Origin of the sequence: Bacteroides sp. OM05-12 (assembly GCF_003438995.1) — a bacterium.
Lineage (GTDB): Bacteria > Bacteroidota > Bacteroidia > Bacteroidales > Bacteroidaceae > Bacteroides.
Genome location: NZ_QSUN01000019.1, coordinates 1 through 57,671, shown reverse-complemented (window position 1 = coordinate 57,671; position 57,671 = coordinate 1). Strand labels below are relative to the sequence as shown.

Here is a 57,671-nt window from a genome sequence, read left to right as displayed (position 1 = left end):
CCAATTTATCAATCTCTTCATAAACCTCTTCCAGCTTAGAGTTGCTTGTAGCACGGAAATAATTACCGTTAGCTGTACCGGCAATCTGGGTCAGCGTAGACTCGTCAATTTCTACCGGAACATTCATATACTGCACACCCATTGCAGTGGGAATAGGATAAGGAGCCATTCCGTTTGTTCCTACGCCAATCGTATAAATACGGATGCCCAAGCTTTTTGCTATTTCCGCAGCAGTCAACGGAGAAATATCACCACGGTTATTTGTTCCGTCGGTCAATAAGATAATAACTTTCGACTTAGCTTTACTGTCTTTCAAACGGTTAATGGCATTTGCCAATCCCATACCGATTGCCGTACCATCCTCTATCAGTCCACGTTGTGCAATATCTCCTTTAATACTTTGGAAAAGGTTGAGCAACACCGCATGATCTACAGTCAACGGACATTGCGTGAAGCTCTCTCCCGCAAAGATAGTCAAGCCAATGTTGTCATTCGGACGACCATTGATGAACTTTGCAGCTACTTCCTTAGCCGCTTCCAGACGGTTTGGCTTCAAATCCTCCGCAAGCATACTTGTAGATACGTCCACTGCCAACATTATATCGATACCTTCTACTTCTGTATTCTGCCAATTATCGGTTGTTTGAGGGCGGGCGAGAATAACGATAATCATACTTAATGCTATTACCCTCAATACAAAAGGCACATGAAGCAGATAGTTCCGAAAACTTTTTGGAGCGTGCATATAAGCTCTCGTATCGGAAACCTGAAGTGAAGGCTCACTTTTGCTCCGCTTTAATATATACCATATAATATAAGGTATAAGGAGCAGCAGCAAAAATAAATATTCAATATTAGCAAATATCATATTATCTGATTATTTATCGCATTAAAAACATAAATCGTAAATCTCCATACCGACATATATCAAGATAGCAACTATCGCCGCACTAAGTACCACAATTCCTATACCTAACAATATCTTAGCACGCTTCGAACGTTTCTCCTCAATCGTTATTTCCGTCGGTTCCGGCTTCTGATTTACAGGTTCTTCCACTTTAGTCTGATCAATAAAGTCAATCGCCGTCACCAGATTCATATCATTCTCATTCATCAGCGGATCATGTTTGGCAAATTTCACCAAATCTGCTGTTTGGAACAATGTCTTCAAATCATCAATAGCTTCTTTATCTTTTATTTCCAGCAATTTATCAATAATTTCAGAAGAGGTCATCTCCAATGCATTAAATCCGAACCGATCTTTAATATAGGTACGAATAGTATCTGTTAATTCTGTGTAATACTCTTTCGCACGTCCTTTCTGCCAAACTTTTTCAGATTTGATACGTTCTATCTCTTTCAACGCCTGTTGATGTGGCGGCAACTTCGGTTCAACTTTAATTTTCTTTATAATAGGCTTATTATCATTGAAACGGATAATCAGGAAGATAACCAGTACCAATAACGGAATGGCAAGAATAGACAACCAGATTACTGCCGCCCAATCTTCCCATGCAAAAGGAGCTTCCATAATTGTTTTCTGCCCGAAGAATTGCTCCGGATGCAAAGTATCTACCGGCATTGAATAAACTTTCAAAGCCAAAGGTTTCGACTTATAAGATTTATTATCTACCATTACTTCCAAAGGTGGGAGATAATAAAGTGCAGAATCAAAAGAAGTTATCGTATATTCCTGTGTTACCAAAAGACGCTGCTTGTCATTTAAATATTGGGTATCAGGCTTAGCCACTTCCACAACTTCCACTCCTTTAATAATCGTATCATTAAACAGCGGGAATACTGCTTTCTGGTTGGCATCAAAACTTGCTTCCAACTTTATCTTTGCCTGCTCTCCTATTAAGATCTGCATGGAATCGATGCTTGCCGCAACCGTAACAGACTGCGCCCTAACCGCCCATGCGCAACATAAGCATATCACAACCAAGAAAAGTTTTCTACTTCCTAATATGTATCTACTCATTTCTATCAATTTCTTTTAGCAAATAAGTTCAATAACGCCTTTACATAATCCTGATCAGTACGAATGGACACTGCATCAACATTACTTTTCGTGAATGTTTCCTTCAACATGGTTTGCTTCTTCATCCACCATTCATGTTGAGCCCTTCGCACAGCAGCAGAAGAAGTATCTATCCACTGCTCATGTCCGGTTTCCGCATCCTTCACCTTCATCAGACCAATAGAAGGAAGTTCCTCTACCCGCTTGTCATATACCTGAATCGCTACAACATCGTGTTTACGATTTGCAATGGTTAAAGCATTTCTGAAATTCGTCTGATCTATAAAGTCGGACAACACAAAAGCCGTACACCGTTTCTTTATGACGTTCGTCAAATACTCAATAGCCAGTTTTATATCCGTACGACGGCTTTCCGGTTGGAAATCAATCAATTCACGGATAATATATAAGATATGTTTACGACCTTTCTTCGGAGGAATAAACTTCTCTATCCTATCGGAAAAGAAAATCACTCCGATCTTATCGTTATTCTGTATAGCCGAGAAAGCCAATGTAGCGGCAATTTCGGTTACCATATCCTTTTTCATTTGTTTGATAGTACCAAACTCCAAACTGGCGGAAACATCTATCAGCAACATCACCGTCAGTTCACGTTCCTCTTCAAATACCTTTATATAAGGTTTATTAAAGCGAGCGGTCACATTCCAGTCTATGTCACGGATATCATCACCATATTGATATTCACGAACTTCCGAGAATGCCATACCACGTCCTTTAAAGGCAGAATGATACTGTCCGGCAAAAATATTGCTGGACAATCCCTTTGTCTTAATCTCTATTTGGCGTACTCGTTTTAAAAGTTCATTTGTCTCCATGTAGTTCTATTTATACATATATAATAAGGTATAATTCTGCCGTTCGCTTCTACTTGTTGGAACGGCACCACATAAAAACTCAATTAAGGTACTTCTACCTTATTTAGAATTTTGCTGACAATTTCATCAGATGTTATATTACTTGCTTCCGCTTCATAAGTCAATCCGATACGATGACGAAGTACATCATGCGCAACAGCACGAACATCTTCCGGAATAACATATCCGCGACGTTTGATGAAAGCGTATGTACGTGCAGCCAATGCCAGATTGATAGACGCACGAGGAGAACCACCGAAAGAAATCATATCTTTCAGTTCCTTCAAGTCATACTTTTCAGGGAAACGTGTAGCAAACACTATATCAACAATATATCGTTCTATCTTTTCATCCAGATAAACCTGACGAACCACCTTTCTTGCTTCCAGAATCTCTTCTGATTTTAAGATGGGTTTCACGTCAAATTTCTCACCGTTAATATTCTGACGAATGATCAACTTCTCTTCTTCCTGCTTCGGATAATCAATAATCACCTTCAACATGAAACGGTCTACTTGCGCTTCCGGCAGTGGATAAGTACCCTCTTGCTCAATAGGATTCTGTGTAGCAAGTACCAAGAATGGTTCCGGTAGCGGGAAAGTTTCTTTACTTAATGTCACCTGTCTTTCCTGCATGGCTTCCAGCAAAGCACTCTGCACTTTCGCCGGAGCACGGTTGATTTCATCCGCCAAAATAAAGTTGGCAAAGATAGGTCCTTTCTTGGCTATGAATTTCTCATCCTTCTGACTGTAAATCATCGTACCGATAACGTCGGCAGGCAACAAATCCGGAGTAAACTGGATTCTGCTGTACTTAGCATCTATAAGAGAAGCCAATGTTTTAATAGCCAATGTTTTTGCCAACCCCGGCACACCTTCCAAAAGGACGTGTCCATCTGACAACAAACCTATTAACAACGATTCCACGAGATGCTTTTGCCCTACAATTACCTGATCCATACCTGTCATCAGGTTAGTAACGAACGCACTTTGTCTTTCGATTCTTTCGTTCAATTCACGAATATCAATTGATTCAGCCATACAATTATAAGTTTATTTATTGATTACTTAAAACTATGAAATGGTGAAAAAGTTCACTGAAAACACCTTACTTTTTCGATTTCCAAAAGTAGTGCTTATAATTAACAGGAGCAACTAATTTTTATTAAAAAACAATGCCGAATCTTTACTTTTTAAAGGTTATTGGGATAAATATATTTAAATCATTCTCTCATTTACCCTATCCTATTGAGCTTTTCACCATGGTGGAAAGACCTCTTCACCAATGTGGCAAGTTCTTTTCAGCATGGTGAAGAGGTCTATTCACCATGCTGAAAAGCCTAAATTCTTTATTCATAATAATAATACTGCCGGTCAACTTTTTAATATCTTTGCAGTGATACTTTCAAAAAGAAATTTATCAATCAAATAAGATGCGTATGAGACGTTTTATGTTACTAACCGTTATTTGTTGTTTAGCACTCAATTTATTTGCTCAAACGGCAAAAGAAGAAATCGCTGCCGACATCCATCGCTCAGCAAGTAATTATTATGCATACCCTACTCCCGTCGGTACACCGACAACTCCCCCGAAAGGATATAAACCTTTCTACCTGAGTCACTACGCACGACATGGTTCCCGTTTCTTAATTAATCCGAATGATTATGAGAAACCGTTGAGCATTATGCGTGAGGCAGAGCAAAACGGTGTGCTGACTCCATTAGGGAAACAAGTTTTAGGGGTACTCGACAGCATTGCAGGAATGGCCGTGCAAAGATATGGCGAATTAACTCCGCTGGGTGCCCGCCAGCATAAAGGCATTGCCGAAAGAATGTACAAAAACTATCCGGAAGTATTCTCAGGAGAAGCAGAAATAGATGCACGCTCTACCGTTGTTATCCGCTGCATCCTTTCTATGACTTCCGAATGTCAAAAGTTACAGTCACTAAACCCAAAGTTAAGGATTAAAAATGACGCCAGTTACCATGATATGTATTATATGAATAATGAAGATGAAAAGTTCAATAAGATGCGCACATCAGACGAGGTTGTTGCCGCAAAAACACAATTTCAAAAGGAACATCTTCATCCGGCCCGTTTGATGAGTACTCTTTTCAACAACCAAGACTACATAAAATGGAAAATAGATGGCGGTGAGTTAATGAATGCATTATTTGAATTAGCAAGCAATATGCAAAGTCATGATACGGATTTAGATCTTTATTCAATCTTCACGAAAGATGAATGTTATGATTTATGGTTGATAGAGAACTATGCTTGGTATGTATCCTTCGGTCCGTCTCCTCTGAGCAAAGGAAAGATTCCTTATATGGAGACCAACCTTTTGAAGAATATATTGGATACGGCAGATACCTGCCTCGTGAAGAAACAAAATAGTGCAACATTGCGCTTCGGACATGAAGTATGTGTGATGCCTTTAGCTTGTCTCTTGGAATTGGGAGATTGTGCTTATCAGACAAATGATGCAAATAAAGTTGCCGATGTATGGCGCAATTACAAGATATTCCCCATGGCATCCAATATCCAATTCGTATTCTTCCGCAAGAATGGAAGTGATGATATCTTAGTAAAAATCATGTTGAACGAGCAGGAGATGAAACTTCCGGTTGATAGTGATATAGCTCCATTTTATCATTGGAAAGATGTCGAGACTTATTACAGGAATAAATTGGCTGCTTTTTAAAAGATGGATACTCCTTCTCAGGTGCGGATTACACAAGCACGTAATCCGCACTTTAATTATATTGAGAAACAGTTTATTATTACACTACTTATTGATGATAGCCTTTGTCTCTGAGTGCAGGAATACGGATAGTTGTTCCGGAAGGGACACGATTGGGATTCTTAATAATATGACGATTATGCATCACTAGATAAGGCCATAAATCTTTTGTTTCATAAAAACGTTTGGATACCATTGTCAGTGTTTCTCCGGCACCTAACTTATAGGTAGTCATCGTTCCGACTATAACATAGCTCGTAGAATCTGCTATCACGGAATTACTTCCTTTACGCACCCCCGTTATCACTGTTTTTGTCGTATCTATCATTGGCACAGGAGTTTCCTTTACAGTAGTCGCAACAACAATCGTATCCTTAGCTTCCAATGAATCAACAACAACCGTCACAGGCTCATCTTGTGCGAAATTAATCGTAGTCTTTACAGTACCCGAACCTGAATTAAAAACATCCGGATATATAAAGTAGACAACTCCACAGCCTAAAAGTATGGAAACTAATACGATGCCAAGACCATAAAGTAAGGTTTGACGACTATTTGAAGTTTTATTTTCGTTCTCCCCCTCCTCCGGTTTTGTTATTTCCATCTGTTCTTCGCCTGATTCAGTCTCAACCGATGAATCTACCGCCAAAGGATCATCTGCAATTGATACATTTTCCTCTCCGGTATCTTCGTCAGCATCATTCGAATCTTCATTTACAGCACCATCAGGAGCTGTCGCTTCCAGAATATTATCGGAGATTTCTGTTTTATTTGAGATTTGTTGATGAACTGTTTCATTAGGTTGTGTAATCTCTGCAACAGAATCCACTTCATCCATCAGCATCTTTTTAGACAGCTTCTGCTCAACAGGTTCTTCAACAGAAGTATCTCCTGAATATATTTCTTTTGTTTCGAAAGATTCTTCCTGTTGTGATTCCTCAGCATCTTCTTCTGACATTTCTTCATCTTCCTCTGTTACCGTATCTTCGAACACAACGCCCTCATTCAAGACTACTGTTTCAAAATGAGAGAAAGGTTTGTTTATCAAATCACGCATCAACGTATCAGGAACAAAGGATATTTTTGTATGACTCTCTATACGAATACGTTCGCCGGTATTCACATTGATACTTTCACGACTATCGACTTCAGTCAGCTTAAAAGTACCCAGACCTTTTATCTTAACGATCTTATCGGTTTCAAGTGCCTCTTTAATAATATCGAAAACAGCCTTTACGAAAGCTTCTGCTTCCGCACCCTTCATACCCTGTTTCTCTGCCAACAGATTTATAATGTCTTGTATGTATAGTTTTTCATCCATAAAAGCAATTACCCGGATTATTTGAACTTATCTTTCAAAACATTACTCGGTTTATAAGTAAGCACCAATTTAGGAGGGACCAGCATACGCTGTTGTGTAACAGGATTAACGGAAATGCGCTCCATCTTCTTTTTTACTTCAAAAGTGCCAAATCCCTGAATAGCAATTGTATCGCCATCCTGCAACTGCTTCGTCATGACCGAAACAGTAGAATTGAGCAGTTGAGTTGTATCTTTCAAAGTATATCCCAACCTCTTTGACAGTTCTGAAATAAATTCTTTATTATTCATAAATCACTTTCGCATATAAATCAAAATCATCGGCATCCGTAATCTCCGCACGGTAAAACTCTCCTATTTTCAATTCACCATCTTCACGATTAATCAGAACTTCCGGATCAACCTCGGGGGAATCATACTCCGTACGCCCTATGTAATAATCTCCCTCCAGGCGGTCAATGATAATTTTCATTACTTTGCCCACCTTAGCAGCACTCAACTCTGCAGAAATACCTTGCTGTATCTCCATTAATTCATCCAGTCGTTGCTGTTTGATTTCCTGAGGTATATTATCTTCATATTGTTGTGCTGCATGAGTACCTTCTTCTTCCGAATAGGCAAAAGCTCCCATTCTATCGAACCGAACTGTACGCACAAACTCTTTCAATTCTTCAAAATCCTTTTCCGTCTCACCGGAGAAACCGACCATTAATGTCGTTCGCAAATGAATACCCGGCACTTCCTTACGGAATTGTTTTATCAATCGATAAGTTTCTTCCTTTGTCACCTGCCGACGCATCCCGGAAAGTACATTATCACTGATATGTTGAAGAGCAATATCCATGTATTTACATACATTATCCCGTTCACGCATAACACGGAACAAGTCAACCGGGAAATGGGCGGGATAAGCATAATGTAAACGTATCCATTCCACACCGGAGATTTCTGAGATTTTTTCAATCAACTCCGGCAGCATTTGCTTTTTATACAGGTCTATCCCATAATATGTAAGCTCCTGTGCTATCACCTGAAACTCTTTCACACCCTTATCTACAAGGTATTTCACTTCATCCAATATCTCTTCCATCGGACGAGAAATATGTTTACCGGTTATTATAGGTATCGCGCAATAGGAACATTTACGATCACAACCTTCGGATATCTTTAAATAAGCATAATGTTTGGGGGTAGTCAGACTTCTTTCTATATATATATCCTGATTATAAGCCTTGCCCAAATCATCCAACAATTCTTTCCAATTAAACTTACCATAGAACTTATCTACCTGAGGTATCTCAATAGCAAGTTCTTTCAGGTATCTCTCGGAGAGACACCCCATTACGTATAATTTCTTTAGATGTCCTTCCTCCTTTGTCTGAGCAAATTCAAGAATCATATTGATAGATTCTTCTTTTGCATCACCAATAAAACCGCAGGTGTTTATAACAGCTATCTCTCCTTTCGGATTATCGGAATCATGTGTTACCTGATAGCCTTTATCCTCCAACTGACGGATAAGTTGCTCCGAATCAACAAGGTTTTTAGAACATCCAAGCGTTATAATATCAATTGTATTTTTCTTCATTAATTTTCTCCAAATAAAGAATCCACAAATTCTTTCTTACGGAATACCTGCAAATCTTCAATTCCTTCACCCAATCCTATATACTTCACCGGAATCTTAAATTGATCGGAAATACCGATAACTACGCCACCTTTGGCCGTTCCATCCAGTTTAGTGACAGCCATTGCCGTAACTTCCGTCGCTTTTGTAAATTGTTTAGCTTGTTCAAAAGCATTTTGTCCGGTAGAGCCATCCAGTACCAATAACACCTCATTGGGAGCATCGGGAACAACTTTGCGCATTACATTCTTTATTTTAGTTAATTCGTTCATCAAATTAACCTTATTATGAAGACGACCGGCAGTATCGATAATGACAACATCCGCATCATTGGCAACAGCAGAACTCAATGTATCATAAGCAACCGATGCGGGATCAGAACCCATTTTCTGCTTAATAACCGGCACCCCTACACGCTCTCCCCAAATAACCAACTGTTCCACAGCAGCAGCACGGAAAGTATCCGCTGCACCTAAATAAACAGATTTACCGGCTTTCTTAAATTGATAGGCCAATTTACCGATTGTTGTAGTCTTACCTACTCCATTTACACCTACTACCATAATAACATACGGTTTTTTATTGGTAGGTACATCAAAATCATCAGCATCCACCGAATTATTTTCGGTTAATAAAGCAGCAATTTCATCACGAAGTATCTTATTCAGCTCATCCGTATTAACATATTTATCGGCAGCGACTCTTCCTTCAATACGTTTGATTATATTTAAAGTCGTTTCCACACCTACATCAGAAGTTATAAGGACCTCTTCCAAATTATCCAAAACTTCATCATCTACCTTGGATTTCCCGGCAACCGCCCGGGCAATCTTACCAAAAACACTTTCTTTAGTCTTAGATAACCCCTTATCTAAAGTTTCTTTCTTATCTTTTGAGAAAAAACTAAAAAATCCCATACCACCTAATTTATATGTATATAACTGCTACAAAGATATAACAAGTAATGAAAAGTTAAAAATGAATTGTCAAAAATTACAATAAATAATTATGTTCTAATGAATAAGCTGACATATCCGGATAAAAAAACTCCCTTCCATCAAAACAATGAAAGGGAGTTTTTGTTTGTTGTATCTCTACAACAACAATTATTTCTTAAAAAAGTCTTGTACTTTTTCATTAGGAACCATTTGTTCGTCAAAAATGTAAGCTCCTGTCTTCGGAGATTTAACCATTTTGATAACCTTAGTATAAGAACGTCCCTCTTTACCTGTCTGCAGGGTTGCTACTGTTTTCTTTGCCATGGGTTAATCTTATTTAATTTCTTTATGTACTGTTACTCTTTTCAAAATCGGATTGTACTTCTTAAGTTCCAATCTTTCAGTAGTATTTTTTCTGTTCTTCGTTGTAATATAACGAGAAGTACCCGGCATACCACTTTCCTTGTGTTCTGTACATTCAAGGATAACCTGTACTCTATTACCTTTTGCTTTCTTTGCCATAACTATATTCTCCTCTCAATTAAGCAATTATTCTAATGCTTTTCCAATCACAATAACCTTTAGCTACAGCATCATTCAAAGCTGCATCCAATCCTTTCTTATTAATCACACGTAGGCCGTTAGCACAAATATTAAGGCTAATCCAGCAATCCTGCTCTACATAGTAGAATTTCTTCGTAAACAAGTTTACATCAAAAGTTCTTTTAGTTCTTCTCTTTGAATGTGAAACGTTGTTGCCAATCATGGCTTTCTTTCCGGTAATTTGACAAATCTTCGACATTGCTATCTTATTTTTATAGTTTTTATCTATACTTATTTCAAACAGAGCGCAAAGTAAGCACTTTTATCTATATAAAACAAGTAATTTATAAAATAATTCTCTTTTCAAGACTATTTTTACTCATCTAACAGTAATTCTCGAAGCAAAAACAATGCATTATACGTAGCATGAAGAATATTTTGTTCTCTACCCTCATCCTTTTCCTGCTTCAGGGTTATAATCTTTTTTCTAGACCCGGCAGCAATCCACACTGTTCCCACAGGCTTATCCGGAGTACCGCCACTTGGCCCGGCAATGCCGGATGTTGCAACGGCACAATCCGTATTCAACGATTTCATCGCACCTTTTACCATTTCCCTGACAGTTTCTTCACTTACCGCACCATGTTTAATTAGTGTTTGTTCTTTCACTTGAAGCAAATTCATCTTCACTTCATTTGAATATGCGATAATACTACCTTTATAATACTCCGAACTACCGGGAACAGCTGTTATGGTAGCGGAAATATTCCCGCCTGTACAACTTTCTGCGGTAGCAAGCATATAATTCCTCTCTTTTAAAAGCTCTCCCAGCTCACTACTCAAAGATATTATGTCAATTTCTTCGCTCATATTTTTCTAAAACAAACCTTTCCATCGAAGTATAACACTTACATAACGACTCTCGAATATGCAGGCAAATCAATAGTACAGAAATCTTTATCTAAGAATTTATAATAACCGGTTATTGCCACCATTGCCGCATTGTCCGTTGTATAACTGAATTTAGGAATAAAAATCTTCCAACCATACTTCTCTGCATGTTCACGAAAAGCATTGCGTAAACCATTATTTGCAGACACTCCTCCTGCAACTGCCACTTCCTTTACCTTCAAATCCTTAGCAGCCTTACGCAGTTTATCCATTAAGATATCCACCACAGTAGCTTCCAACGAAGCTGCCAGATCATTTTTATGATGTTCGATGAAATCAGGATCTTCTTTCATCCAGTCGCGCAACGAATAAAGGAAAGAAGTTTTCAAACCACTAAAACTATAATTATATTCAGGTATATGAGGCTTACTGAATGTGTATGCTTTCGGATTCCCCTGACGAGCCAAACGGTCGATAATAGGTCCACCGGGATACCCCAGTCCCATGACTTTAGAACATTTATCAATAGCCTCTCCGGCAGCATCATCGATAGTCTGCCCTATTACCTCCATGTTATTATAGGCCTTCACTAAAATGATTTGTGAATTCCCCCCTGAAACCAACAGGCAAAGGAATGGGAATTCCGGTTGATCGTGATCATCATCCGATTCTTTAATAAAGTGTGCTAACACATGGGCATGCAGATGGTTAACGTCTATCATTGGAATATTAAGAGAACGTGCCAAGCCTTTGGCAAAAGATACTCCGACCAACAGCGAGCCCATTAATCCGGGACCACGTGTAAAAGCGATAGCACTTAATTGTTCTTTTGTCACTCCGGCGCGTTTCAATGCTTCATGTACTACTGGAACGATATTCTGTTGATGTGCACGTGATGCTAACTCCGGCACTACTCCACCATACGCTTCATGTACAGCTTGGCTGGATACCACGTTGGATAACAACACACCATTACGAATCACCGCAGCGGAAGTATCATCACAAGAAGATTCTATACCTAATATTATCGTATCCATATTCTTTATCTTTTTAATAAGTCAATATTTCCAATCCATTCTCTGTCATCAGGAAAGTATGCTCCCACTGTGCAGAGGGCAACTCATCTTCCGTCACTACAGTCCAACCGTCTTCTTCATCCACAAAAACTTCATACGTCCCCATATTTATCATAGGTTCTATTGTAAAGACCATTCCCGGCACCAATAACATTCCGGTTCCTTTTCTACCAAAATGCTCCACATCGGGTTCTTCATGGAACTCCAATCCCACCCCATGACCGCATAAATCTCTTACAACAGAGAAACCGTTCTTTTCTGCATGTTTCTGAATTGCATTGCCTATATCACCTACAAATCCAAACGGACGGGCTGCTTCCATTCCTATCTGCAAACATTCCTTTGCTACCTTTACCAATTTCTCTTTTTCCGGAGACGTTTTACCAATGATAAACATACGGGAAGCATCGGAAAAGTATCCGTCAAGAATAGTAGAAACATCCACGTTAATAATATCTCCTTCTTCTAAAATTTCCGTTTCGCTAGGAATTCCATGGCACACGACCTCATTAATGGAAGTACACACGCTTTTCGGAAAACCTTCATAGTTAAGCGGAGCCGGAATAGCACCGTGGGCTATTGTATAGTCATAGACCAATTTATCTATCTCGGCAGTAGACATACCTGCTTTAATTTCACTTTCTACCAAATCAAGAACACCGGTATTGATAACCCCACTCCGGCGGATTCCTTCGATTTGTTCGGGAGTTTTAATTAATTTACGGCTTGGAACCAAATGTCCTTTGTTCTGAAAATAAAGAACTTTTTTATCTAAATCCGTTAATGGTTGTCCTTTTACCGGATGCCAGTTATTTATTCTTCTTTTAAACATTTTATTATTAGATATTTCTTTATCTGAAAATCGTGCAAAGTTACTAAACTAAAATCAGAATTTCCATCGAAACAGAAAAAACATACGTTACTTTTCATGAAATTTATTGGATCACCTCATGAAATTATCCGTTTATCTATTTGCTTTGTTCTGACTATAACGGAATCTGCTTTTCAGCATACGGTCGATTGATTACAAACGATAGGAGTTTGCAAACAATCGACCGTATCTTTGTCAACAAACGACCTGATGTTTTTTTCAATCAACCCTATGTTTTTTAAAAACAACCTGATGATTAAAAAAAACATCAAGATCATTTTATAAATTGCCAAAGGGAGCGTTACCTAACGCTCAAGGGAGCGATGGCTAACACTCAAGGGGGCGATGGCTTACATCTACGGGAGCGTAAGCCAACACTCCCTTAGGCGTTTTGGCTTGCTTACTTTGCTGATTTAGCTGTTATTTAATTTACTTTGACTTGCCTTCACCTTATCACTTTTCACCCTTATATTATTGATTACTATTTAATTAAAGTGAAGGCACTTTTTTGTTGAACTGCACCCGAAAATATATTGTACTAACTTTTTATACAAGAAATTTAGAGAACTAGGTTTACGGATAACGCTGACTAGACTGATTATAACGGATTAGGCTTTCTTTAATTGAGAGTTAAGATTTAAAATTTCCATTCAAACTTCTTCCTCATCAGACAGAGGAGCTTAGCTGATTTTTCCGGTGCAGTTCACAAAAGTAGTGCCTTCACTTTTACTAGCTGTAATACAATTGGTTATCTCCAAAGCGTGATAAGGTGAAGGCTATGTGAGTGTAATTTGAAAACATGTACAAATTAGGATTCATACCGATAAGACAGTAAAAAATCCACTTCCTTTCAATACTTAATTTTAAGTGAAAGGAAGTGGATGTTAAATATCATTCAATGTCTGCGTTGTTTTAAATAATCCGTTTATCCCTAACGATTTTCAAAAGTAATAATCTTTAATAATACTGAAAGCATAAATCACATCCTCATTATACAATTTAGTCAGCTTATTATATAATTTAGGAATTCAGTACTGAATATCAGCAGATTAAGAATGATTTCATTTACCACTTTGCATCCCAATCAATACTTAATTGAATCGGATACTTTTGTTTTTTATCTTCTTCATCCATCGGATTGGAGACAGAAAGTCCGATAAGACGAATTGGATGCCCTGTTAAATCGACTTCTTTTAATAATTGTTTGGCCAGAGAAAGTACATCTTTCAAATTAGTCAATTCATACCCTACACTGATACTCCGGGTCTTTTGCGAGAAATCATTAAATTTAAGTTTAAGCGTTAACGTATTTCCACGAAAGCTGGAACGTTGCAGGCGCTCTATCAATTCCGTCGCTACATGATAAAGTTCGATAATAATAGAAGAATATACCGTAACATCCTTATCCAACGTATGTTCACAACCGACAGATTTACGAATGCGGACAGCTTCTACAGGACGATTATCTATTCCATGAGAAAAATCATAATACAAGGCGCCCACTTTACCAAAGTGACGATGCAAAAATTCAAGGGAGCAGGCACGTAAATCCATTCCGTTGTGTATACCTAAAGAATGCATCTTTTGTGCGGTGACTTTTCCTATCCCCCAAAATGTTTCAATAGGAAGTTTTCCTATGAATTCCAACGCTTTATCCGGATGAATCGTACAAAGTCCGTCCGGTTTACGATAATCTGAAGCTACTTTTGCCAAGAATTTATTATATGAAACACCTGCCGATGCCACCAAATTCAACTCCTTGCGAATCCTCGCCTTAATTTCCTTGGCAATATCCACGGCAAAAGTGATCCCTTTCTTATTTTCAGTTACATCAAGAAAAGCTTCATCAAGTGATAAAGGCTCTATTATATCCGTATAATCTTGAAAGATTTCACGTATCTGCAATGAAATCTGCTTATAATATGGCATCCTTCCCGGTACAAAAATCAAATCAGGACACAGTTTCATTGCTCTTACAGATGACATGGCAGAATGAACTCCATATCGTCGGGCCTCGTAACTGGCAGCAGCTACGACTCCTCTCTCTTCTGCACGCCCCACCGCAAGAGGTTTTCCACGATACTGAGGATTATCCCGTTGCTCAACAGAAGCATAGAAAGCATCCATATCCACATGTATGATTTTTTTTTGCGACATAAACGTCCTTTTAGAATTCTTTCAGATACAAAAGTAAACACTTTACGACAAATCTTGTTATGAAGTCATTACTTAAACTAATTAAAATTATTCGGTATGAAAACTTTTATTGACAAGATTGACTACGCAGTCAAAAATTGGTGGGTATCTCTTTTACTTGGACTTTTATACATTATTGTAGCTTTATGCCTGATGTTTGCTCCATTGAGCAGCTACGTTGCACTGAGCATTATTTTTAGTGTATCAATGCTTGTGAGCGGACTACTCGAAATTATATTTGCCGCAAGCAATCGCAAAACCCTTTCTAGCTGGGGATGGTACTTGGCCGGCGGTATTATCGACCTGATTTTAGGTATTTATCTGGTAGCTTACCCATTATTAAGTATGGAAGTAATTCCGTTCTTCGTCGCATTCTGGCTGATGTTCCGTGGTTTCAGCGCTATGGGATATTCAATGGACTTGCAGCGTTATGGTACCCGCGAATGGGGTTGGTATATGGCTTTCGGTATTCTTGCCGTTATCTGTTCTTTTGCCATAATCTGGCAACCGGGTATCGGAGCAATGTCCATAGTTTACATGTTGGCATTCGCATTCCTTATTATAGGTTTCTTCCGCGTTATGCTTTCATTTGAACTAAAGAATTTACATAAAAAGAATCGGGAAGAATAAATATCCGGACATTTTAAAAGACATCAAGGTGGTTATTTTCAAACGTCAAGACGTTTAAAAAAATCTCCTTGATGCTTGAATACAATTTCTTTTTATGTTAACGAATATCTAAAAAGATTAGAAAATACGCCTATTTATGCTATCCGATAAGCAATATTGCTTATTTTTGTTCGGAAATACAAAATAGGTCGATTTATCAGAACATTAGGAAGGATAGTAAGATGGTTCCTGGGAATAATTATCAGTTTATACCTGGGAATTATTATTTTGCTGAACATACCCGCAATTCAGCAGAAGACTACTGTATTGGTAACTCACGAACTTCGTAAAATTCTGGGAACAGAGCTCTCGATAGGAAAGATATCCGCAGGAGCCTTAAACAGAATCATTATCGATGATCTTTTACTTAACGACCAAACCGGAAAGGAAATGTTGAAGGTAACCCGTCTTTCCGCTAAATTTGAGATTCTCCCCCTATTTAAAGGAAAGATAGCCATCAGTAGCGTACAATTATTTGGTTTTAATATAAACTTATCCAAGCAAAATCCGGAAGCTGTTCCCAATTTCCGATTCGTTCTAAATGCGTTTGCATCCAAAGATTCCATCAATGAAAAAAGCAATCTGGATTTACGTATCAATTCCATACTGATACGTAGGGGAAAACTTTCATACAACGTACTATCCGAACCTGACACGCCCAATAAATTCAATGGCAAACACATTAATTTACAGAATATTATTGCAAACATCTCACTAAAAGCTTTAAGTAACGATTCGATTAATGCATCGATCAAACGTCTCAGTTTGAATGAACAATCCGGTTTGGAACTTCATAAGTTATCTTTAAAAGTTTTGGGAAACAGAGAGCTTCTGCAATTAGAAAATTTCTCTATCGCTTTACCCAATACGTCTTTCAACATGGATACAGTCTCCATAAAATACAACGGATTCGAAGCATTTGAGCATTTAGCAGATAGTGTGCATTTCTCAGGGAAAATGAAACCTTCATACGTAACTCTCAAAGATATATCTTGCTTCGTCCCCCCTCTTGCTAATTTTCAGGATAAACTGGATTTGGATTTAGCCTTTAATGGAACAATAAACCAGTTAGAATGTACAAAACTGGAAATCAATGCCAATGAGGATATCCAAATAAAGGGAAATGTTGCTTTTCAGGATTTATCACAAGGCAGTGACGCATATATATATGGTACGTTATCCAAGCTCCACATCAAACGTTCCGGAACTGATTTACTGATTAAGAACTTATCAAAAAACAATGCTCAAGTTCCTGACATATTAAAACGTATAGGCGAAATTTCTTTCCGGGGAGAAATATCAGGATACTTTAATGATTTGGTAACTTATGGTGTCTTAAACACAGAGTTAGGAGCAATAAAAACCGATATAAAATTGAGCTCCGATAAGGATAAAGCGATCTACTCTTCTTCCGGTTCCGTCAAAACTGTAGATTTCAAATTAGGGAAATTATTGGCTAAAGAAAACATCTTGGGAGAAATTAGTTTCAATGTTGATGTTTCCACCGTTAAATACGGGAATCAGCTCCCTACAATCAATCTGAAAGGTTTGATCTCATCCATCGAATACAGTAAATATGAATATCATAATATAGAACTGGACGGGAAATATGAACACGGAGGATTTGATGGAAAGATTGCTTTAAACGATGTAAACGGGAGTATTCTTCTTAACGGGAACTTTAATACCGCACAAAAAATACCAACATTCAATTTTCATGCAGATATAAGAAACGTACGTCCTCATGACTTGAACTTATTAAAGAAATATGAAGACTCTGAATTCTCTTTAAAGCTAGATGCCAACTTCGAAGGAAATTCTATTGATAACATTATCGGTAAAATCAATGTTGACAGTATTCTGTTCACTGCTCCCGAAAAAACATTCTTCCTGGATAACATAAATATTACAGCGACACAGGAAAACAATGAAAAAATACTAAGCTTCACATCACAATACATCACAGCCACTGTAAAAGGAAACTATTCCTATCACACGATTCCGGCAAGTGCCATAAAAACAGTAGAACGTTATATTCCATCTTTGCTTTCTATAAATAAAGAAATTAACGAGCCCAATAATAACTTTAACTTTGATATCAATATTTATAATACAGAGAAACTGACCGAAATATTCAATTTGCCAATCACAATCTATACTCACTCCACCATTAAAGGATATTTTAACGATATTGTCCGTAAACTACGTATTGAAGGATATTTTCCTGCACTAAGATATGGTAATCACCTGATAGAATCAGGGATGATTCTGTGTGAAAATCCAACCGACAGATTTAAATGTCAGGTCAGAGGTAGTAAACGTATGAAAGAAGATGGGGCACTTAGCTTTTCTGTAGAAGCTCAAGCCAGAAACGATAAGATGACGACTTCAATCAATTGGGGAAATAACTCGGCAACAACTTATGGAGGCCGGCTCACCGCCATGACTGATTTCTTTAAAACGGAAGGTGAAAAACCAATTCTGCAAGCCAATATATGGATAGAGCCGACTGAAATAATACTGAATGATTCCATCTGGAATATTCATCCGTCCCATATCGCTGTTGATTCCGGAAGAATATTCGTTGATAACTTCTTATTTAAACACAAAGATCAATATCTTCGCATAAATGGAAAACTCACAAAAAATCAAGAAGATACGGTTAAGGTCGAATTGAATGACATCAATATAGGTTATGTATTCGATATTGTACAACTAAAAGACGTGGATTTTACAGGAATGGCAACCGGCATAGCCACCGCGAGCCAGGTGATGAAGAGTCCGGAATTGAATGCTGAGCTTTTCGTAAAGAACTTCTCTTTTAACAATGGTCTTCTTGGCGATATGAATATTTCCGGAAAATGGGATAAAGAGCAAGAGGGCATTTTCCTTGATGCACGAATGCATGAAAAAGATATATCACGAACCAATGTAAAAGGGCATATCTATCCGGGTAAAAAAGGATTGAACTTAAATATCGACGTAGATAGTACAAATATCCAATTCTTACAGTTTTATATGCGGAACATTGCTTCCGATGTGCATGGACGAATAAAAGGGCATGCTCATTTCTTCGGTGGATTCAAATCCCTGCAACTCGAAGGAGATGTATTTGCAAACGCATCTTTGAAGTTTGATATACTTAATACCTCTTTTAATATAAGGGACTCCATTCACCTCCGTCCTCAGGAAATACAGTTCAAAGATTGTGCACTATATGATCCGGAAGGACATGCGGGAAAAATAAATGGTTACCTACGACATACACATTTTAAGAACCTGAGTTATCGTTTTCTGATAGATGTAAATAATATGCTGGTCTATAATACAAAAGAAGATCCGGATATGCCCTTTTATGGTACTGTTTATGGAACAGGAAATGCCTCACTCAATGGAGGTGCCACAGGATTGAACGTAGATGTAGCCATGAGCACTAACCGAAATACCAACTTTGTATATATGATGAATAGTACTGCCTCTGCTGCTAATAATCAATTCATCAATTTCATAGACAGAACTCCTAAACGGGAAATCCGTGATTCAATATATACTCCCAGCAGTTTCTTGAGAGAAAACTTAAAAGAAGATAATACCCCTATCGATATTCACCTAAATCTCCAGATAGATGCGACACCTGATGGCAATATGAAAATCATCATGGACCCGGTTGCCGGAGATTATATCAGCGGAAAAGGTAATGGAAATATCAGGGTTTCTTTTTTCAATAAAGGAGATGTTAAAATGTTCGGCAACTATACAATAGACCAAGGTATTTACAAATTCAGCTTACAGGAAGTAATACGAAAAGATTTTATTATTCAATCAGGCAGTACCATTGATTTTAATGGAAGCCCGTTAGATGCCAATCTTGACATACAAGCTGCCTATACCGTAAATTCTGCTTCATTAAGCGATTTGGGTATCGGAGAGACTTTCTCACAGAACAACGTCAAAGTAAACTGTATGATGAATCTGACCGGAAATCTGACACATCCCGATATCAAATTTGATATTGAACTACCTAACGTCAGCGAAGAAGAACGGGAAATTGTAAGAAGTGCCATCAGTACAGACGAAGAAATGAATATGCAAATCCTATATCTTTTAGGTATTGGTAAATTTTATACGTATGATTACGGGAACAATCGATCCGGACAATCATCAAAAGCGATGAGTTCCATGCTATCATCCACTCTGTCCGGACAGCTTAATAATATGCTTTCTCAAGCACTCAACCTCAATAACTGGAATTTTGGAACCAACCTCAGTACAGGAGAAAAAGGATGGACGGATATGGAAATAGAAGGTATCCTATCCGGACAATTATTAAATAACCGATTATTAATAAACGGTAACTTCGGCTATAGGGATAATCCTATGGCAAACAGTAACTTCGTCGGGGATTTTGATGTAGAATGGTTATTAACCAAATCCGGAGAAATACGTCTTAAAGCATATAATCAAACTAATGATCGCTACTACACAAAAACCACATTGACAACACAAGGTGTCGGTATCGCTTATAAAAAAGATTTCAATACTTGGAGAGATATATTTCTTTGGAACAGTAGAAAGAGAAATAAAGAGGTTCAACCCGGTGATACAATAAAAACAGACTCTATCGAAAAGAATATTTCCGTTCCCGAATCTAAGAAGAAACGGGAACGGAAATAACAAACTATTTTAAGACTGCCATAGTGAGCTTTCCATCAAAGCTAATAGTTAAATTTACTATATAACAAAGAGAAGTTTCCGGTATACATAACGACGCTTGATAATGATAGCCGGAAGAATCTATTGAAAGAAAATTCATATCAGATAAAATGGATTTATCTAAGAATTCTCCCGGAACCGTATTTTCAAACATTCGCTTGGTTATATCGCTTGAGTACAGACATTTCTTGCCTTCATAGACACATATATGCATTATGTTATCATAATAAACATTGTCTACACTAATACCTTCTTCAGAATAAGAAGTTTTATAAACTTTCATTTTGGAAGGATTAATATACACATAAGCTCTATAACGTCTTCCATTATACATAACGACGCTATCCCTCTCTGTCACTTCCGTATAGATAGGTATTACCTGAAACGTATTATCAACAAAAGCCAAAGAATCAGCCGGCTCTTCTGATTTATGTAGTTTCACAACATCTCCTGCCAATGAATGAAACCAGAAGATATATTCAGCTTGCTTATCTATTTGATAACGTGACACTTCATTTCCGTACATATACAAACTGTCTTTTACAATCTCATAATAAACAGGTGCATTTTGTACGTCAGCATAATAAATAGTATCTCCTTGAACTCTAAACAGCACAGATTCACTATCATCATCAAGCCATATACCTTGAAAAAGTTCTTTAGCTTTGCTATCAACAGCTACCGCTTCTTTTTGTTTGTTTCCCTGACAGGAACAAAAAAAGACAGCCACTAATAAAATAGTGACATTTAATTTCATGTTTTTATTCTCCTATGCAATGATAAACAAATCCCAGCTCGCGAAGTTCTTTTATATCATATATATTTCTTCCATCCAAGATTACATTGTTATTCATTGCTTTTTTGATTACTCCCCATGCCGGCAAACGGAACTCTTTCCACTCTGTCAATAACATTAAAGCATCAGAATCAAGTAATGCATCGTACATATCTTTAGCATAATAAACAATATCGCCTAATCTACGCTTTGCTTCTTCCATAGAAGCCGGATCATAAACACGTACATTACACCCTGCAGCCAAAAGTTTATCTATAAGCACTAACGAAGGAGCCTCACGCATATCATCGGTTTCAGGTTTGAAAGCCAATCCCCAAAGGGCAATTGTCTTACCTTTCAAATCACCTTTAAAATAATCATTCAACTTATCGAAAAGAATACCTTTCTGCCGTTCATTTACCTCTTCTACCGCCTTTAACACGCGCATCTCATACCCATTCTGTTCTGCCGTTTTAATAAGTGCTTTCACATCTTTCGGGAAACAAGAACCTCCATATCCGCATCCGGCATAAAGAAATTTTCGTCCGATACGGGTATCAGAACCAATACCGCTACGTACCATATTTACATTTGCACCGACTAATTCGCATAAGTTTGCAATATCATTCATAAAACTGATACGTGTAGCCAGCATTGAATTAGCCGCATATTTAGTCATCTCCGCAGAAGGAATGTCCATAAAAATAACACGGAAATTATTCAACAAGAACGGTTTATAAAGTTTTGTCATCAGTTTTTGTGCACGTTCAGACTCTACTCCCACCACAACGCGATCCGGACTCATAAAGTCGTCAACCGCATTTCCTTCTTTCAGGAACTCCGGATTAGAAGCCACATCAAACTCAATCTTTACTCCTCTTTTATCCAATTCTTCCTGAATCGCATCTTTTACCTTTTTAGCAGTCCCTACCGGCACAGTACTCTTCGTTACCACCAGCAAATATTTATTCATATTTGCACCAATCGTACGCGCCACTTGAAGAACATATTTCAAATCGGCACTACCATCTTCGTCAGGAGGTGTACCTACAGCACTAAACACAACATCAACATCATCAAGACATTCTTTTAAAGAAGTTGTAAAATTCAATCTTCCGGCTTTAGTATTACGCAAAACCATATCCTCAAGTCCCGGCTCATAAATAGGAATAATACCCTTCTTTAAATTTTCTATCTTCTTTTCATCTGTGTCTACACAAACGACATTTACTCCAATTTCCGCAAAACAAGTTCCGCTAACCAAGCCAACATAGCCCGTACCAACAATTGCTATCTTCATAACTCTTTTTCTTTAATTTTTAAAATACATCAGCATCCTTAAATGCTTTTGCTGTTTTATCCTTATCAGACATTATTATTTGATTTTCATTAATCGGCCAATCAATGCTCAAATCCTTATCGTTATAGAGCACAGATGCTTCAGCCTGAGGAGCATATGCATTATCCACTTTATATGTAAATATGGCTTCTTCGCTCAAAACAAGAAAACCATGAGCAAACCCTCTAGGTATAAAAAACTGACGCTTATTTTCTTCATTCAATAATACACTTACATATTTACCAAATGTAGGAGAAGATTCTCGTAAATCTACTGCAACATCCAGAACTTCACCTTTAATAACCCTCACCAACTTTGCCTGGCAGAATTCTCCTTTTTGGTAATGAAGTCCTCTCAACACCCCGTATGATGACTTGGATTCATTGTCCTGAATAAAATTCACCTTACCAATGTTGGCCTCAAATTCTTCTTTTTTAAAGGCTTCCATAAAATACCCACGCGCATCATTGAACACTTTCGGCTCAATGATCCACACTCCATCAATTTCTGTTTGTATGTAAGTCATATCACATATTTTATTAACGGTTGCAAAATTAGCAATAAAATTATACTACTGTTTATAATTTGTTGATAATTTAATTCAAAAAACAGTAGTATTTATTCGAGTAAAAGATTAATTTTGCACACATGATTGAATTAGTACAACATATTGAAACTTTATTATTAGAAAATGATTGTGTTATCATACCGGATTTTGGTGGATTTGTAGCACATCATTCCTCTGCAAAATGGGTAGAAGAAGAAGGGTTATATCTCCCTCCTACACGTACTATCGGTTTTAATCCCCATTTAAAAATAAACGACGGATTACTGGTTCAATCATATATGCAAACTTATCATACAGATTTTTCCGATGCAAGTAAACGCTTGGAAGAAGCTGTTACGGAACTCAACAACATACTTCACAAAGACGGGAAGGCTGAATTACATGGAATTGGAACTCTATCACTAAATATAGACAACACCTATGAGTTCTGCCCCAACGAAGACGGAGTAGTTGCTCCGGAATTATATGGTTTAAGTTCTTTCGGAATAGAAAAGCTTAAATCGGTTATGTACAGACAAGAAGAAAAAAGAATTGTACCGGATAAAAAATCATCCAAGAATGTGTACGAGATTAGAATCAACCGTACATTGTTAAGGCATGCCGTTGCAGCAGCAGTAGCAATTATTGCATTCTTCTTTATGTCTACTCCTGTAGAAAACACTTATATCGAAACAGATAATTATGCAGAACTTATATCATTGAACATATTCAATACACAAAACAACCCGACAGTACCTGTAAAGCAAGCGTTGACTGTACAATCTTCAGACAAGAAAAAAGTCACAGACTTGAAACCCAAAGCAATAAGAGTAGAAAAGGTAACTAAAAACAATAATAATATTGTTACTGCAGAAACATCTCAAGTTACTCCGTCAATCAAAGAAGGAAAATACAACATCATAATTGCCAGTGTCAATAATAGAAGTGAAGCTGAGACTGTTATTCAAAAATGTATAAAAGAAGGTTATACCAACGCCAAGATTCTGGAAGGAAACGGCAGAACACGTATTAGCCTGATGTCATTTTCCGATAGAAATGAAGCAAATAAAAAGCTCAATGAATTAAGACAAAGCCCGGCGTTAAAAGATGCATGGTTATTGTCGAAATAAAAAATACTTTCCCAATTTATGAAAAGAATTATGTGTCCCAAGTGTGAGAATTACATCACATTTGATGAAACAAAATATACAGAAGGACAATCTCTTGTTTTTATCTGCGATCATTGCAAGAAACAATTTGGCATCCGGATTGGAAAGACGAAATTAAAGTCTACAGAAAAAAATGAGACTCAAGAAGAAAAGAGTCAATTCGGAAGCATCATGGTAATAGAAAATGTTTTCGGATATAAACAAATTTTCCCTCTTGTTGAAGGTGACAACATTATAGGACGCCGTTGCACAGGAAACAACATTACTATTCCCATAGAAACTTCCGACATGAGTATGGACAGACGACACTGCGTTATCAATGTGAAACAAGATAAACAAGGTAAATTAGTTTATACGCTAAGAGACTTTCCAAGTCTGACCGGTACGTTTTTGCAAAATGAAATATTAAGCGATAAAGACCGCATTCGTATTGAAGACGGAGCTATCATTACACTCGGAGCAACCACCTTTATCTTTCGCGAAGCTGAAAAATAAAACCATACGGTCGATTGTTTGCAAACGATAGGAGTTTGTAAACAAAGGACCGTACCTTCGTCAACAAACGACCTGATGTTTTTTTTAATCAACCTGATGTTTTTAAAAAACATCAAGGTGTTTGTAAAAAACATCAAGATGAATTACTACAAGTTCCACAGATATTTCTACCAATTTGCAGGTAAAGATAGTATAAAAAACAAGTTACTCTCATTTATCTTTCAATCCTTCAGTTTACAAATCAGCACTTGATTATCAGCATATTATCCTGAATCTTTTTTAGGGAAAACATTCAGCCGATGATGAACATTGAGTAATATGCTGAATAGACACTGAATGATTCCATCTTTCAGGCTAATCCATTCAGTATCAATATAGAATAGGGTAAACTGAAGGGATGAAGCTTATAGACAATAACTAATCAGAGGGCATATAAAAAGAAATAAAGGGGCACCTTTCGGATACCCCTTTTTATTATTTCACGACTCCCATCTCCCGCAGCGCTTTACAAAGCTGGTCTGAACATGAAGTTGAACGATTTCCGCAAGTTATACCCTCCAGTTTAGAAACAACCTTCTCTACCGGCATACCTTCCAATAATCTGGCTATAGCTTTCAGATTACCATTGCATCCACCGTAGTATCTCACATGCTTCAAGATACCGTTGTCCACTTCAATTTCAATATTCGTGCTACAAGTACCGTGAGTCTTATAAAGATAGGCCATCTTCTTATTCTTCTGCCGGACGCATATTCGTGTAAACGTTCTGCACATCTTCATCTTCTTCCAAACGCTCTACTATTTTATCTATTGTAGCACGTTGCTCATCATCCACATCTTTCAGATCATTTGGAATACGGGTAAATTCAGAACCGGTCACTTCAAAGCCATTGTCTTCCAAGTATTTTTGAATCTGACTAAAGGATTTAGGATCTCCATAAATTGTGATTTCGTCTTCTTCCTCATCATATTCATCCTCCACTCCGTAATCAATTAATTCAAGAATCAGTTCATCCATATCCAAACCATCTTTTTTCTTGAAAGTAAACATTGATTTCCAACTGAAAATAAAATCAAGGCTACCGGAAGTACCTAAACTCCCACCAAACTTATTGAAAACGCTACGTACATTAGCTACAGTACGTGTAGTATTATCAGTAGCTGTTTCAACAAAAATTGCTACTCCATAAGGACCATAACCTTCATAATTCATTTCTTTATAGTCCTTCTGATCTTTACCCATTGCGTTCTTGATAGCGCGTTCTACGTTATCTTTCGGCATATTCTCGCGCTTTGCATTCGCAACAACAGCTCTCAAATGAGGATTATTTTCAGGATCCGGACCACCAGCTTTTACTGCAATAGCAATTTGTTTACCGATTCTCGTAAACGTACGAGCCATATTTCCCCATCTCTTTAACTTGGTAGCTTTTCTATATTCAAACGCTCTTCCCATTGGTATATATTTTAATATATTTATGAATTATCTTAATTTAGCTCCTAATTTGTTCTCCAAATTAGCTATCAACTTAGACATTATCTTGTCAATCTGCTTATCATTCAGCGTTTGGGTTTCATCCAAAAGCAAGAAACTCACGGCATAAGACTTCTTTCCGGCTTCTAAGTTCTTTCCTTCGTAAACATCAAACAAAGTCACCTCACGAAGCAACTTCTTTTCTGTTTCGTATGCAATCTTTTCAATTTCAGCAAATTGCACATCCTTATCAAGCAACAATGCCAAATCTCTCTTTACAGCCGGGAATTTAGAAAGTTCTTTGAAACTTACCTTTACAGAACGAATTGCTTTCATCAACTCTTTCCAATTCAAGTCTGCATAATAAACCTCATTATCTATATCAAATGTCTTTAGCTGTTTTTTTGTCACTACACCAAAGACACCAAGCCGTTTACCACCCTGAGTATTAATGCTTAGGGCTGTTGCAAATAAATCATCGGTATAATTACCAATAACCAATTTATGAAGATCCAATCCTAAACGAATCAGAATATTCTCGACATAAGCCTTTAGTTCATACACAGAACTTTGTTCATCAGTATGAGCCCAAGAATTAGAAACTCTATTTCCCGTCACCCATAAGCTTAAATGATAGTCTTCTGTATATGGAGCAAGTGCTTTTTCCGTATTGCGCTTCTCCTCATGGAAATAATAACAATTTCCAAACTCAAAAAACTTCAAATCCGCATTCTTACGATTAGCATTATGAGCAATACTTTCCAAACCACCAAATAAAAGCGTCTGACGCATACAGTTCAAATCTGCACTCAACGGATTCAATAACATTACCAAATTCTTTGCAGGGAAAGACTCCAAGCCTTCATAATAAGCAGCTTTTGTCAATGAATTATTCAATATTTCATTGAAACCGCAACCCAGTAGTTGTTCTGATATCAGGTTTTGCAATTGATGAGATCTATCAACATCCGTTTTTGTAGTCAAACTCGATTTTAATGTTGTCGGTATCTCTACATTATTATATCCATAGACACGGAGTATATCTTCCACAACATCACACGGACGTTGTACATCCACACGATAAGGAGGAACAGCTAACTTTAAACCTTCCGGAGTATCTTCCAATACTCGCATTTCAAGACTGTTTACAATGCTCTTTATCGTTTCAACCGGAATTACTTTACCCACCAAAGAATTAACATACTCATAAGAAAGATCTACCTTAAAATCTTCAAACGGAGTAGGATAAACATCTTTTATGTCAGAAGAAATAGTACCTCCGGCAAGCTCTTTCACCATCAAAGCTGCAAGCTTCAAACAATAAATAACATTATTCGGATCTATGCCACGTTCGAAACGGAATGACGCATCCGTGTTCAAGCCATGACGACGAGCTGTCTTACGAACCCATGTAGGATGGAAATAAGCACTTTCAAGAAATACATCCGTAGTTGCTTCTGTACTTCCGGAATCCAATCCTCCAAATACTCCGGCAATACACATTGCCTCCTCTTCATTACAAATCATCAAATCACGCTCATTCAATTTGCGCTCCACTTCATCCAATGTAACAAAAACAGTATCTTTCGGCATTGTTTTCACGCGGATATGATTTCCCTTGATCTTAGCTGCATCAAAACAATGAAGCGGCTGTCCAAAAGCATGTACGATATAATTTGTTATATCTACTACATTATTAATAGGACGTAAACCGATTGTTCTCAATTTATCCTGCAACCATTCCGGACTTTCTTTTACTGTTACTCCATGAACTGTTACCCCTGCATATCTCGGACAAGCTTCATTATTCTCTACCGTAACAGCTATATCCAAATCATGATTGTCTACTTTGAATGCTTCAACCGAAGGTTTCTTCAATTCCGCCTTATAACCATTCTGAACGAGATAAGCATATAAATCACGAGCAACCCCATAATGCGAACATGCATCAGCACGATTAGGAGTGATATCCACCTCAAGTACATAATCACTCTTTATATTGTAATATTCCTTAGCCGGTGTTCCCGGGACGGCATCTGCCGGAAGAACTATAATACCATCATGGCTGGTACCTATACCTATTTCATCTTCCGCACAAATCATTCCGTTGGATTCCACACCACGAAGCTTTGATTTTTTGATCGTGAAACATTCATCGCCATCATATAATTTGGTTCCCAAAGTCGCAACAACTACTTTTTGTCCTGCTGCAACATTAGCTGCCCCACACACAATTTGTACAGGTTCACCATCTCCTAAATTGACGGTAGTAATATGCATATGGTCAGAATTAGGATGAGGTTCGCAGGTAAGCACTTCACCAATAACAATACCTTCAAGACCACCTTTAATTGTTTGAACTTCCTCCACCCCGCCGGTTTCCAGACCTATAGAAGTCAAGGCAGCAGCAACTTCATCTGCTGTCAAATCGAAATTGACATACTCTTTTAACCAGTTATAACTGATATTCATATCATTATTTTTTATATGTTTCTAAAAAGGACTTGCAAAGTTAATAAGTTTTTCGGTTGAGAGGAAAAAAATAGTTGAAAATCTTCTTCACCTATTTATATAAATACCAAACATATTATGTAACATAATTGTAATATATATGACATTCGGATATAATATGTTGTACATACTTTTGTCACAAAATCTATAAAAGACAATGAAATATACATTTACTACCTTATTATTCCTATTGACTGCTTCATCTATCATGGCTCAGGAGCCACACAATGAAGATGGAAAGAAATTGGATAAAACAAAAATGGAAACAGAAGATTACTTGCCTGAGATTCATGGAACAATCAGAGGAAAGTATGAATACCAACCGGAAATGAAAGCAAGTCGCTTTCAGGTTCGTAACGCACGTTTCAGTTTAACGGGGAACGTTCACCCTATTGTAGCATATAAGGCAGAAATAGATCTTTCCGACGAAGGAACAATCAAGATGCTTGATGCTTATACACGTATTTATCCTGTCAACGGACTAAGTGCGACTATCGGACAAATGCGCGTTCCTTTCACCATTGACGCACATCGTTCACCACACCAACAATATTTCGCAAACCGTTCTTTCATTGCCAAACAGGTAGGCAATGTACGCGATGTCGGTGCAACTCTCGGATATGATTTTAAAGGTAGATTTCCTTTTTGTATAGAAGCAGGAGCATTCAACGGTTCAGGACTTACTCAACAAAAAGAATGGCATAAAGATCTGAATTACTCCGTCAAAGCCCAATTCTTTCCAATTAATGGCAGCAACCTGACATTGAGTATGCAAACAATCAAACCGGACATTGCCCGTATTTATATGTATGATATCGGTGCTTATTATAATTTTTGCGGCTTCCATGTTGAAGGTGAGTATTTATATAAGAATTATGAAAATAACGCTTTCAAAGATGTACATGCTGTTAATAGTTTCATCAATTATGATTTGCCACTACGCAAAATATTCAGCAAAATATCTTTCCTTGCCCGCTATGATATGATGACTGACCATAGTAACGGTAAGGCTAATGAAGAAAGCGGAAAACTTGAAATTAACGACTACAAACGTCATCGCATCACAGGTGGTATGACATTAAGTATTGGTAAAAAGGCTTTTGTTGCCGACATACGCCTTAATTATGAAAAATATTTCTATCGCAAAAATGCAGTACCACTTGAATCCGAACAAGATAAATTAGTGGTAGAAGTCATGACGCGTTTTTAAATAATCAAGCATAAGGAAAAATATAACTAAAATGCTACGGTAGAATCCAAGTTATTCAGCCGTAGCATTTATATTATGTGAAAAACCTATAGAGATAAAATAGATTTAAAAAGGTAACGGTCCATCTTGCACGGCTGTTCCAAAAGGACCGGGTTCATTCGGAAAAGCTTCAGCAGGAGGCGGAGGTACAGCCCCGGCACTATTCATGCGGGAACCTAAAACCCTTTCTTCTTCCGGCAAAGGTACTACCATATCGTCATCCGGATTCTGAAAACGTGCAAATTCTCCTTTGAAACGCAATAAAACATCTCCTACCGCACCATTACGGTGTTTAGCAATAATTATTTCCGCCATACCACGCAAATCATTTCCTTTATCATCTTGAAATATCTTATAATATTCCGGACGATGAATAAAACAAACCATATCGGCATCCTGCTCAATAGCTCCGGATTCACGAAGGTCACTCAGTTGAGGACGTTTTCCTTCAATCCCTTCACGACTTTCCACACCACGATTCAACTGCGACAAAGCAATAATAGGGATGTTCAATTCTTTGGCAAGTCCTTTCAAAGAACGGGATATTGTACTGACCTCTTCCTGACGGCTACCAAAAGACATACCACTCGCATTCATTAACTGAAGGTAGTCAATGATAATAATCTTCACTCCATGCTCTCGCACCAACCGACGTGCTTTGGTACGCAATTCAAAAACAGAAAGCGACGGTGTATCATCCACATAAAGCGGAGCATCATAAAGCTCCTTTATCTTATAGTCAAGCTGCCCCCATTCATAAGGCGCGAGTTGTCCGCTCTTAATCTTTTCGCCGGGAATTTCGCACACATTCACAATTAAACGGTTGACCAACTGTACATTACTCATTTCCAGTGAGAACAAAGCTACAGGATTCTTAAAATTCACAGCTATATTCTTTGCCATAGAAAGCACGAAAGCAGTCTTACCCATTGCCGGACGTGCAGCGATAATAATCAAATCGGAATTTTGCCAGCCAGACGTCATCTTATCCAAAGCATGAAAACCACTTTCCAAACCACTTAAACCATCGGTACGAGCTGCAGCTTTCTGAAGAAGTTCATACGCTTCCGAGATAATCGGATTTATCTGCGTATAGTCCTTCTTCATATTACGCTGAGAAATTTCAAACAGTTTTCCCTCAGACTCTTGCATCAAATCGTCAACATCAATTGTTTCATCAAAAGCTTTTGACTGTATTTCACTCGTAAAGGTAATTAATTGACGTGCAAGATACTTTTGAGCTATAATTCGGGCATGATACTCTATATGAGCTGAAGAGGCAACTTTACCGCTTAATTGGGCAATATAAAACGGTCCTCCTACTTCATCCAGTTCGCCGCGCTTCTTCAACTGCTCTGTTACAGTAAGAATATCCACAGGCTCCTGACGAACTGCCAAGTCTGTGATAGCAGCATAAATCAATTGATGTATATGTTCATAGAATGACTCCGGACGGAGAATCTCACTAACCAGCGAATAAGCATCTTTTTCTATCATTAACGCACCCAATACCGCTTCTTCCAACTCTCTCGCCTGAGGTTGTAGATGTCCATATTCATTAGTTGGCTGTACTTTAGATTTTGTTGCTCTTGTATTTTTTTTTGCTTCCATTTCTTCCGTTTCATATATTTGCGGGAACAAAGATAGGATTTACAAATGATTTTTAAAGATTCGCATACCATTTAGTTATAAACACCATTTTGTTCACATCCATAGCAAAAGCTGGAAAAGCGTAGGTATCAGCAGTTAATAATCTTTTTCATTAGCCAAATTCCAAGCATTCAAAAAAGAAGCTTTTGTGATTTCCACAATTTTATCCCAATTTAAACGAGAAGACTCATCTGATGGTAAATGATAATCAGGATGCCCATCCGTATGATACCAAATAACAGGTATTCCTACCGATGCGAATGAAGCATTATCACTTCCACTTAAAGGCTTATCCCAAGGACGATAATCCGGTTCCAACTGCAAATTATATTTTTTAATATCTTCTCTCAACCACTTACCAAAACTCTGATTAGCTTCCGTATAAAAATAGACAACATGTTTTGGCTGTTCCTGCTTATTATTCCGGCCTATCATATCGAAATTCAAATAACCTTTTATATCCTTAATAAAAGAACAATTCTGCACAAAATATTTAGAGCCCAGTAATCCTTTCTCTTCCCCATCCCAAAAAGCAAAAATCACATTACGCTCCGGTTGTTTTCCTGTTTCCACAAATGCCTTTGCAATCTGCAACACAGCCGAAACTCCTGAAGCATTATCGTCTGCACCATTATAAATATGATCACCATGAAGCATGGGATCCATACCTAAATGGTCAAAATGCGCTCCCACTATCACGTATTCATCAGAGTTCTTTCCAGGAATCATCCCTAAAACATTCCGCATATCATATCGTTGATGTACTCCTTTTTTAATAATTGCAATTGAATCGGGATTCACTTCCAAACGCCCTTTACGCTGACGTTCTTTTCTATAAGCCTCGAATGGTTGATAATAATCTTCTCCCAATGACGGTATTCCTATCACTTTCAAGCAAGAAACAATATATGATGATGCCAGATTTGCTCCATGTTGTCCAGCCTCACGTCCTTGCAATTCATCATCTGCTAAAAATTGAATGTATGCTTCCGCCGATAATCGGTTTATACTTTTCAAGCCCTTTTCTACCGGCATCTGCGCAAACAATGTTGTAGCAATGCAACTGAATACAAAAACAAGTAAATTATACTTCTTCATAGTATGATATTTTCCATATTATAACCGCAAAGATAAAATTAACAAATGATTTTCCCATATCCATTCTTTATTTTTAATCATGAACAATTATCTTTGAAAACTAAAACAAATAAAGATGATAACTTTTCCGAATGCAAAAATAAATTTAGGTCTGAACATCGTAGAAAAACGCTCGGACGGGTACCATAATTTGGAAACCATTTTCTATCCGGTACATATTGAAGACGCTCTGGAAGTAGTAGATTTAAAGGAAAGCGAAGAAGAATTTCAGATACATATTTCAGGGGCTTCCGTAGAGGGTAAAGCAGAAGATAACCTTGTAGTAAAAGCATACCGTTTACTACAAAAAGAATATCCCATTCCTCCTATCGATATCTACTTACACAAACATATACCATCCGGCGCTGGTCTGGGAGGCGGTTCTTCCGATGCGGCTTTCATGCTGAAACTTCTGAATGATACTTATCAACTAAATATCACCAAGAAACAATTGGAAGCTTACGCAGCAACCTTAGGAGCGGACTGTGCTTTCTTTATAAACAACAAACCCGTATTCGCAACCGGAATAGGTAACATATTCGAACCAATAAATCTCACCTTGGAAAATTATCATATCATAATCATTAAACCTGATATTTTCGTTTCTACTCGGGAGGCATTCTCTTTGATTAAACCCATGTGTCCAAAAACATCTTTAAAAGAAGTCATTCAAAAGCCGATTGAAGAATGGAAAGATTTAATGAAGAATGATTTTGAGATAAGCGTCTTTGCCAATCACCCCCAAATAAACACGATAAAGAATCTGTTATATCACCATGGAGCTGTCTATGCTTCAATGTCGGGTTCCGGTTCTTCTGTTTTCGGAATCTTTAAGGAGATTCCTGAGCTAAGGCAAATAGCAGAATTAAAGAATCTTGGTTCACTATATATTAATAAAGGATAGAATTAGAATATAAAAAAACGTTTCCCCGACTCACGTCGAGGAAACGCCACAACACAAACACAAAATAAAACACGACAAAACTACTATGCAATTTTTACCTGTTATATGTTTTAGAATCATATAAAACTACTCATAGGTATTCACATATCCATAAAGAAGTATCAGGTTCATTTGCACTTATTGAACGCAAATATAGCGTTTTTGTTCATACTTTGAATATAAAAAAAGTTAAAGGTTATTGTATTCCCCTTTCTCGGAGCTTTAACTGCCAATTCCAAGCGGATTTTAACGTATCCTCGATGGTTTCTTTTGCAGTCCAACCTAATTCTTCATTGGCATATTCCGGATTTGCCCAAACCTTTTCAATATCTCCGGCACGACGTCCTACTATCTTATAATTCAACTTCACTCCTGTTGCCTCTTCAAAAGCATTGATCAATTCCAACACAGAGAGTCCACGTCCGGTACCTATATTAAATACTTCAACACTTTCCTTTTGCTTTTTGTTCAAAATCCGATCAATAGCTATGACATGAGCTTTCGCCAAGTCCACAACATTAATAAAATCACGGATACATGAACCGTCAGGAGTATTATAATCATCACCAAACACGCTTAATTGCTCACGTATGCCGATTGCTGTTTGAGTAAGATAAGGAATCAAATTTTGAGGAACACCATTAGGTAACTCACCAAGTAATGCAGACGGATGTGCACCGATAGGATTAAAATAACGAAGAAGAATCGCATTGATAGGTGAGCCGGAAGCTACCGTATCACGAATAATTTCTTCATTGATTTGTTTTGTATTACCATAAGGAGATTCGGCTTTCTTTATTGGAGCTTTCTCCGTAACCGGCAATTCATCCGGTTGGCCGTAAACAGTACAAGAAGATGAGAAGATGATACCTCCTACTCCATGCTTCGGCATTAATTCTAATAGATTAATTAATGAAACAAGATTGTTACGGTAATACAACAGAGGTTTTTGTACGGACTCGCCCACAGCTTTGCTTGCTGCAAAATGAATAATGCCTTTTATGCCTTTATATTTAGCAAATACAGCATCAAGACCATCAAGGTCAAGGCAATCCAATTTCTCAAAAGCAGGACGAATACCCGAAACTTTCTCAATATTATCTACTACATCAGCACTGGAATTTGAAAGATTATCTACAATAATCACCTCATAACCACTATTCTGCAATTCTACTACAGTATGCGAGCCGATATACCCCGTACCACCTGTTACCAAAATTCTTTCTTTCATACTATTGTTTGTTTTGTAAATTAGGTTCAAAAAGTTTTGCCGGATAAACTCCTTTTCTCACCAATTCATTGATACGAAGTATCACTTGAATTCTATCATCAGGAGAAACAAGTCCCATCCACTTGGCCGGTGTCTCTATGGTTTTAACATGCAGACCTTTACTTATCATTCCATTAATAAAGTCAGGTATTGAAAAATGCGCTTTCATATCCATCCCCTTCTCTTTTATAAATTCATCAAAGGCTTCTCGGATATGTTTGAAGATATCAGGAGTAAATCCCCACATATTCATAGAAACAAAAACATTTTCATCCAACTCTACCCATTTATTATATTCATTCAGAAACATCGGATTACCACTAACACGCTCCACTCCATGCCGATCTATCACCGACTGAAGCTCTCCATCACTATTAATATCGCATATCCCCCTGGTTACGCCACCACTTTCAGGCATTACATTAGACAAGCGATAACTAATCATAAAGTATTGATAAGAAGTATTTTTCCTTTCTAAAAGATTTCTATATAACAGCTCAAAACTTTCACGCTGATAGAAATTCACTGCATTAATAACTCCAAACGGACCATCTATAACAGATTCTCCCATTAATACAGCATGTGCAGATCCCCATAACAATGCCCGTTTTGGATTTCTTAATTCTTCCGAAACCAATTCCACTTCCTGAAAAACATAATCTACATCTACTATATTTTCATATTTCCCGGAAACTTTCGTCTTAAAATCTTCCTCAAAATATTTACTAATAACGAAGACTACCTTATTAAAACCTGCTTTGACCGCATCATATATAGAGTAATCGAGAATTGTTTCACCATTAGGACCAATACCTTCCAATTGTTTCAATCCACCATACTTATTACCCATTGTTGCAGCAAGCACTATCAATGTCATTGTCATCCTTTACTTTATATTTCCGGACAAAAGTAAGCATAAAATTGAAAAGTTAAGAAAGAAATAAAGATATTTATTTATAAAGTTATACTAAACAAAGTATAATTCCCCTATTCTGCTACATATCGAATCATAACACATAAAAAAAAGACCGCTTCAATATGGGTTGAAACGATCTTTCTATAGCCATTCAATTAGCTCAAATGTTTATTTCAATGTTCCCTGATCGGTTGCAAAATCCAATTCAATAACTTTATCCTCATTATTGGAGAGTTCAACACTATAATAGCCATCGGCAAATGCACCGGAAATCCAACTAACCGTGAGAAGATCTGTACTATTTTGAGCTTCCATACTAGCACAATAATGTTGTGCACTTATTATTGACTTAGTTAAAGGATGTTCAAGCGCACCTGTTTTTTTATTAAACTCATTTCCGAAAGAGCCTAAAGCAACATATACAAATTTCTCCAAAGACATTTTGTATGAAGCACTTTTCATTTGGTCAGTATTCTTAAAAAGCAGAGTTACCAAACTTCCTTTTTTTATAGTATTAAGTGTGACATCTGTTTTCTTTTCAACTGTTATATCTGCCATATAAGCAGTACCAAAAGCATTATAAACTCCTGCACTTTCTTTACAGGCGACATTCAACCCTTTATATTGTTCATTGGCAGTCACCGTATTAAACTCTTTTTCACCTTTAATGAAATCACTTACAATTATAACATCATATACTCCCGGTTCCAGTTCTTGTGTTGTATAAGAAGCTATTGACTTTATATCATTAATATAACGAATTCCTTGAGCTACGATTTCAAAACTATTCGACACATGTTTTCTTACCAAAAAAGAAATACGAATCTGAAGATCATCCTCCAACTTTCCCGTGAAATACAAATTACCGTCTGCATCCTTCAAATCCTTTACTACATCATAAGCAGATGTATTAATTGTCAATTTCACCGCGTCATCATCTTCACAAGATGTAAACCAAAGACAAACACATACAAGTGCGAATAAATAAAATAACTTTTTCATGTCAACTTTCTTTTTACTAAATTAATTTTGATTTATCTATAATACATATCTTCATGAAATAACTTTTTACAAAAGTAATATCATAAGTTCATATATAGATTATGGCACCATCTCCAATCTATTCACACAACTATTGCCAATTAGTTGAAAATCATTCATTCATTTTTTAAATCTTCAGATAAATCCTGAAAGAAATCATGATTAAGAATTTTAGATATTCGTGTAAGCAATTCCGTATCAAGACTTTGTTTCCCGAATATTTTATAGATATTTGCATAGCTGCATGACAGTTTCCGGGCAAACCATGCGACGGTACGTTCCTCTTCCTCCAAACGTTGTTTAATAAGTAATCCTATTGGTTTCATAATCGTGTTTCTCAACCTTTTAGTTCCAGAAAGGCATTCTAATAAATACGAAAGCGTGGAACTACATGCTATTATTTGTTTCTGAAGGTCCTGAGAAAACCCGAAACTACAAACAATAGACAGTAGTCCTCACGCATATACGTGAGAAACCACTGTGCTATCCTTGTAGTTTCTTAAAATTTCTCAGGTTTTCAGAAACAAGAATAAAAACACAACGCTTCCTATTACTATTTTAATCTGAAGTAAATCACCATTTACATCTCCAAGCAAAGATATATTTTTCTTCTTATAAGTTCTACCTTTTTTATATTAATTCGTATTGAGTATCATTTTTTCCTTATTTATCTCATGGTTTACTGACAAAAATGTGAGACACATAATTGATAGAAATATAAGATATACTGTTCAACATACGGTCGATTGTCGACAAACGATAGGAGTTTGTGAACAATCGACCGTATCTTCGTAATCAAACGACCTTATGTTTTTTTCAAACAACCTGATGAATATTTAAAAGACCCTTGATGTTTTTTGAAAACATCAAGATCGTTTTTTATCACCTAAGTGAGTGGCACCTATCACTCAAAGGGGTGATGGCTAACGCTCCTTTGGGCGATAGCTTACATCTACGGGAGCGTAAGGCATCACTCCCTTAGGCGTTTTCAGCTCGTTTATTCTGCTAATTTAGCTGTTTTCAACTTTTACTTGGACTTACCTTCACCTTATCACGTTTTGCATATTTATATCTGAATATCAATAAATTAGAGTGAAGGTACTTTTTTCGTTGAAAATCATGTTAATTAAATAAATATTAAGATGGAAGGACGGGGCAAAGTCAGGGACAGAGCGATAGTAAAAAAAGTGTATTCACCGTAAGTTATTATTCAGCAATGATTTATCCCTGAATAGTGAAGAGGTGAAGGCAGTTCAAGTGCAATTTAAAACATGCATAAAAAGAGGATTTAGCGTAAAATCCCGATTGACAAGCCCGATTCCTTAGTGACTGGATTTGCATATTCCACCGGCATACAACAAAAAGGCTGACCTCATAAAGAAGCCAGCCTCTCTTGTTCGTATGTAAGAGATTAATTCAGTCCGAACAAAACTTTCAATCCACCGTCTACTCCGGAGAATCCCATGAATGCCATAGCTAACAAACCTGCTGTTACCAATGCAATGGCAGTACCTTGCATCCCTTTAGGAATCTTCACCAGACTCATCTGTTCACGAAGTCCTGCAAAAATGATTAATGCCAAGCCAAAACCAATTGCCGTAGAAATTGCATAAACAACTCCGGTCAGCAAATTGAAATCTTTCTGGATAACCAAAATAGCCACACCAAGAATACAACAGTTGGTCGTAATCAACGGTAAGAAAACACCCAATGCCTGATAAAGTGCGGGAGATACCTTCTTTAATACAATCTCAACCATCTGCACTAAGGCTGCTATAACCAAAATAAAGGATATTGTCTGCAAATACTCCAAGCCAAATGCATCCAGAACATATTTCTGGATAAGATAAGTTACAATGGTAGCGATAACCAACACAAAAGCAACCGCTGCTGACATACCTATTGCCGTTTCTACTTTCTTGGATACTCCTAAAAACGGACAGATTCCAAGAAACTGTGACAACACAATGTTGTTCACAAATATTGCTGTGATAAATATTAATATATATTCCATATAGCTTCTATTTTATGCAGTTACGCCTTTTTAAACTTATTGACAATGGCAATCAGATACCCTAATGCAATAAATGCACCCGGTGCCAACACAAATATCAACATTCCATATTGTTCAGGAAGCACTGTGATATCGAATATCTTTCCGGTACCAAGCAACTCACGAACCGCACCAAGTAATGTCAACGCAATGGTAAATCCCAATCCCATACCCAATCCGTCAAAGAACGATGGTAGAGGACCGTTTTTTGCAGCAAAAGCTTCCGCACGTCCCAGCACGATACAGTTCACAACAATTAATGGAATGAATAGACCCAATGTAGCGTATAATGCCGGTACATAAGCCTGCATTACCATTTGCAATACCGTCACAAACGATGCAATAACCACAATAAATGACGGAATACGAACCATATCCGGGATTAAATTCTTAATCAACGAAATAACCACATTGGAACATATCAAGACAAACATGGTTGCCAATCCCATTCCCATACCATTAATGGCAGAGGAAGTTGTTCCCAAAGTAGGACACATACCCAAAAGGAGCACAAATGTAGGATTCTCTTTAACAATCCCATTCATCAAAACTTTAAAATTATTCATAATCTACTCCTTTCTTTAATTTGCCTGGTTAATAGAATTATCTACCTCTTCCGTTTGAGAAGGTTTACTTGTAGCTCCCGTTGTAACGTCGGCGCTATCTCCGTTGGCATAAGCCTGATAAGCATTGTTCACTGCTGCCAAGAAAGCACGTGATGTAATGGTAGAAGCTGTTATGGCATCAATATTACCACCGTCCTTACTCACCGACAATGGATTCTTCCCCGGATTCATCCCGATAACAGAACCTTTGCCGTCCTTCTTAAACCAAATATCCGCTTTAGAACCAAGTCCCGGAGTTTCAGCATGACTCAACAAAGAATAATCAATAATGTTCCCATCCGCATCAAATCCGACAAGAATAGTCAAAGGGCCACCGAAGCCATTAGATGTAGATCGAACAGCTGCGCCGATAAACTCTCCTCCTTTGGTTGCCTTATATATAGTATAAGATGCCCCGTTCACTTCTATGGTTTCCGGATTCTCAGTCGGTTGATTATCAAAACCGGGCACTACAACAGCAATAGCATCACTCAATGCCTTTGCATTAGCATCCGCTATCGGTCCCTTCGTCAAATCATTTACATAACCCAACAAAGCCCCGGCAATTACAGTTACCGCAGTCAATACGATAGCCATATTCTTAAATGATGATTGTAACTTTTTCATTTCTTCACTACCTCCCCGAATCTTTTAGGTTTGCAATAAGTATTGATCAACGGTGTAAAGGCGTTCATGATAAGAATCGCAAACGACATACCTTCCGGATATGCACCGAACAGACGGATAACCACCGTAAAGAAGCCAATACCAATACCATAAATAATCATTCCCTTCTTACTCATCGGAGAAGTAACGTAGTCGGTTGCCATGAAGATAGCTCCCAACATTAAACCTCCCGTCAATAAATGAGTAAGCGGAGAAGCATATACTTCCGGATTAACCAAGTTCATCAGACCGGCAAATACAAATACGGTAGCAATAATCGTTACCGGAATATGCCAGGTGATGATCTTCTTCCACAGCATATAGGCAAGGCCGATAAGCAAAGCCAATGCCGAAACCTCTCCCAAAGAACCCGGATTCGTACCCAACAACAATGAAAGGGAATCGGGAATTTCTTTCAATGCATCCGCATTTCCATGTATAGCCTGTTTCATCAAAGCCAATGGCGTTGCACTGGAGATTCCATCGACACTTGCCATCGCTGAAAAGGTGTTAACCGGCCATGAAGTCATTTGTACCGGGAAAGAAATCAAAAGAAAGACACGTCCTACTAAAGCCGGATTGAACGGATTATTGCCTAACCCGCCAAATGACATTTTACCAACGCCAATGGCAACCAATGCGCCGATAATAATAATCCAGACAGGCAAGTTCGACGGTAAATTGAATGCCAACAAAATACCGGTGATGATGGCAGACCCGTCACATATAGTTGTTTTTTCTTTTTTCAGAATGAACTTAGTTATAGCCCACTCAAAGAACACACATGCCGCAACAGAGGTTACAGTGACGATTGCAGCACCCAGCCCGAAATAGATAAAAGAAACAATAAGAGCAGGTATCAATGCAATAAGCACACCATACATATTCTTTTGTATGCTGTCTCCACTATGAACATGGGGCGATAAGGATACTATTAATTTGTTTTCCATTTTTCTACTTATTTTTTACGTGAGCGAATAATAGCACCTACTTTACCTTTACCTAAACGGCAATAATCAAGCAAGGGACGACCGGCCGGACAAGTAAACTGACATGAACCACATTCGATACAGTTCATAATCTCCTCATGTTCCATTCTTTCCCAATCGGCATTTTCAGCCAAAGCAGAAAGCAAATAAGGCTCAAGTCCCATCGGGCATGCACTCACACACTTAGCACAACGAATACAGTTATTTATCTCTTTACGGGCAGCTTCTTTGTCATTCATCAGCAAAACGCCCGAACTGCCTTTACAGATGGGAACCTCAGCATTAACCAAAGCTTTTCCCATCATCGGACCACCACCGATAATTTTTCCAGTATCTTCCGGCATCCCTCCGGCTGCTTCAATCAGCATACTCATCGGAGTTCCCATACGAACCAAAAAGTTCGACGGATTCTTCAATGATTTCCCGGTAACGGTAACTACACGTTCAAATAACGGCTTATTTTTTTGTACAGCTTCATAAACGGCATACGCTGTTCCAACATTCTGTACAACCGCTCCTGTAGAAATTGGAAGTGCTCCACTTGCTACCTGACGGGCAATAACTGCATCGATTAATTGTTTTTCACCACCTTGCGGATACTTCACCTTCAAAGGCATAACTTCCACTCCGGCATAGGCGACAGCAACACTTGCCAACAAAGCAATAGCATCCGACTTATTGTTTTCAATACCGATTACAGCTTTGCTGACTTTAATAGCTTTCATCAGAATACTGACACCTACCATAATCTGCTCCGCCTTTTCCAGCATCAATTGATGGTCGGCAGTCAGATAAGGTTCGCATTCCACAGCATTGATGATCAATATTTCAGCAACATTTCCCGGAGGAGGCATCAATTTTACATGTGTAGGAAAACAAGCACCACCCATACCAACAATACCGGCAGCCTTGATTTTCTCTATAATCTGTTCGGGAGTAAAGCTACATTCCTTTACCAAATTTTCGCTACGATCAATGGTTTCTTCCCATTCATCCCCTTCTACATCAATAAAGATAGCAGGTTTACGGTAACCGCTCGCATCTATCACCTCATCAATCTTAGCAACTTTCCCGGAAACGGATGAAAATATTGCAGCAGATACAAAACCACCCGCTTGGGCTATTTGTGTACCTACCTTCACAACATCACCTTTCTTTACGATTGCTGCTGCAGGAGCACCGATATGTTGAGATAGCGGAATAATAGCTTGTTTAGGAAGTGCAAGCGTCTTAATCTTCTCTCCTGCCGACAATTTATTCTCGGGCGGATGTACGCCACCAATTCTAAATGTCCTCACAATGATTATATTTTAATGTTTTATTATTCATTTTATTAAGCTTCTGCTTGAGGAGTTTCATTCACCTCTTTTGCTACTTCGGTAACAGCAGGAGCAACGTTTATTTCATCCGCTTTCGAAGTTGTTTCAGTCTTCGGGGCTTCTACCTTACGAGGAGGGAAATTGACTTCAAGAATTGTATGTTGCGGGCATACCTCGACACATTTGCGACACAACTTACATTTATTAAAATCAATGTAAGCAAGATTGTTTTCCAATGAAATAGCCTCAAACGGACAAGTCTTCACGCACTTGCCACAACCGATACATCCTACTTCACAAGCCTTACGTGTAACAGCACCTTTATCTTTATTGACACAAGATACAAATACACGGCGTGACTTCTTACCTTTGGCACGAAGTTCAATGATAGACTTCGGACATGCTTTCACGCAAGCTCCACAAGCCGTACACTTCTCTTCATCCACTTCCGGTAATCCGGTTTCAGGATTCATGTGAATAGCGTCGAACTGACATGCAGCGACACAATCACCACAACCCAAACAACCATAGCTACATCCTGTTTCACCGCCATAAGTAGCAGCGACAATCGCACAAGATACCGCTCCGTCATACTTTGTTACTCGGGGACGATGTTCACAACTACCGTTACATCTTACCACAGCCACCATCGGCTCGGCAGTACCGGCATCTAATCCCAGGATTTCAGCCACCTGAGTCATAACAGGCTGGCCTCCTACCGGACAGAATTTACCCTCTAATGAACCGGCCTTAACACATGCATCAGCAAAGCCTGAACATCCGGGATAACCACAGCCACCACAATTTGCCTGAGGAAGCACTTCTGCTACCTGAGCAATTCGCGGATCTTCATACACAGCAAATTTCTTAGAAGCTACATATAAAATAATAGCGGCAATCAGGCCGATAGCTCCCAAAGAAATAACTGCAATCAGAATTAAATCCATAAGTTAGTTATTATTTATTGGTTTTAATGTAAATGAGAAATTCTTTCTAAATCTATTCCGAAGGAAATAAAGTACTATATAATAAGGTACAAGGACACAAAGAGAAACTAAAGCAGAAAATAATTCATTATCTTGGCTTAGAGACATTGCAACAAACAAAGCAACCAGTAAGAGAACGAAAGGTATAACAAAAGCGATTAATACCGCTTTCATCCCCATGGAAGTAGTTCCATATATCATCACCTCTTCTCCCACCTTATACGAATTGGAACTATCGTACACCTCGATAATCTTCTCTTTACTGTCGGAAGAACTACAATACCCTTTAGCACTGCAAGAAGCACAGGCCGACGTCTGCTGAATCCTTACTCTATAAAGAGATCCATCAATGTTTTCCACAGTACCTTTATGTTTTATTATATTAGCCATTTTGTAAACTGCACATTACAAATTGCTGCAAAAATACACAATAATTGGAAACTAAAAACTATTATCATCAAAATAATATGCAAAAAATTGGTCTTTTTTCATAGCTGATTTTAGTATCACACTTCCATCAAATAACATAAAAGCATAAAAACAATCGTTTTCACTACAGAAGCATAGGAAATAAGATACAGAAAGTGTAAAAAGACAGAAAATAGTTCATAAATACAAACCCCGTAAATTATAAGAATCTGTATCTATATAATCTACGGGATTTGCCTAAACCTTAAATAAAGAAGTATGTTTTATGTCTACCATTTATAATTAATACCGAAACTAAGCAATTCTTTCAACTGAAAATATCCGCTGCCATCTTCCGGTTTAGAACTGTCATCATAACGAGCATGCACAAACAACTTAGTAGACAAATAACGATTTAATACGAAATTAAAAGTATTCTCCCATTCAGACTCTACCCTCTTATAATTAGTAAAATATGAGAAACGGGATTCCCAAATAATAGCAGGAATAATTGTCCATGTATAATTAACTTGTAAACGAGAACCGATTTCACTTAACTTATTCTGTCCGGCTTTTACTCCAAATGCTGTAGGATCAACATCCCTATCAGCTAAATAGGTAAAGTTATAAGATAAAGGAGACAATAAAACAGATAGATTGATTTTCTTTTCACTCAATTTATAATCCATACCAAGCCCCAACTTTAACTCTGTCGGGGTCATAAATGCAGATTGTTTTATATCCGAGTTAGTCTTATAATTTGAAAAGAACTGTGTCTTAAATTCCGCCGATAATGTATAATACCATTTCGAAACAGCTTTTATACCCAATTTACTTGTCAAACGAAGTAAATCATTATTGGTACGATATTTATGTACTGTATCAGACGGAGCACTGATAAACCCTAAATTAAAATGTAATTCATTATCAAATTCAATCCTTTGCTTATCATCATAGTTCGCAAATAAATGTAATTGTGCTACCATCGAATTGGAACTTTCACCTCCTTTATACCAGTTATCTGATATATAATTCTGGGAGAATTGCAAAGCACCGTCTCCCCCTGTAGACCAGAAATTAGGTTTCTTAACCAAAAGTTCTGCATCGCCGACATTCGTATCTACCGGATCCGGTTCAAACAATTCAATTACACGGATTTTTGGTGGTAACTTTTCCATTACTTGTTTTTGGAACGTTTTCTTTCTTGCTATCTGATTTTCCGTGTAAACAATCCTATCTGGTCGAGCAACATACATTGACAATAATGCTTTATTAACTCTACGATCCGCACGTTCCATTTTGTCAAAGCGCTTTTTAGTCACAGGAAATAAAGAATCCTGATTATAAGAGACCTCTTCCAAACGAGCCGGTTGCCAATGGGACTCAAAAGCTTGTTCTATCGGAGCATAATAATAGGTTAAAGGTACAAACAATTTAAAATAATACGGTTTTAATTCTATATTCCTTTCCGGTACAGTATCATTATTCAATGAATCAAGTCCGGCAAAATACTTATTATGTATTTTTTGTAATGTATCTACGTATTGAGTATAAATAGAAAATCCGACATCTTTCTTATTGGAATGTACACTTTTCTTCTGCCCGAAAGCCACAATCCCCCCTATTAGAAACAATCCTAAAACAAAATACTTTTTCATCTATTTGAGAATTTTTCCGCAAAAATACATTAAATACTTAAACCAGCACAATCAATAAGTAAATTATAAAGCATTTAACTGAGTAATAATATTTTTTAATAGAATGTTTTTTAAAGGAAACCTTCGATTCTTCCCTATTTTTTTTTAATTTTGCGGACTTTAAGAGCGAACAGGACAAATAAAATTTAATTAAAATATTACAGTCGTGGGAGAAACAAAGTATATCTTCGTAACTGGTGGAGTAGCCTCCTCATTAGGCAAAGGAATAATGTCATCTTCAATAGGTAAACTTCTGCAAGCCAGAGGTTACAAAGTTACTATCCAGAAATTTGATCCATACATCAATATTGATCCGGGTACATTAAATCCTTATGAACACGGAGAATGTTACGTTACAGTAGACGGACACGAAGCCGACCTAGATTTGGGGCATTATGAACGTTTTTTAGGCATTCAGACAACAAAGGCTAACAACATTACAACCGGACGTATTTACAAAAGTGTGATAGACAAGGAACGTCGCGGAGATTATTTGGGAAAAACGATACAAGTTATCCCACACATTACCGATGAAATCAAACGTAATGTGAAATTACTTGGAAACAAATACAAATTTGATTTTGTCATTACCGAAATCGGTGGAACAGTAGGTGATATAGAGTCTCTTCCGTATTTGGAAAGTATTCGACAATTAAAATGGGAATTAGGTCGTGACGCATTATGTGTACATCTTACCTATGTACCGTTTCTTGCTGCAGCAAAAGAATTAAAGACAAAACCAACCCAGCATTCTGTAAAAGAACTGCAATCGTTAGGAGTTCAACCGGATATAATAGTATTACGTGCCGAACATGAACTGAACGCCAATATACGTAAAAAAGTTGCATTATTCTGTAATGTAGAGGAGTCTGCCGTAGTACAATCAGTCGACCTTTCTACTATTTACGAAGTTCCATTAAAAATGCAGGAACAAGGGTTGGATGAAACAATCCTCCGCAAGATGGGGCTTCCTATCGGAGAGAAACCGGAATTAGGTCCTTGGAAAGAGTTCTTGAAAAGACGTGTTAGCGCGAAAGAAGTGGTGACGATTGCCTTAGTAGGTAAATATGTAGAATTGCAAGATGCATACAAATCAATATTGGAATCACTTTCACAAGCTGCCACATACAATGACCATAAACTTAAAATCGAATATGTTCAATCCGAAGCGCTTACAAACGAAAATGTAGAAGAAAAGTTGGGACATGTCGATGGTGTGGTTATCTGTCCGGGATTCGGTCAGAGAGGTATTGAAGGCAAATTTGTAGCAGCTAAATACACTCGTGAGCATAACAAACCGACATTCGGTATTTGTCTGGGAATGCAATGTATGGCTATTGAATTTGCACGCAACGTATTAGGATATGCAGATGCCAATTCCAGAGAAATGGATGAAAAAACGCCTCACAATGTCATCGACATTATGGAAGAGCAAAAATCTATAACCAACATGGGTGGAACCATGCGTCTGGGAGCCTATGAATGTATCATAAACAAAAACTCAAAAACATTCGAGGCATATCATTCGGAACATATTCAGGAACGTCACCGCCATCGTTACGAATTCAACAATGAATATAAAGCTGAATTCGAAAAACATGGTATGGCGTGTGTAGGTATTAATCCGGAATCAGACTTGGTAGAAATCATCGAGATACCAGCCTTAAAATGGTACATCGGAACTCAGTTCCATCCGGAATACAGCAGTACGGTATTGCATCCGCATCCGTTATTCCTGTCATTCATTAAAGCGGCTATCAGTAAATAAATTATTAACTATAAAAAAAAGAAATGGATAAAAACACCTTAATAGGATTTGGATTGATAGGTGCCGTTTTGGTAGGTTTTAGTATTCTGAGCCGTCCTAATCAAGAGGAAATAGCTCAAATGAAACGCTATCAGGACTCTATTGCTGTCGTACAACAAGAAGCAGCAAAGAAAGCGGAGATGCAAGCTAAATTATCGGCAACTTCCGAACCATCTATTCAGGCAGCAGACACCAGTGCATTGTTTTACAACTCAATGCAAGGAAAAGAATCATTTACCACCATTGAAAATGCTGTCGTAAAACTGACGTTCAGCAATAAAGGAGGTCGTATTTATTCCGCAACATTGAAAGATTACAATGGTCAGAATAAAGAACCTCTCGTATTGTTTAATGGGAATGATGCCAGTCTAAACTTTACGTTCTATAATAAAAAGGGAGCGATTGATACGGAAGATTTATTCTTTACTCCTGTCAATGTAAGCGATACGACTGTTACCATGCGTTTGGTTGCCGACAGTGCAAGTTATATTGATTTCAATTATGCATTAAACAATGACAGCTACCTGATGAATTTCACGATTCAAGCCGTCAATATGCGGAACAAGCTGTCTTCTTCCATCAACTACGTAGATATTGATTGGAAACAACGTGCACGTCAAATTGAAAAGGGCTTCAAATTTGAAGAACGTTATTCAACTCTTACTTATAAATTCTCCGGAGACGATACGGATGAACTTTCCGGAGCAAAAGATGTGAAAGAGTCTATCCCGGGACGTTTGGACTGGATTGCTTTCAAAAACCAATTCTTTTCAAGTGTATTTATTGCCGAACAAGATTTCGAGCAAAGCGAATTGACGTCAGTCCCTCAAAGAGAAGGTAGTGGATATTTGAAGAATTATTCGGCTAAAATGAATACGTTCTTTGATCCGAGTGGGAAAGAACCGACAAATATGTTGTTCTATTTCGGTCCGAACAAATATAAGACGCTTACAGCACTTGACAAAGACCGTATTGATGGGAAAGATCTGGAACTAAACCAATTGGTTCCACTTGGATGGAGCTTCTTGCGCTGGATCAACCGTTGGTTCACAATTCCTCTCTTCGACTGGTTATCCGGTTGGGGATGGAACATGGGTATCGTATTGTTGATTATGACGATTATCGTTAAACTTATTGTATTCCCATTCACCTACAAGTCTTACTTGTCATCTGCAAAGATGCGTGTATTGAAACCTCAAATCGAGATTATCAACAAGAAATATCCGAAACAAGAGGATGCAATGAAGAAGCAACAGGAGACGATGGCACTATATAGCAAGTATGGTGTGAGTCCCATGGGAGGTTGTTTGCCTATGATACTCCAGATGCCTATATTCTTTGCCCTGTTCATGTTCGTGCCAACAGCTATCGAACTTCGTCAGCAGAGTTTCTTGTGGGCATCCGACCTGTCAACTTACGATGCTTTAATAACGTGGAACGCACACATCCCATTCATCGGTAATCACTTGAGTTTATTCTGCTTGCTGTTCAGTATTACTAATATATTGAATACGATGTACACGATGAAACAACAAGATACAGGTCAGTCTATGCCGGGAATGAAAATCATGATGTATGCTATGCCTGTTATGTTTATTTTCATCTTGAACGATTATGCATCAGGATTGAACTATTATTATTTCATTTCAGCTCTTATCAGTATTATCATCATGATTGTACTGAAAAAGACAGTGAGCGATGAAAAGATATTAGCACAACTGGAAGCCAATATGAAAAATCCTAAGAAGAAAAAGAAGTCCGGCTTCATGGCGCGGATGGAAGCAATGCAAAAAGAGCAGGAAAGATTGGCCAAAGAACGCGAAAAGAAAAACAGAAGATAACAGTTAGATAAAAGAACCTGTTAAAAAGCCTGCCTGATACATTTCGGACAGGCTTTTTTACAACCGACAAATTATTATTTAATTATAACAGATATGAATAAAACAAATTTAGTAATGATGACGGCTGCAATGACGCTTGCCTCCTGTAATGCCATACAGCAGAAAGGAGAAAGATATGAACCGATTATCGGTAAGCAAGACATCACCATCAAAGATGGACGAATGACTCCCGAAGCACTTTGGGCCATGGGACGTATCGGCGGACTGGATGTTTCACCGGACGGAAAGAAAGTGGTTTATACCGTAGCTTATTACAGTGTTCCGGAAAATTCAAGCAATCGTGAAGTTTATGTCATGAATGCCGATGGTACGGACAACAAACAAATTACCCATACCGCGTATAGCGAAAACGAGGCCGTATGGATAAAAGGAGGAACCAAAATTGCTTTTCTTTGCAATGAAAGCGGTGGCAGTCAAATCTGGGAAATGAATCCGGATGGAACAGATAGGAAGATTCTCTCCGAATTCGATGGTCCGATAGAAGGATTTAAATTCTCACCGGATGAAAAGAAAGTGTTGTTCATTTCACAAATCAAATACGGACAGCGCACAGTGGATATGTATCCCGATCTTCCCAAAGCTACGGGAATCGTAGTAAACGATTTGATGTACAAACATTGGGATGAATGGGTAGAGACAATCCCCCACCCGTTTGTTGCAGACTTTAACGGAGAAAAAATCAGTAATGCCATTGATATAATGGAAGGTGAGCCGTTCGAAGCACCATTAAAACCATTTGGAGGAATCGAGCAACTGGCTTGGAGTCCGGACTCAAAGCAAATTGCCTATACTTCACGTAAGAAAACAGGACTGGAATATGCCATATCCACCAACTCGGATATTTATGTATATGACCTTGCCACAAAGAAAACGGTTAATATAAGCGAAGGTAATATGGGATACGATACTAATCCTCAATATTCGCCGGACGGAAAACAAATCGCATGGTTAAGCATGGAACGTGACGGTTATGAAAGCGACCAGAACCGCCTTTTCATCATGGATTTGGCTACAGGAGAAAAACGTTTTGCAAGCAAGACATTTGAATCAAATGTAGACAGCTATTGCTGGAGTCCTGACGCTAATACCATCTTCTTTACCGGGGTATGGCATGGAGAATCACAGATATACCGCATTGACTTGAACGAAGGAGACAAACTGACCAAACTGACAGAAGGACAACACGACTACCTGTCTGTCACTCTTGCCGGAGAGAAGCTGATCGCTAAACGCCAGTCCATGAGTATGGCAGATGAGATCTATTCCGTAGACATGCAGGGAAACGCGACTCAAATCAGTTTCGAAAACAAACAAATCTACGATCAACTGACCATGGGCAAAGTGGAAGGACGCTGGATAAAAACAACGGACGGCAAAGAGATGTTGACATGGGTTATCTATCCTCCCAAGTTTGATCCGAACAAGAAATACCCTACTCTACTGTTCTGCGAAGGCGGTCCGCAAACTCCGGTCAGCCAATTCTGGTCTTATCGCTGGAATATGCAGATAATGGCAGCCAACGACTATATAATCGTCGCTCCGAACCGTCGGGGACTTCCGGGCTTTGGCATGGAATGGCTTGAAGCTATCAGCGGTGACTACGGAGGTCAATGTATGAAAGATTATCTTTCTGCTATTGATGAAGTAGCCAAAGAACCTTATGTCGATGCCAATCATTTGGGATGCGTGGGTGCCAGCTTCGGTGGATTCTCCGTTTATTGGTTGGCAGGACACCACGAAAAACGTTTCAAAGCATTCATCGCTCACGACGGATTCTTCAACATGGAAGCACAATATCTGGAAACAGAAGAGATGTGGTTTGCCAACTGGGATATAGGTGGTCCGTACTGGGACAAAAATAACAAGGTAGCACAACGCAGCTTTGCCAATTCTCCTCATAAATTCGTAGATAAATGGGATACTCCTATCTTATGTATCCACGGTGAAAAGGATTATCGCATCTTAGCTTCCCAAGGAATGTCCGCATTCAATGCTGCCGTGTTAAGGGGTATTCCTGCCGAGTTGCTGCTCTATCCGGATGAGAACCACTGGGTATTGAAACCACAAAACGGTGTGCTTTGGCAACGTACTTATTTCAACTGGCTGAACAAATGGTTGAAACCTGCCGGTAACAACAACTAATTTTACATACAATAAAAAGCCCGTAACGAAATCGCTACGGGCTTTTATTATATTATATCCCCGGTTTATTATCTCGCTACCTTTTCCAGCTTCTTCATAATAGAGAAGATGAACAAAGCAGAAAGCAAACAACATACGATTAATACGCTCCATACCATCCACAACTGCATATCTCCCCACAAATATCCGATAATGGCAGTCATATAATTACCAATGGCAGTGGCTACAAACCAACCTCCCATCATAGCACCCTTATATTTAGGAGGTGCTACCTTAGATACGAAGGAAATACCCATCGGAGAAAGCAGCAATTCCGCGAATGTCAACACCAGATAAGTAGAAATTAACCAGTTAGGAGAAACAAGTACGTCGGCCGAAATACCATTTGCTTCTACTTGCGCAGGAGTAGGCAATCCGAAAGATCCGAACGCCAACAGCATAAAACCACACGCAGCTATCACCATACCGATTCCGATCTTACGCGGTGCGGAAGGTTCTTTTCCTTTCTTTGCCAAAGCTCCGAACACAGCCAATGACACAGGCGTCAAAGCTACTACGAAGAATGGGTTAAACTGTTGGAAGATCTGAGGAAGAATAGGTAATGTAGGGTCCATTGTTCCATAATTCACGCCCAAACCGATTAAAGCCAACGTTGCCACCACACCTGAAATGAGCTTCGCCTTTCCTGTCTTCGACTGGAATAAAGAGAAACCCGCATATACCGTAATGATGATAAGAACCAAGTTCCATACACTGAAACCAAGACGGTCCAGCCCGGTAACATCATGCGCCGTATAGTCACGTGCAAAGAAAGTCATCGTCAAACCATTCTGATGGAAAGCCATCCAGAAGAAAATAACCACGGCAAATACCAGTAATAAAGCAATCACACGTTCCTTTGTCTGCTGAGGAGTCAGCTGTTCTTCATGTACATTAGCCGGTTTAGCTTGTTTGGAGTTATAATCCGCATGCTTAAATGTAGACCGGAAAATAACATAGATAGCCATTGATACAATCAACGAAATACAAGCCACGCCAAAACCATAATTATATGCTTCGGACAGTTTATCGATATAAGTAGTACAGAAAGTTGCCATATCGCCTGTATAGTGTTGCGCACTCTGCATTGCAGCCAGACTGGCTTCACCGTCGGGAGTGATCGTACCATTCAGATATTGGTGAGCCAATGACGGGATTTGCGGAACATAAGTGAGTCCGGCTTTACCCAATACATAGTTGGTAACGGCAGTTGCAGCTGTAGGAGCAAACAATGCACCGATGTTGATTGCCATATAAAACAAGCTGAAAGCAGTATCACGTTTGGAACTGTACTCCGGAGCGTCGTACAAGTTGCCGACCATCACCTGCAAGTTACCTTTAAAAAGTCCCGTACCGCAAGCGATCAGGGCCAAAGCTCCGAACATGGAATACAAACCGATATTCGTAGCCATCGGGATAGCAAGTAACACATAGCCTAGAAACATTACCACAATACCCGTAGTAACCATCTTGCCGTAACCGAACTTATCCGCTAAAATACCGCCAAATAATGGCATGAAATAGACCGCTGCCAAGAAACTACCAAAGATAGTGGAAGTAGTGGCTGCCGTGAATCCAAACTTCGCTTGCAAAAAGAGGGTAAAGATAGCAAGCATTGTGTAATAGCCAAAGCGTTCACCTGTATTTGCCAACGCTAACGCATACAAACCTTTCGGCTGTCCTTCAAACATAAACTGTAGATTTTAAAATTAATAATTAATATTCATTGCTTGCAAAGATAAGATAATATTAAAATAACACTATATTTATTGCATAATATTAAATAGAATTTGGAAAAAAGTCGTTGGAACTTCACTGTAACGAAGTGCAGAGTCTTCCTCACAACCCTAATACGGCACTAAACGACAAAGCGATCTTTGCCGGATTCTCCCTCATGTGTTTTTATGCTCACCGCATAGGAGCTAAAGTTTCATAATATGTGGAACTTTAGTTTCATATTTTATGGAACCTTTGTTTCATATTTTGTGAAACTTTAGTTCCATATATTATGAAACTATTTCTTCCTAAGGGAGCGATAAAAGATAGTCAGGGAGCGTTTGCTTGTTTATCCCGGATTATTATTAATTTTGCCCGGAAAAACAATAAAAGGATATGAGACAAAACCTCGACTATATCATCTTCGATGCAGATGACACACTTTGGATTAATGAAACATTCTTTCGGGAAACGGAACAGAAACTATGCAAACTGCTGGAGAAATACAGTCCGACAGATGAGGTGATGAGGGTATTGTACCTAAAAGAAATACAGAATCTGGAAATCTACGGTTACGGCATCAAAGGTTTTACTTTAAGTATGCTCGAAACCGGATTGGAAGTAAGCAACAAACAAATTACCGCCGGGGAGATCGAGCAGATTATCCTATTGGGGAAAGAGCAACTGACTCACCCTGTGGAACTGATTGACGGAGTAAAAGATACACTTCGGGAATTAAGTCGGCATTACCATCTCGCTATGGCAACCAAAGGCGACCTGATGGATCAGGAACGAAAACTGAAACTCTCCGGATTATCCGATTTCTTCTGCCACATCGAAATAATGAGCGATAAAACGGACGCTGCTTACCGGAAACTATTAAAGGACTTAAACACCACTCCCGAAAAGATAATGATGGTGGGCAACTCCATGAAATCAGATATTCTGCCGATACTCAAGATGGGTGGTTATGCCGTTCACATCCCATTCTACACGACATGGATACACGAAATGGTGTCGGACGAAGTAGAGCATCCGAAACTCACCGTCTTAGAATCGATTAAAGAGATAAAAGAAGTGTTGCTTTAACAAGTTCTAAATAAAAAACACCCTTGTTGCAATAATTTGCAACAAGGGTAAACTAATGATTTGAAGAACTGTACCTATCAATAAATTGGTTGTACAACACAACGAACAGGCATTCCATAGCCTACGGCAGCCCCCTCGCCGCCACCATAAAACCAATTAATCTTTTTATTAGAGAATTCCAAGTAACCTGCTTCTTCGCCCTCAAAACTGTTAGCTGACCAATATCCATTACTATTATCATCATGAATTCCACCATTTATTCCTATTCTACCTGCAGGTGGAAACGTCAACGTACTATACACAAATGCTCCTTCTTCTGTAAAATTATCACTTGTACTTGAACTCACCATATAATTAAAATCACTCCCTTGTGGCACTGTCCATCCCTTAGGACATGGATTATATCTAAGCATCAGCGGATCATATAGCACATCCCAATTCCACAATGAATGGTCTAATACTTCACTATACCATTTAGACGATGCCACAAATACAGTCGGATTTTTTATTGTTTCAAGTATTGTTAGTGGGGTTGACGAAATGTTGCCAATATGGGTAGAAAACGGATCTTTACGCCCCCACTGATAATACAACCCATAAGAATCCGAAGTCGAAGAACTATTGAATGCGCCGAGATTACGATCCATAAATATACCACCGGACCATCCATTGTCAACAGGGTTTAATAGGAAACTATTATCATCCACTACCCAAATATGCCAACTCCAAAGAATAGTAGAACCTGCCTTCACCGCAATTATCGCATTACCGGTCTGTCCGCTTCCTACTGTGAAAGTCATCCGATTAGTAGATGAATCATAAACCACATTTTTAATTAAATCTGTAGTAGTATTGTTATACCGATCCATCTGCCATACCACTCCGGCACTATTAGGCGTACCACCAACTGTTGTCCCAACTCTATCGTCAGTCCTTCCCTCTACAGCAATAAATGAATATTTTACATCTTTAGTATTATTTTTAGAAATTACCCAACAGTTACCGCCTCCATAAGGATACCCGTCTATTTCATTACCCTCAATATCAATCACCGATGATTTAAACTTAACCGAACAAAGATATGAGGTATTAGGTTTTAGTTCATTATTGGCAACAGCAAGAGAAAGTTTCTTGTTGGATACCGTTTCCCCGTTTGCAAATGTTGCTCCCACTGTGAGGTCTAAAGGAATAGAAGCTGTATTGCTTATAGGCAACAATATCTTTTCATTGCTCATTATATGTTGACTGCCAAAAATTGGAAGACTAAAGGCACCGTCTGTCTGTGTAGTGGTAACTATACTAACTTCCTTATTTGTAACAGCCCAAATGCCATTTATGTAAGGTGCCGTATTACCAACGGTTAAGACAGCACTCGCCGACGCAAAATTACTGCCGAGCCCGCTCGAGTCAAATTCCACTTGCAATTGCGAAAACAAATGTTGAAAACCGATCGTCAATGATGTGTCTCCACTGATATTTATCAGCCCCGATTGCCAAAAAAGGAAATCATCATCCGTGCTTACCGCCAGCCCGTTTATATTGATATTTTCATCGGGAATGTCTAAAATCATATCACTCTTAGAATAAGAGTAAGCCACAAATTTATACTGACCGGCCATTAATCTCAGACCACCGTTTACCAACACCGACTGCCAACCTATAATCTTATAATCGGCATATCCGCTATAAGTAGTACCACCGCTATAAGCCAAGACACGATAACAGGTATTTTCATCCAACAAAGCTATCGCACGGGTCTGTTCTACTTGACGAGGAGCAAATGTAGCTTCTATCTCATAATCGTCATTTATAGGGACAGATACCGTAAAGGACTCTGCAGGACTGCGTGTTTCGGCAGATGTATCACCTGCATAATCAGAAACACCACCTACCGTAAACCGTATTTCTACCATCTCACCTGTTGCAAGATTACCGGAATCATCGTCCTGACTGCAACTGCCGAATATCAAAGTGGCAACGGCTATCAGGAACAAATTAAAAAACAACTTTCTTTTCATACTGTATATTCTTTATTTATTATCTGTATATCATCAATCGTTTATACTATTAATCGTCTACTACCACTTCATAACTTCCCGATAGAGCAGCCTCATTCCGCCCCGACACGGTGGGGCTATCCGGTTCAACTACAAAACCATCATCGCCCAACAAAACTTTAAATCTATAATGATAACCTGCCTGAATAATATTACCGGTACTTGCAAACAAGCTTTGAGGGATTGTTCCTTCATAAAGATTCTCGTATTCCGTACCATCTGCATAAAACGCAAACGTTTTTCCATCAGCCAGAATCAGCATCGGAATCAATAATAAATCAATTGTTGAATGATCCGTATCCGCCGTCACATTCGTCAAGTTATTCAATCTATAATCCGTAGGCACTTCATCGGCGAAAGCTGTATACTCATGAGAAAACAGCCCATACGTCGCCATTAATGGCATATCTTTAAGTATAAAAGAACGTATCACACCTGTACCTTTATAAGTAAATCGTTTCACAAAACGAAAACTTACCCGCGTGTAAATATGCGATAGTATCGGTGTCGGATCATAATCGGTAGCCGATGCCGTAAAGTTTCCTACACAAAGGTCTTTGGAAGCTTCATAAAGACAAGGAGCCATGTTTAAAACGGCATCACTGCCCGTACCTGTATAGACACCGCTTGCCGAATAAGGGTAATAAGCAACCATCTGAGAAGTAGTTTCCGACAAAAGAATATTTTCTCCAAAAGTAGTCCATGAAGAAGCCCCGTAAGTATAGGGAACATTATCCCTTGCCTCACCACCCGAAGCACGGGAGATACCGACCGTACCTTCTTTCAAGACTGTTATACCGCCGACAGCACGGGTAGCTGCCTCAAGAGGGAAGTGCCCCACAGAGATTCTATTAATAGAGAGAGTAGCTGTCTCACCAATTGCGCCTTGTTCATCGACGGCAGAACATCCCGGCAGGAGGCATAAAGTTATGCCTGCCACCACTGCATATAATAAATATCTTCGTTTCATATCCATTGTTTTTCTGTTTTTTTACTGGTTACTCTCCCACCTCAACAAGATCAGTAGTCACAGTACCGTTTCCATCCCGGGTACCGACCGTAACTGTTCCGGGAGTTACCTTCATCCCGCCCGGTTCGGTCGGGATGCCCGTCTCGTCTCCGTTATTCGTCTGCTCCCAGCCATAAAGAATCACTCCGTCGGGAGAAAGATAGGCACCGTCACTCTGCGTTACGTTGAA

General features: G+C 38.4%; 50 protein-coding genes (1 of these 50 running past the window's edge). 11 read left to right on the top strand and 39 right to left on the bottom strand.

The window, feature by feature from the left end; genetic code table 11:
- The 4 genes from DXB63_RS13365 to DXB63_RS13350 form a co-directional block, all read right to left on the bottom strand.
- Positions 1-868, bottom strand: partial view of a VWA domain-containing protein gene (locus DXB63_RS13365; RefSeq protein ID WP_122126915.1) — the 5' portion only. 131 nt of this gene lie to the left of the window's left edge; the window shows 868 of its 999 coding nt (coding positions 1-868); the start codon lies at positions 866-868; the stop codon falls past the left edge of the window.
- 21 nt (positions 869-889) lie between these two features.
- Positions 890-1,981 carry a hypothetical protein gene (locus tag DXB63_RS13360; protein ID WP_178301037.1) on the bottom strand — a complete coding sequence of 364 codons (1,092 nt, stop codon included), beginning with the start codon at positions 1,979-1,981 and terminating at the stop codon, positions 890-892.
- Between the two features lie 5 nt (positions 1,982-1,986).
- Positions 1,987-2,856 (bottom strand): DUF58 domain-containing protein, encoded by an 870-nt coding sequence (locus DXB63_RS13355; RefSeq protein WP_122126914.1) that lies wholly within the window; start codon positions 2,854-2,856, stop codon positions 1,987-1,989.
- Between the two features lie 83 nt (positions 2,857-2,939).
- A complete protein-coding gene (locus DXB63_RS13350; RefSeq protein WP_122126913.1) occupies positions 2,940-3,935 on the bottom strand; it encodes a MoxR family ATPase in 996 nt (331 codons plus the stop codon).
- A 398-nt stretch (positions 3,936-4,333) separates the two neighbouring features.
- Between DXB63_RS13350 and DXB63_RS13345 the strand changes: the two genes are divergently transcribed.
- On the top strand, positions 4,334-5,599 hold the full coding sequence (locus DXB63_RS13345; protein ID WP_122126928.1) for a histidine-type phosphatase: 1,266 nt from the start codon (positions 4,334-4,336) through the stop codon (positions 5,597-5,599).
- Between the two features lie 88 nt (positions 5,600-5,687).
- Here DXB63_RS13345 and DXB63_RS13340 read toward each other — a convergent pair whose 3' ends face one another.
- From DXB63_RS13340 to dinB, 11 genes are all read right to left on the bottom strand, one after another.
- Positions 5,688-6,959, bottom strand: coding sequence for an HU family DNA-binding protein (locus tag DXB63_RS13340; RefSeq protein ID WP_122126912.1), 1,272 nt, complete (start codon positions 6,957-6,959; stop codon positions 5,688-5,690).
- Positions 6,960-6,976: 17 nt separating this feature from the next.
- Entirely contained in the window at positions 6,977-7,249 is a 273-nt protein-coding gene (locus tag DXB63_RS13335) for an HU family DNA-binding protein (RefSeq protein WP_122126911.1), read from the bottom strand.
- The gene (gene rimO, locus DXB63_RS13330; protein ID WP_122126910.1) at positions 7,242-8,546 is read right to left on the bottom strand and encodes a 30S ribosomal protein S12 methylthiotransferase RimO; all 1,305 of its coding nucleotides are present in this window, start codon (positions 8,544-8,546) and stop codon (positions 7,242-7,244) included. Before rimO ends, DXB63_RS13335 begins: the two co-directional genes overlap by 8 nt.
- Entirely contained in the window at positions 8,546-9,502 is a 957-nt protein-coding gene (gene ftsY / locus DXB63_RS13325; RefSeq protein ID WP_122126909.1) for a signal recognition particle-docking protein FtsY, read from the bottom strand. Before ftsY ends, rimO begins: the two co-directional genes overlap by 1 nt.
- 189 nt (positions 9,503-9,691) lie before the next feature.
- A complete protein-coding gene (locus DXB63_RS13320) occupies positions 9,692-9,847 on the bottom strand; it encodes a DUF4295 domain-containing protein (RefSeq protein ID WP_005841293.1) in 156 nt (51 codons plus the stop codon).
- 9 nt (positions 9,848-9,856) lie between these two features.
- Positions 9,857-10,045 carry a 50S ribosomal protein L33 gene (gene rpmG / locus DXB63_RS13315; protein ID WP_008761579.1) on the bottom strand — a complete coding sequence of 63 codons (189 nt, stop codon included), beginning with the start codon at positions 10,043-10,045 and terminating at the stop codon, positions 9,857-9,859.
- Positions 10,046-10,064: 19 nt separating this feature from the next.
- Positions 10,065-10,325 carry a 50S ribosomal protein L28 gene (rpmB, locus tag DXB63_RS13310; protein ID WP_122126908.1) on the bottom strand — a complete coding sequence of 87 codons (261 nt, stop codon included), beginning with the start codon at positions 10,323-10,325 and terminating at the stop codon, positions 10,065-10,067.
- A gap of 116 nt (positions 10,326-10,441) precedes the next feature.
- Positions 10,442-10,936: a CinA family protein gene (locus DXB63_RS13305; RefSeq protein ID WP_122126907.1), complete on the bottom strand. Its 495-nt coding sequence runs from the start codon at positions 10,934-10,936 to the stop codon at positions 10,442-10,444.
- A gap of 38 nt (positions 10,937-10,974) precedes the next feature.
- A complete protein-coding gene (tsaD, locus tag DXB63_RS13300) occupies positions 10,975-11,994 on the bottom strand; it encodes a tRNA (adenosine(37)-N6)-threonylcarbamoyltransferase complex transferase subunit TsaD (protein ID WP_122126906.1) in 1,020 nt (339 codons plus the stop codon).
- A 13-nt stretch (positions 11,995-12,007) separates the two neighbouring features.
- Positions 12,008-12,865 carry a type I methionyl aminopeptidase gene (map, locus tag DXB63_RS13295; RefSeq protein WP_122126905.1) on the bottom strand — a complete coding sequence of 286 codons (858 nt, stop codon included), beginning with the start codon at positions 12,863-12,865 and terminating at the stop codon, positions 12,008-12,010.
- 1,104 nt (positions 12,866-13,969) lie between these two features.
- Positions 13,970-15,061 (bottom strand): DNA polymerase IV, encoded by a 1,092-nt coding sequence (dinB, locus tag DXB63_RS13290; RefSeq protein WP_122126904.1) that lies wholly within the window; start codon positions 15,059-15,061, stop codon positions 13,970-13,972.
- A 96-nt stretch (positions 15,062-15,157) separates the two neighbouring features.
- Between dinB and DXB63_RS13285 the strand changes: the two genes are divergently transcribed.
- Both DXB63_RS13285 and DXB63_RS13280 read left to right on the top strand, forming a co-directional pair.
- Positions 15,158-15,730, top strand: coding sequence for an HdeD family acid-resistance protein (locus DXB63_RS13285; RefSeq protein ID WP_122126903.1), 573 nt, complete (start codon positions 15,158-15,160; stop codon positions 15,728-15,730).
- 240 nt (positions 15,731-15,970) lie between these two features.
- Complete coding sequence (locus DXB63_RS13280) at positions 15,971-20,443, top strand: translocation/assembly module TamB domain-containing protein (protein ID WP_369869624.1); 4,473 nt, start codon at positions 15,971-15,973, stop codon at positions 20,441-20,443.
- A gap of 4 nt (positions 20,444-20,447) precedes the next feature.
- On the opposite strand, the gene DXB63_RS13275 is transcribed toward DXB63_RS13280, so the two are convergent.
- From DXB63_RS13275 to rfbC, 3 genes are read right to left on the bottom strand one after another with little or no spacing between them, the layout of a single operon-like run.
- Positions 20,448-21,239: a DUF4738 domain-containing protein gene (locus tag DXB63_RS13275; RefSeq protein ID WP_122126902.1), complete on the bottom strand. Its 792-nt coding sequence runs from the start codon at positions 21,237-21,239 to the stop codon at positions 20,448-20,450.
- 4 nt (positions 21,240-21,243) lie between these two features.
- Positions 21,244-22,557: a UDP-glucose/GDP-mannose dehydrogenase family protein gene (locus DXB63_RS13270; RefSeq protein ID WP_122126901.1), complete on the bottom strand. Its 1,314-nt coding sequence runs from the start codon at positions 22,555-22,557 to the stop codon at positions 21,244-21,246.
- 19 nt (positions 22,558-22,576) lie between these two features.
- On the bottom strand, positions 22,577-23,122 hold the full coding sequence (rfbC, locus tag DXB63_RS13265) for a dTDP-4-dehydrorhamnose 3,5-epimerase (RefSeq protein ID WP_122126900.1): 546 nt from the start codon (positions 23,120-23,122) through the stop codon (positions 22,577-22,579).
- 122 nt (positions 23,123-23,244) lie between these two features.
- Between rfbC and DXB63_RS13260 the strand changes: the two genes are divergently transcribed.
- Both DXB63_RS13260 and DXB63_RS13255 read left to right on the top strand, forming a co-directional pair.
- The gene (locus DXB63_RS13260) at positions 23,245-24,273 is read left to right on the top strand and encodes an SPOR domain-containing protein (protein WP_122126899.1); all 1,029 of its coding nucleotides are present in this window, start codon (positions 23,245-23,247) and stop codon (positions 24,271-24,273) included.
- Positions 24,274-24,291: 18 nt separating this feature from the next.
- Complete coding sequence (locus tag DXB63_RS13255) at positions 24,292-24,807, top strand: FHA domain-containing protein (protein ID WP_122126898.1); 516 nt, start codon at positions 24,292-24,294, stop codon at positions 24,805-24,807.
- A 474-nt stretch (positions 24,808-25,281) separates the two neighbouring features.
- Here DXB63_RS13255 and DXB63_RS13250 read toward each other — a convergent pair whose 3' ends face one another.
- The 3 genes from DXB63_RS13250 to pheT are packed head-to-tail and all read right to left on the bottom strand — an operon-like array spanning position 25,282 to position 28,753.
- Positions 25,282-25,533 carry a TIGR03905 family TSCPD domain-containing protein gene (locus tag DXB63_RS13250; RefSeq protein ID WP_122126897.1) on the bottom strand — a complete coding sequence of 84 codons (252 nt, stop codon included), beginning with the start codon at positions 25,531-25,533 and terminating at the stop codon, positions 25,282-25,284.
- Positions 25,534-25,537: 4 nt separating this feature from the next.
- The gene (locus DXB63_RS13245) at positions 25,538-26,263 is read right to left on the bottom strand and encodes a YebC/PmpR family DNA-binding transcriptional regulator (RefSeq protein WP_122126896.1); all 726 of its coding nucleotides are present in this window, start codon (positions 26,261-26,263) and stop codon (positions 25,538-25,540) included.
- Positions 26,264-26,290: 27 nt separating this feature from the next.
- Positions 26,291-28,753 carry a phenylalanine--tRNA ligase subunit beta gene (gene pheT, locus DXB63_RS13240; RefSeq protein WP_122126895.1) on the bottom strand — a complete coding sequence of 821 codons (2,463 nt, stop codon included), beginning with the start codon at positions 28,751-28,753 and terminating at the stop codon, positions 26,291-26,293.
- A 196-nt stretch (positions 28,754-28,949) separates the two neighbouring features.
- On the opposite strand from pheT, the gene DXB63_RS13235 reads away from it, so the two are divergent.
- Positions 28,950-30,002, top strand: coding sequence for a porin (locus tag DXB63_RS13235; protein ID WP_122126894.1), 1,053 nt, complete (start codon positions 28,950-28,952; stop codon positions 30,000-30,002).
- A gap of 105 nt (positions 30,003-30,107) precedes the next feature.
- Here DXB63_RS13235 and dnaB read toward each other — a convergent pair whose 3' ends face one another.
- Together dnaB and DXB63_RS13225 are read right to left on the bottom strand one after the other, a co-directional pair.
- Complete coding sequence (gene dnaB, locus DXB63_RS13230; RefSeq protein WP_122126893.1) at positions 30,108-31,652, bottom strand: replicative DNA helicase; 1,545 nt, start codon at positions 31,650-31,652, stop codon at positions 30,108-30,110.
- Between the two features lie 135 nt (positions 31,653-31,787).
- Positions 31,788-32,789, bottom strand: a complete 1,002-nt coding sequence (locus tag DXB63_RS13225; RefSeq protein WP_122126892.1) for a M28 family metallopeptidase — start codon at positions 32,787-32,789, stop codon at positions 31,788-31,790.
- A 115-nt stretch (positions 32,790-32,904) separates the two neighbouring features.
- On the opposite strand from DXB63_RS13225, the gene ispE reads away from it, so the two are divergent.
- Complete coding sequence (gene ispE / locus DXB63_RS13220) at positions 32,905-33,732, top strand: 4-(cytidine 5'-diphospho)-2-C-methyl-D-erythritol kinase (RefSeq protein WP_122126891.1); 828 nt, start codon at positions 32,905-32,907, stop codon at positions 33,730-33,732.
- A gap of 235 nt (positions 33,733-33,967) precedes the next feature.
- On the opposite strand, the gene galE is transcribed toward ispE, so the two are convergent.
- The 12 genes from galE to DXB63_RS13160 form a co-directional block, all read right to left on the bottom strand.
- On the bottom strand, positions 33,968-35,002 hold the full coding sequence (gene galE, locus DXB63_RS13215) for a UDP-glucose 4-epimerase GalE (RefSeq protein ID WP_122126890.1): 1,035 nt from the start codon (positions 35,000-35,002) through the stop codon (positions 33,968-33,970).
- A gap of 1 nt (position 35,003) precedes the next feature.
- Complete coding sequence (locus DXB63_RS13210; RefSeq protein WP_233522858.1) at positions 35,004-35,918, bottom strand: hypothetical protein; 915 nt, start codon at positions 35,916-35,918, stop codon at positions 35,004-35,006.
- A gap of 207 nt (positions 35,919-36,125) precedes the next feature.
- A complete protein-coding gene (locus DXB63_RS13205; RefSeq protein ID WP_122126888.1) occupies positions 36,126-36,959 on the bottom strand; it encodes a hypothetical protein in 834 nt (277 codons plus the stop codon).
- 155 nt (positions 36,960-37,114) lie between these two features.
- Complete coding sequence (locus DXB63_RS13200) at positions 37,115-37,324, bottom strand: XRE family transcriptional regulator (protein WP_122126887.1); 210 nt, start codon at positions 37,322-37,324, stop codon at positions 37,115-37,117.
- A gap of 1,085 nt (positions 37,325-38,409) precedes the next feature.
- Entirely contained in the window at positions 38,410-39,012 is a 603-nt protein-coding gene (rsxA, locus tag DXB63_RS13195; protein WP_122126886.1) for an electron transport complex subunit RsxA, read from the bottom strand.
- A gap of 20 nt (positions 39,013-39,032) precedes the next feature.
- Positions 39,033-39,617 (bottom strand): RnfABCDGE type electron transport complex subunit E, encoded by a 585-nt coding sequence (rsxE, locus tag DXB63_RS13190; RefSeq protein WP_122126885.1) that lies wholly within the window; start codon positions 39,615-39,617, stop codon positions 39,033-39,035.
- Positions 39,618-39,632: 15 nt separating this feature from the next.
- Entirely contained in the window at positions 39,633-40,283 is a 651-nt protein-coding gene (locus tag DXB63_RS13185) for an RnfABCDGE type electron transport complex subunit G (RefSeq protein ID WP_122126884.1), read from the bottom strand.
- Positions 40,280-41,272: an RnfABCDGE type electron transport complex subunit D gene (locus DXB63_RS13180; protein WP_122126883.1), complete on the bottom strand. Its 993-nt coding sequence runs from the start codon at positions 41,270-41,272 to the stop codon at positions 40,280-40,282. Before DXB63_RS13180 ends, DXB63_RS13185 begins: the two co-directional genes overlap by 4 nt.
- Before the next feature lie 8 nt (positions 41,273-41,280).
- Entirely contained in the window at positions 41,281-42,612 is a 1,332-nt protein-coding gene (rsxC, locus tag DXB63_RS13175) for an electron transport complex subunit RsxC (protein WP_122126882.1), read from the bottom strand.
- Positions 42,613-42,644: 32 nt separating this feature from the next.
- A complete protein-coding gene (locus DXB63_RS13170; protein ID WP_122126881.1) occupies positions 42,645-43,577 on the bottom strand; it encodes a Fe-S cluster domain-containing protein in 933 nt (310 codons plus the stop codon).
- A 3-nt stretch (positions 43,578-43,580) separates the two neighbouring features.
- Entirely contained in the window at positions 43,581-44,006 is a 426-nt protein-coding gene (locus tag DXB63_RS13165) for a SoxR reducing system RseC family protein (protein ID WP_122126880.1), read from the bottom strand.
- A gap of 308 nt (positions 44,007-44,314) precedes the next feature.
- Complete coding sequence (locus DXB63_RS13160) at positions 44,315-45,682, bottom strand: DUF3078 domain-containing protein (protein ID WP_122126879.1); 1,368 nt, start codon at positions 45,680-45,682, stop codon at positions 44,315-44,317.
- Positions 45,683-45,887: 205 nt separating this feature from the next.
- Between DXB63_RS13160 and DXB63_RS13155 the strand changes: the two genes are divergently transcribed.
- From DXB63_RS13155 to DXB63_RS13145, 3 genes are all read left to right on the top strand, one after another.
- Positions 45,888-47,489: a CTP synthase gene (locus DXB63_RS13155; RefSeq protein WP_122126878.1), complete on the top strand. Its 1,602-nt coding sequence runs from the start codon at positions 45,888-45,890 to the stop codon at positions 47,487-47,489.
- A 23-nt stretch (positions 47,490-47,512) separates the two neighbouring features.
- Positions 47,513-49,369 carry a membrane protein insertase YidC gene (gene yidC, locus DXB63_RS13150; RefSeq protein WP_122126877.1) on the top strand — a complete coding sequence of 619 codons (1,857 nt, stop codon included), beginning with the start codon at positions 47,513-47,515 and terminating at the stop codon, positions 49,367-49,369.
- A gap of 129 nt (positions 49,370-49,498) precedes the next feature.
- The gene (locus DXB63_RS13145) at positions 49,499-51,571 is read left to right on the top strand and encodes a prolyl oligopeptidase family serine peptidase (RefSeq protein ID WP_369869623.1); all 2,073 of its coding nucleotides are present in this window, start codon (positions 49,499-49,501) and stop codon (positions 51,569-51,571) included.
- A 68-nt stretch (positions 51,572-51,639) separates the two neighbouring features.
- Here the strand turns inward: DXB63_RS13145 and DXB63_RS13140 are convergent, their stop codons facing one another.
- Positions 51,640-53,301, bottom strand: a complete 1,662-nt coding sequence (locus DXB63_RS13140) for a peptide MFS transporter (RefSeq protein ID WP_122126875.1) — start codon at positions 53,299-53,301, stop codon at positions 51,640-51,642.
- A 421-nt stretch (positions 53,302-53,722) separates the two neighbouring features.
- On the opposite strand from DXB63_RS13140, the gene DXB63_RS13135 reads away from it, so the two are divergent.
- Positions 53,723-54,415: an HAD family hydrolase gene (locus tag DXB63_RS13135; protein WP_122126874.1), complete on the top strand. Its 693-nt coding sequence runs from the start codon at positions 53,723-53,725 to the stop codon at positions 54,413-54,415.
- Between the two features lie 77 nt (positions 54,416-54,492).
- On the opposite strand, the gene DXB63_RS13130 is transcribed toward DXB63_RS13135, so the two are convergent.
- The 3 genes from DXB63_RS13130 to DXB63_RS17975 all read right to left on the bottom strand — a co-directional run.
- On the bottom strand, positions 54,493-56,433 hold the full coding sequence (locus DXB63_RS13130; protein ID WP_122126873.1) for a hypothetical protein: 1,941 nt from the start codon (positions 56,431-56,433) through the stop codon (positions 54,493-54,495).
- Positions 56,434-56,482: 49 nt separating this feature from the next.
- Entirely contained in the window at positions 56,483-57,442 is a 960-nt protein-coding gene (locus tag DXB63_RS13125; RefSeq protein WP_158563687.1) for a fimbrillin family protein, read from the bottom strand.
- Between the two features lie 28 nt (positions 57,443-57,470).
- Positions 57,471-57,671 (bottom strand): hypothetical protein (locus DXB63_RS17975; protein WP_158563686.1); only part of this gene is annotated, 201 nt, incomplete at its 5' end.

What these genes read in the sequence shown, in the direction of transcription:
- DXB63_RS13160 (WP_122126879.1), bottom strand. Translation starts at nt 45,682, where the DNA reads ATGAAAAAGTATTTTGTTTTAGGATTGTTTCTAATAGGGGGGATTGTG.
- DXB63_RS13125 (WP_158563687.1), bottom strand. Translation starts at nt 57,442, where the DNA reads ATGAAACGAAGATATTTATTATATGCAGTGGTGGCAGGCATAACTTTA.
- DXB63_RS13200 (WP_122126887.1), bottom strand. Translation starts at nt 37,324, where the DNA reads ATGAAACCAATAGGATTACTTATTAAACAACGTTTGGAGGAAGAGGAA.
- DXB63_RS13355 (WP_122126914.1), bottom strand. Translation starts at nt 2,856, where the DNA reads ATGGAGACAAATGAACTTTTAAAACGAGTACGCCAAATAGAGATTAAG.
- DXB63_RS13285 (WP_122126903.1), top strand. Translation starts at nt 15,158, where the DNA reads ATGAAAACTTTTATTGACAAGATTGACTACGCAGTCAAAAATTGGTGG.
- DXB63_RS13275 (WP_122126902.1), bottom strand. Translation starts at nt 21,239, where the DNA reads ATGAAATTAAATGTCACTATTTTATTAGTGGCTGTCTTTTTTTGTTCC.
- DXB63_RS13335 (WP_122126911.1), bottom strand. Translation starts at nt 7,249, where the DNA reads ATGAATAATAAAGAATTTATTTCAGAACTGTCAAAGAGGTTGGGATAT.
- DXB63_RS13145 (WP_369869623.1), top strand. Translation starts at nt 49,499, where the DNA reads ATGACGCTTGCCTCCTGTAATGCCATACAGCAGAAAGGAGAAAGATAT.
- DXB63_RS13350 (WP_122126913.1), bottom strand. Translation starts at nt 3,935, where the DNA reads ATGGCTGAATCAATTGATATTCGTGAATTGAACGAAAGAATCGAAAGA.
- yidC (WP_122126877.1), top strand. Translation starts at nt 47,513, where the DNA reads ATGGATAAAAACACCTTAATAGGATTTGGATTGATAGGTGCCGTTTTG.
- tsaD (WP_122126906.1), bottom strand. Translation starts at nt 11,994, where the DNA reads ATGGATACGATAATATTAGGTATAGAATCTTCTTGTGATGATACTTCC.
- ispE (WP_122126891.1), top strand. Translation starts at nt 32,905, where the DNA reads ATGATAACTTTTCCGAATGCAAAAATAAATTTAGGTCTGAACATCGTA.
- DXB63_RS13135 (WP_122126874.1), top strand. Translation starts at nt 53,723, where the DNA reads ATGAGACAAAACCTCGACTATATCATCTTCGATGCAGATGACACACTT.
- DXB63_RS13180 (WP_122126883.1), bottom strand. Translation starts at nt 41,272, where the DNA reads ATGGAAAACAAATTAATAGTATCCTTATCGCCCCATGTTCATAGTGGA.
- DXB63_RS13235 (WP_122126894.1), top strand. Translation starts at nt 28,950, where the DNA reads ATGAAATATACATTTACTACCTTATTATTCCTATTGACTGCTTCATCT.
- DXB63_RS13320 (WP_005841293.1), bottom strand. Translation starts at nt 9,847, where the DNA reads ATGGCAAAGAAAACAGTAGCAACCCTGCAGACAGGTAAAGAGGGACGT.
- map (WP_122126905.1), bottom strand. Translation starts at nt 12,865, where the DNA reads ATGTTTAAAAGAAGAATAAATAACTGGCATCCGGTAAAAGGACAACCA.
- DXB63_RS13205 (WP_122126888.1), bottom strand. Translation starts at nt 36,959, where the DNA reads ATGAAAAAGTTATTTTATTTATTCGCACTTGTATGTGTTTGTCTTTGG.
- rsxE (WP_122126885.1), bottom strand. Translation starts at nt 39,617, where the DNA reads ATGAATAATTTTAAAGTTTTGATGAATGGGATTGTTAAAGAGAATCCT.
- DXB63_RS13130 (WP_122126873.1), bottom strand. Translation starts at nt 56,433, where the DNA reads ATGAAAAGAAAGTTGTTTTTTAATTTGTTCCTGATAGCCGTTGCCACT.
- DXB63_RS13165 (WP_122126880.1), bottom strand. Translation starts at nt 44,006, where the DNA reads ATGGCTAATATAATAAAACATAAAGGTACTGTGGAAAACATTGATGGA.
- DXB63_RS13260 (WP_122126899.1), top strand. Translation starts at nt 23,245, where the DNA reads ATGATTGAATTAGTACAACATATTGAAACTTTATTATTAGAAAATGAT.
- DXB63_RS13140 (WP_122126875.1), bottom strand. Translation starts at nt 53,301, where the DNA reads ATGTTTGAAGGACAGCCGAAAGGTTTGTATGCGTTAGCGTTGGCAAAT.
- rpmB (WP_122126908.1), bottom strand. Translation starts at nt 10,325, where the DNA reads ATGTCGAAGATTTGTCAAATTACCGGAAAGAAAGCCATGATTGGCAAC.
- galE (WP_122126890.1), bottom strand. Translation starts at nt 35,002, where the DNA reads ATGAAAGAAAGAATTTTGGTAACAGGTGGTACGGGGTATATCGGCTCG.
- DXB63_RS13210 (WP_233522858.1), bottom strand. Translation starts at nt 35,918, where the DNA reads ATGACATTGATAGTGCTTGCTGCAACAATGGGTAATAAGTATGGTGGA.
- DXB63_RS13225 (WP_122126892.1), bottom strand. Translation starts at nt 32,789, where the DNA reads ATGAAGAAGTATAATTTACTTGTTTTTGTATTCAGTTGCATTGCTACA.
- DXB63_RS13185 (WP_122126884.1), bottom strand. Translation starts at nt 40,283, where the DNA reads ATGAAAAAGTTACAATCATCATTTAAGAATATGGCTATCGTATTGACT.
- rsxA (WP_122126886.1), bottom strand. Translation starts at nt 39,012, where the DNA reads ATGGAATATATATTAATATTTATCACAGCAATATTTGTGAACAACATT.
- rpmG (WP_008761579.1), bottom strand. Translation starts at nt 10,045, where the DNA reads ATGGCAAAGAAAGCAAAAGGTAATAGAGTACAGGTTATCCTTGAATGT.
- dinB (WP_122126904.1), bottom strand. Translation starts at nt 15,061, where the DNA reads ATGTCGCAAAAAAAAATCATACATGTGGATATGGATGCTTTCTATGCT.
- DXB63_RS13255 (WP_122126898.1), top strand. Translation starts at nt 24,292, where the DNA reads ATGAAAAGAATTATGTGTCCCAAGTGTGAGAATTACATCACATTTGAT.
- DXB63_RS13245 (WP_122126896.1), bottom strand. Translation starts at nt 26,263, where the DNA reads ATGGGAAGAGCGTTTGAATATAGAAAAGCTACCAAGTTAAAGAGATGG.
- pheT (WP_122126895.1), bottom strand. Translation starts at nt 28,753, where the DNA reads ATGAATATCAGTTATAACTGGTTAAAAGAGTATGTCAATTTCGATTTG.
- rimO (WP_122126910.1), bottom strand. Translation starts at nt 8,546, where the DNA reads ATGAAGAAAAATACAATTGATATTATAACGCTTGGATGTTCTAAAAAC.
- dnaB (WP_122126893.1), bottom strand. Translation starts at nt 31,652, where the DNA reads ATGGAAGCAAAAAAAAATACAAGAGCAACAAAATCTAAAGTACAGCCA.
- DXB63_RS13270 (WP_122126901.1), bottom strand. Translation starts at nt 22,557, where the DNA reads ATGAAGATAGCAATTGTTGGTACGGGCTATGTTGGCTTGGTTAGCGGA.
- DXB63_RS13360 (WP_178301037.1), bottom strand. Translation starts at nt 1,981, where the DNA reads ATGAGTAGATACATATTAGGAAGTAGAAAACTTTTCTTGGTTGTGATA.
- DXB63_RS13340 (WP_122126912.1), bottom strand. Translation starts at nt 6,959, where the DNA reads ATGGATGAAAAACTATACATACAAGACATTATAAATCTGTTGGCAGAG.
- DXB63_RS13345 (WP_122126928.1), top strand. Translation starts at nt 4,334, where the DNA reads ATGAGACGTTTTATGTTACTAACCGTTATTTGTTGTTTAGCACTCAAT.
- DXB63_RS13305 (WP_122126907.1), bottom strand. Translation starts at nt 10,936, where the DNA reads ATGAGCGAAGAAATTGACATAATATCTTTGAGTAGTGAGCTGGGAGAG.
- DXB63_RS13170 (WP_122126881.1), bottom strand. Translation starts at nt 43,577, where the DNA reads ATGGATTTAATTCTGATTGCAGTTATTTCTTTGGGAGCTATCGGCCTG.
- ftsY (WP_122126909.1), bottom strand. Translation starts at nt 9,502, where the DNA reads ATGGGATTTTTTAGTTTTTTCTCAAAAGATAAGAAAGAAACTTTAGAT.
- DXB63_RS13250 (WP_122126897.1), bottom strand. Translation starts at nt 25,533, where the DNA reads ATGGCCTATCTTTATAAGACTCACGGTACTTGTAGCACGAATATTGAA.
- rfbC (WP_122126900.1), bottom strand. Translation starts at nt 23,122, where the DNA reads ATGACTTACATACAAACAGAAATTGATGGAGTGTGGATCATTGAGCCG.